Below are 57,671 nucleotides of genomic sequence, written 5' to 3' on the forward strand. Positions count from 1 at the left end.
TCCGCGCCGCGATGGCCGAGGGAACCGCCCCGGACCGGCAACCGCGGTTCCTGAGCGACGAGGACCTCGACCCGAGCGACCCGAGCCTGGACCCTCGCACGCGGGACCAACGCCAGTTCGACATCCTCATCGGACTCCTGACGGCCGGTGTTCGAGCACCGAGCGGCTCATTGCGAGCCACCGCGACGGTGAACATCGTCGTCCGCGCCGACCACCTCGACACCGGTCGCGGGGCGGCGTGGATCGACGACGTCACCGAACCGATCAGCGCGTTCACCGCCCGCACCCTCCTATGCGACGCCGACATCAGCACCGTCGTCCTCGGTGACAACGGTGAAGTGCTGCACCTGGGCCGTCGGGAACGGCTGTTCAGCCCCGCTCAACGCCGCGCGCTCGCGGTCCGGGACGGCGGATGCGTGTGGCCGGGCTGCACCGCACCACCATCGTGGTGTCACGCCCACCACCTCCTCGAATGGGAACACGGCGGCCCCACCGACCTCGACAACGGGGTGCTGCTCTGCGCTGCGCACCACCACATGCTCCACAACAGCGGATACCGAATGGAGACGATCCGCGGGAAACCGCACCTCCTCGCACCACCCCACATCGACCCCCACCAACGCTGGCGACCACTCGGCCGACAACGGGCCACCCGAACACCCGCCACCGCCGCACGCTCCGGGTGAGTAACCGGTCGCTGGCCCGGCGAAGCGATGGGTCGTACGGGGTGTTCCCTTCGACAAGCTCAGGGAACGGGGCGATCGCTGAGCCTGTCGAAGCGTGTCGCACGCACGCTTCCCTTCGACAGGCCGAGGGAAACCAGCACGGTCGCTGAGCCTGTCAAAGCGACGGGTCGCACGTGCTGTTCCCTTCGACAAGCTCAGGGAACGCAACCGGTCGCTGAGCCGGTCGAAGCGACCGGGTTGTGCGTGGTGTTCCGTTCGACAGGCTCAGGGAACGCAACCGGTCGCTGAGCCTGTCGAAGCGACGGTGTTCCCTTCGACAAGCTCAGGGAACGCAACACGGTCACTGTGTTTGTCGAAGCGACCGGGTTGTGCGTGGTGTTCCCTTCGACAGGCTCAGGGAACGGACACGCGCCGACCGCGGGTCAGGCGGTCGTGCGGGCGAGGGCGGGTGCGAGCAGGTGGTCGAGCGCCGCGTCGAGCAGCCGCGCGCCCTCCGGCGTCACCAACCACGGCGACAACGCGTCGCCGGCGAGGAAGAACGCCACCCGCTCGGCGCGGCCGTCGGCAGCGGGATATCGCACGATCACCGGACGCTGCTCCGCCACCGTGCGCGCCACGACCACGCCGCCCGGAAGGGGCACCGACGACGTCATGAAACCGGGACCGCGGTACACCCGCACCCGACCGGTGGACCCGGCCGCGAGCGGATCGTCCGCCGCCACCACTTCGACGGTCTCCTGAGTGACGAGTTCTGCATCACCGGTCGCCATCCCCAACTCGCGCAGGTGCGCCCACGCGAGCACCGGCACGCCCGGCGTCGCGGCGGCGAGAACCTGGTCGCGATCGCTGTCGCGCATGACGACGACGAGATCGGGCGTTTCGCCGGCCGCTGCGGCTCCGACCCGCAGACCGCGCGCCCGCAGCGCGTCGAGCAGGGCCAGCTCACCCGGCCGCGGTTGCGGTCGGTACAGCACGTGCACGAGGGGGCCGTCGCCCTCCGCTTCCGGGAGTGCGCCCGCGCGGCGCAGCGTCTCGCGGATGAACGGCGGCAGCACCGGCCGGAGCACCCCGGCGTAGTGCTCCTCGGCGTCGCGCAGCAGCGCGGCGACACGTTCCGCGTCACCCGACCCGCGGAGCAGCCGCACCGCCGCGCGGGCCGCCTCCGCGATCGACGCCCCGGACCGCAGCCACGGGTCGAGCGCCCGGGCGAGCGGGGTGGTGGCGTCCACGCGGCGGGGAGCCGCGGCGAGCGCGTCGAGCGTGTCGACCAGACCGATCGCGGGCGTGTCCTCGAGTTCCGCGTGCAGCTGCTCCGTGAGCCTCGGCGCCTGCGGCGCCGACGGCGGCCACGCGCTCAGAGCTGCGACGAGCGGGCGCAGTGCCTCCGCATCCGCGCCGGCCACCGCGTGGAGCGCGCGCTCGGCGGAGGACGCCTCGTCGAACGACTCCGGATTCCATGCCCACTCGGCGGCGCTCGCGATCGCGAACTTCGACGGCTCGTACTCGACCATCGGGTTGACGCTGATGCCGCGCAACGCCGAGCCGACCACATCCGTCGTGCGACCCTGCAGCGGTCCCAGAAAGAGCCGCGTGCGGTCGAAGTCGTTGACCGGGTAGTTGTCCCACAGCAGCAGGGGCCGCCCGTAGCTCGCCGCGGCCGCATCGATGTGGTCGCGGGTGACCTCGCCGACGACGATGTCGTGCCCGGTCCACCACACGAGCGTGTTCTCGGGCAGGGTCTCCCGCAGCCGATCGCGGTAGAGCGACGGGTCGATGCCCGCGTAGTCCATCGGCACCATGAGCACGGGGTCGGTCACTCCGTGCGGTTCGAGGAACTCCCGCTGGAACATCGCGCACGTCGCGCCGTGCGCGGCGCCGAGGGAACCGGCATCGTCGCCGAAGTGCGCGAGGTCGGGCGGATGACTCAGCTCCGGTTCGACGTCGTCGAAGAGCAGCGCGATCGAACGGATGCCGATGGACCACAACTGCTCCGCCTTCGCGAGCAGAGCGGCATGATCAGCCGGGTCGGAGAATCGCATCGTGACGGCCGGGTGCAGCGCGTACACGAAGTCGACGCCGTGGCGGGCGGCGGCGCGCACGAGTTCCGCGAGTCGGTTGAGCTCGTCCGGCGGATACGGCTCCCGCCAGCGCAACCGGTGGAACGGGTCGTCCTTCGGCGCGTACACGTAGCTGTTGAGCTTCATCCGCTCCGAGAACGCCATCAGGTCGATCCGCTGCTCGTGCGTCCACGGGTCGCCGTAGAAGCCCTCGATCACCCCGCGGCGGGGCAGCGTCGGCCAGTCGATGATCGTGAGCGCCTCGACGCTCTCGCCCAGCTCGGCGAGGGTCACCCGGGCATGGCGTTCCCCCGCCTCGTCGGCCGCGACGATCCTCACGCCGTCGGGGGAGACGACGAGCGCGTACCCCTCCGGCGGCAGGTCCGTGTGACCGGAACGACCGGAGCGCTCGACGGAGAGGGGCTGTTCGGCGAGGCGCACGACCGGTCCGTCGACGGTGATCAGGCGCGGGCGGGGGAGCAGGGAATCCGCCGTCCCCCCACTCGGGGTCTGCATGTGTGGCAACGTTACCAGATAGGCTTGTCGGCATGTCTCTGACGACAGCGACGAAGCCCGCTCAGCTGAGTACGACCGCCACCGGCATCCTCGTCACCGGCGAGGACTACCGCTTCGCGATCGAGTACACCAACGACGTCTTCGCGCGTTCCCCGTACGCCAAGCTCGGCGACCGCGACGGTCTCAATTGGAGCGACCTCAACCTCATCAGCTCGGCGCATACCGCCGGGCTCCCGGATGAAGTGCTCGAATACGGTCGGCCCGTCGCCGAGCAGTTCGACGACCGCGTCGTCATCACGCTCGATGTGCGCAGCACCGCGTGGGAACAGCACCGTCTCACCATCGTGTGCACCGCGCGCACGGTGGCGTTCACCGTGACCGTCACCGGATCCGGTCGTCTCACCGACCTCGTGTTGTTCGGCGGATCGGCGAGCACCGAACACGGCGCGACGGGCGTGTTCCGCTCGCGCATCGACTTCGCGAGCGTGCTCGTACCGGTACCGACCGAGCCCGTGCAGGTGGTGCGTCCGGCGCGCTCCTCCGCCGTGCTCGGCGCGATCGGCGACGCCGACCCCGGCCGGCTGAACGGCATCTTCTCGCCGCCGCCGCTCGCCTTCGGACTCGCGCGGGAACTCGCCGAGGGGCCGACGGATGTGCCCGGCGGGCAATGGCTCGGCATGTGGGTGCGCGAGGCGGTCGAGCGGCTCACCTTCACCGCCGTGCGCTACGAGCCGATCGACGGCGGATTCCACCTGCGCTTCAGCTACGAGGGTCACACGATCGTCGACGGCGAGTGGACCTCGCCGACCGTCGTGTTCCGTCACGCGGACGGCGGATGGGCGGTGCTCGAGGACTACCGCGCCGACCTCGTCGACCACGGATCCGCGCCCGAGGCCGCTCCGGAGGTCGCCGACTGGTGGCTCGAACCGATCTTCTGCGGATGGGGCGCGCAATGCGCGCGCGCCATGCACCTGCTGCGCGAGGTGCCGGATCCCACCGCCGATACCGAGGCGGAGTCGCCCGAGGAGGAGAACCTCGTCGTGCGGGCCGCGCCGAGCTTCGCGCGGCAGGACGTCTACGACGAGTTCCGGCTCACCCTCGAGCTCAACGACCTGCGTCCCGGCACGATCGTCATCGACGACCGCTGGCAGGCCGAGTACGGCACCGCGACGGTGGACGAGGAGCACTGGCCCGACCTCAAGGGCTGGATCGCCGACCGGCACCGCGAAGGCGTGAAAGTGCTGCTGTGGTGGAAGGCGTGGGATCCCGAGGGGCTCCCCGCGGACGAATGCGTCACGGATGCGGCCGGCCGGCCCATCGCGGTCGACCCGGCGAATCCTGCCTACCTCGAGCGACTCGAGCGCATCGTCGCGCACCTGCTCTCCGCCGACGGGCTCGACGCCGACGGATTCAAGGTCGACTTCACCCAGCGCACCCCCACCGGGCAGACGCTGCGCGGTCACGACGGCGTGTGGGGCATCGCCGCACTGCACCGTCTGCTCGACGTGCTCTACCGCTCGGCGAAGACGACGAAACCCGACGCCCTCGTGATCTGCCACACCGTGCATCCGTCGTTCGGGGACGTGGCCGACATGATCCGTCTCAACGACGTGCTCGAGAGGGACATCCACGGCGAGCGCGTCTCCGTCGTGTCGCAACTCGCGTTCCGGCATGCGGTCGCGACGCGCGCCCTGCCCGAGCATCCGATCGACACCGACCAGTGGCCGATGCCGAACCGGGAGCAGTGGCTCGACTACGTCGCCGCGCAAGGCTCGCTCGGCGTGCCGGCGCTCTACTACCTCGAGAGCATCGACCGCTCCGGTGAGCGCATCCATGCCGAGGACCTCGCCGCCGTGGCCGAGAGCTGGGCGGACTACCGGAAGGCGCTGCGCGCATGACGTCCCTCCCCGTCGGGGTTCCCGCGGTCGAGACCGTGCGTCCCGGCGTGCACCTCGTGCGCGACACCTGCAACGTGTACCTCGTCGAGGCCGTGCCGGATGCCGACGGCCGCCGTACGGCGATCGCCATCGACTTCGGTGCGGGGGCGGTGCTCGACGTGCTCGCCGACCTCGGCATCGACCGGATCACCGACGTGCTGATGACCCACCACCACCGCGATCAGGGGCAGGGGCTGCCGCGCGCCGTCGAGCACGGGGCACGCATCCACGTGCCCCCGGTCGAGGTCGACCTCTTCGCCGACGTCGAGCAGATGTGGCTCGGCCGCCAGTTCGACAACGACTACAACACCCGCCAGGACCGCTTCTCGCTGCTGGAGTCGGTGCCCGTCGCCGGCACCGTGCCCGAATACCGCACCGCCGAGTTCGGCGGCGTCGAGGTGCACACCATCCCCACCCCCGGCCACACCGTCGGCTCGGTCAGCTACCTCGTCGATCGCGGCGGCGAACGGCTCGCCTTCACCGGCGACCTCATCTACGCGCCCGGCAAGGTGTGGTCGCTCGCCGCGAGCCAGTGGTCGTACACGCACCACGAGGGGCCGGCGATGACGGTGATCTCGACACTCCTGCTGCGCGACGAGCACGTCGACGTGCTGCTGCCCTCTCACGGGCAGGTGATGACGGATGCGCACGGCGCTCTGGCTGCGCTGCACCGGTCGATGCAGCGCTACGTCGACAGCCGGCGCTGGTACCCCTGGGACCTCGAGGACCGCTTGCGCGTGCCCTGGGTGCGCATCAGCGAGCACCTGCTCATCAACCGGTCGAGCAACGCGACGGGCTACGCCCTGCTGTCGAGGACCGGCGAGGCGCTGCTCATCGACTACGGCTACGACATGACCACCGGACTTCCGGCCGGCACCGACCGGTCCGCCCGGCGGCCGTGGCTCGCCTCGCTCCCCGCGCTCAAGAAGCAGTTCGGGGTGACGAAGATCAGCGTCGTGCTCGCGACGCACTACCACGACGACCACATCGCCGGCATGCCGCTGCTGCGCGAGGTGGAGGGCACGGAGGTGTGGACGCCCGAGAACGTGGCGCCCATCCTCGCCGACCCGATGCGCTACGACCTGCCGTGCCTCTGGTTCGAACCGATCCCCTCCGACCGCGTGCTGCCGCTCGAGCAGTCGGTGCGCTGGAACGAGTACGAGATCGGCGTGCACGAAGAGGCCGGGCACACGCTCTACCAGGCGGCGTTCTCGCTGCGGGTCGACGGCATGACGGTGATGTTCACCGGCGACCAGCAGGAGAACCTGGGTGTCCCGGGGGACCGGCGCGAGATCCTCAACTACCAGTACCGCAACCGGTTCCGCATCGACGACTACGCCAAGAGCGCTGACCTCTACCGGCGGATCGGGCCGGGACTCCTCGCGAGCGGGCACTGGGAGCCACGCTGGGTCGAACCGGGGTACCTCGACTACCTCGCCCACGAGGGTCGCGAGCTCATCGCCCTGCACGAGGAGCTGCTGCCGCTCGACGAGTTCGCGATGGACGCCGACAGCGTCTTCGCCCGGGCGACCCCCTACCGTTCCCGCACCGCGCGCGGCGCCGATGTGGTCTACACGCTCGATGTGCGAAATCCTCACCCTCATGACGCGGATGTGCGGGTCGAGACGGTCGCTCCACTAGGCTGGCGCTCACCACGGGAGCCGATCGTGCACCGCGTCGCCGCGGGCGGCACGGCAGGGATCGAGATCGTGGTCGGAGCACCGGCCGAGCCGACGCGACGGGCGCGCATCGCGTTCGACGTGACGATCGGAGATCTCCGACTCGGTCAGCATGCGGAGGCTCTCGTCGACGTGGAATAGGGGTGGCAATGGGCGACGCGACGCCGACGGACGCGATCTCGCTGCCCCCTCTGCGCCGCGCCACCATCAAGGAGGTCGCCGAGGCCGCCGGGGTGTCACGGTCCACCGCGTCGCGGGCGCTCGCCGGCAACGGCTACGTCGCCGCTCACGTGCGCGAACGGGTGCGCGAAGCCGCCCGCGAGCTCGGGTACGTCGTCGACGCCACGGCGCGCAGCCTCAAGCAGCAGTCCAGCCGCCTGATCGGCGTGCTCGTCTCGGACCTGCGCAACAGCTTCTACGCCGACCTCGCCTTCGGCGCCGGCCGCGCCGCCCGCCGCAACGGCTACACGATGATGCTCATCGACGACGGCGGCATCCCCGACGACGAACTGGAGGCGGCGGAGGCGTTCGTCGCGCTGCGGGTCGCCGGCGTCGTCGGCACACCCGTCTCCGGGCACCTCGCCGACTTCCTCGTCCGTCAGCGCACGCCCATGGTCGAGGTCGACCGCCAGTTCGCGGAGGGCCGCGGCGACGCGGTCGTCGTCGACAACCGGGCCGCCGCGCGGGCCACGACCGAGCACCTGCTCGAGCTCGGTCACCGCCGCATCGCGTTGTTCATCGACGAGACGGACTGGACGACCGGCCGCGACCGGCACGAGGGGTACGCCGACGCGCTGCGCGCCGCCGGCATCGAGCTCGACGGCACCCTCGTCGTGCCGACCGGATGGGACGTCGACGCCGCGCATTCGGCCGCGCACCAGCTGCTGCAGACCGACCGGCGTCCCACGGCGATCTTCGCCGCCAACAACGTGCTCGCGGAGGGCGCCTGGCGCGCCGCCGCCGACCTCGGTCTCGCCGTGCCCGACGACCTGAGCCTCGTCTCGTTCGACGACGCCCCGTGGATGAGCATGGTGAGCCCCGGCGTGACCGCCGTCGTGCAGGACGCGGCGGCACTGGGCGAGGCGGCGATCGAGACGCTGCTCGAGCGGATCGCCGAACCCGGCGCGGCTCCGCGCTCGGTCGTGCTGCCCGCGCAGATCCGCCACCGCGGCTCCACGGCGTCCCCGCGCGCCTGACCGACCCGCGACGTCGCGACGGCTCTCCTAGCCCTGCTCGATGCGCAGGAGGTTGCCCGCGGGGTCGCGCACGGCGGCGTCGCGAACGCCCCAGAACTGGTCCGTCGGCTCCTGCACGACATCGGCGGCGGGCGAGGCGACGACCTTGTCGAAGGTGGCGACGAGGTCGTCGGAGCGGAACTGCACCATGCCGAGCTCACCCTTGGCGAGCAGGGCGGCGAGGGCGTCGCCGTCCTCCTTCGATCGGCCGGCCTGCGGCTGGGAGAGGACGATCTGGATCTCGGGCTGGCTCGCGGTGGCCAGGGTGATCCAGCGGAATCCGTCGTTCTCGACCTCGTTGGTCACCGTGAGGCCGAGCACGTCGCGGTAGAAGGCGGCGGCGGCGTCGGGGTCGTCGACGTAAATGTGCACGTGGCTGATCGATACGGTCATGTCAGCGACACTAGGCCGGTGCCGCGAGCGCTGCTTCTCCGATCCTGCTCTCTTCGCTCCGCCGCGCCGCGTCGGTCTTCCGGGGTCGCGTGAGCTTCATCGCGTGGCAACCGGAGACCGAGCGCAGATCGTCGTGGTCCCGCGCCCGGTACACCGACGGGGATTCCCCGACGAGCTGGGTGAACCGCGTGGAGAACGAGCCGAGGCTCGAACATCCCACGGCGAAGCAGACCTCGGTGACGCTCAACTCGCCGAGCCGCAACAGCGCCTTCGCCCGTTCGATGCGCCGGGTCATGAGGTAGGAGTACGGCGTCTCGGAGTAGGCGTCGCGGAAGCGCCGGCTGAAGTGCGCCGGGGACATGAGGGCGGTGCGGGCGAGCGCGGCGACATCGAGCGGCTGCGCGTACTCCCGGTCCATCTGGTCGCGGGCGCGGCGCAGCCGTCGCAGCTCGTCGAGATCGGCACTCACACGCACATTGTGCACCGGAGGGGCCCCGGGCGTCACCGGGCCAGCCGGTGCGAGGCGGCTGTCCCGGCGGTCGCGGCGATTCCGTACCCTCGAACCGTGATCGAATCCCCGAGCGGGCGCCTCGGCGCCGACATCCCGGACCGTCGCGGCAGAACCGGACTCGACCGGGTGGGCCGCGACCTCGACCGCAATCCCGACGTGCGCGTCGATGACGTCGAGGTCGTCTCCGACGGTTGGCATGTGCTGCGCCGCACGACCCTGAGCTACCGGCGCCGCGACGGGGTGTGGGAACGTCAGCAGCGCGAGACCTACGACCGGGGCAACGGCGCGACGATCCTGCTGTACGACCTCGAGCGGCGCACGGTGCTGCTCACCCGGCAGTTCCGCTACCCGGCGTACGTGAACGACCATCCCGACGGCATGCTGCTCGAGACGGCGGCCGGCCTGCTCGACGGCGACGCGCCCGAGGAGGCGGTGCGCCGCGAACTGGCCGAGGAGCTCGGGGCCGTCGTGGGGGAGGTGCGCCACGTGTTCGACCTGTACATGAGTCCCGGGTCGGTCACGGAGCGGGTGCACTTCTTCGTGGCACCGTGGACCGCCGGCGATGTGACGGGACCAGGTGGCGGCGTCGTCGACGAGGGCGAGGACATCGAGGCGGTCGAACTGCCGTTCGACGAGGCGCTGCGGATGGTCGCCGACGGCCGCATCGTGGACGGCAAGACGGTCATCCTGCTGCAGTGGGCTGCGCTGAACCTGTTCCCCGCGCCTCCGTCTGTCACGGTGCGTGCGGCGCGGATGCCCGACGAGCTGTCGGAGCTGACCCGCGTGTGGCGTGAGGCGGTGGAGGCGACGCACGACTTCCTCTCGGCCGATGACGTCGCCTATTACGCCGAGCAGGTGCGCACGACCTATCTCCCCGCGCTCACCGTGGACGTCGTCGCGCGGGGCGACGAGGTGCTCGGCTTCGCCGGCGTCGACGGCGACCGGCTCGAGATGCTCTTCGTCGGCGACCGGGCGCGCGGCACCGGCGTCGGCACGATGCTGCTCGACCACGCGCGGCGGAACCGCGAGCGCCTGCTCGTGGACGTGAACGAGCAGAACCCGTCGGCGCACGCGTTCTACCTGCGCCGCGGATTCCGGCAGGTGGGTCGTTCCGAGACCGACGGTGACGGCCGACCCTTCCCGATCCTGCACCTGGAGTGGATGCGCGACGCCGGCGTCGTTCTGACGACGGATCGGCTGCGGATCGCGCCGCTCGAGGTGGCGCAGGCGGCCGAGTTCGTGGCCTACCGCACGATCCCCGAGGTCGCGCGCTGGCAGAGCTGGGACGTCGACTACTCGCTCGATGATGCACTCGCCTACCTCGGCCCGATGCCCCGCGCGAGCCTGCCCGCCTCCGGCGAGTGGCAGCAGCTCGGCATCACCGATGCCGACGGGGCGCTGCTGGGAGACGTGGCCGTGCACCGCCTTGCCGACCAGCCCGCGACATTCGAGGTCGGGGTGACGCTCGCGCCGTCAGCCCAGGGGAGAGGGGTCGCCGCCGAGGCGCTCGGAGCGGTGCTGAGGGAGCTCTTCGCCGTCGGTGGCGCCCATCGCGTGATCGCCTTCTCCGACGCCCGCAACGAGCCGGTCGCCCGGCTGCTCGGCCGACTCGGTTTCCGTCAGGAGGCACGGCAGGTGGACGGCGACTGGTTCAAGGGCGAGTGGACGACCCTCGACCAGTGGGCGCTGCTCGAGCGGGAGTGGCGCGGCCGCGTCTGAGCGCGCGGTGCCGCATCCGCGAGCCCGGTTGACCGGGGGAGCAGCGGACCCTACGATCGACGCTGGGAACGATGTCACATCGTTCGGATCAACGCCGGCATCGGAGTACGGAGGAATGCATGGCGGACTCACCGCGCCCGGTTCTGGCGCTCGACATCGGGGGCACCAAGCTCGCGGTGGCGGTCGTCTCGGCCGACGGCCGAACCCACGGACTCACGGTCGAGCCCACCCGCAAAGAGGAGGGTCCGGATGCGGTGCTGCGTCGGCTCTTCGACATGGGCCACCGGGCGATGGTGACCGCGGGACTGGGTGCGATCTCGGCCGTGGGCATCTCGTGCGGCGGTCCGCTCGACGCGCGTGCCGGCGTGCTCATCAGCCCGCTGCACCTCCCGGGATGGGTCAACGTGCCGATCGTCGAGCTCGCGCAGCGGGAGTTCGGCGTGCCGGCGGTGCTCGAGAACGACGCGACCGCGGCGGTGCTCGGTGAGCACCGATACGGCGCGGCGCGCGGCGCCGACATCGCGCTCTACCTCACCGTCTCGACCGGGGTCGGCGGAGGCGCCATCGTGAACGGGCGACTGCACCGCGGAGCGGCCGGCAACGGCGGTGAGTTCGGGCACATCGTCGTCCGTCACGGCGGACGGCCCTGCCTGTGCGGGCGCAACGGATGCCTCGAGACCTACGCCTCCGGCACCTCGATCGCTGCGCGGGCCACCGAAGCCGTCGCCGCGGCGACGCAGCCCTCGATGCTCGCCGCGCTGCCGGTCATCCGCGGCGAAGACGTGTCGTCCACCGCGCTCGCCGGCGACCCGGTCGCGACCGAGGTATGGGACGAGACCGTCGCGACCCTCGTCGACGCGATCACCGACCTCGTCAACGTGTTCGAGCCCAACGTCGTCGTGCTCGGGGGCGGGGTCACCCGCTCGGGTGCGCAGTTGCTCGACCCGGTGCGCGCCGGCGTGCTGCGCGACGCCATGGCGCCGGCCGGCGCCGCCGCCCGCGTGGAGCTCGCGGGACTCGGCGACGAGGTGTGCGTCGTGGGCGCCGCCGCGCTCGCCTTCGATCGAGTGCAGGAGGACGCCCGTGTCTGAGTGGATGCGCGACCAGCTGGCCGACCACGTCAGCACCGCCGAGGCGATGCGGGAACTGCTGCCGCGGGTGCGGGCGGTGGGGGAGGCCCTCATCGCCGCGTACGAGGGCGACCATTTCCTCTACACGTTCGGCAACGGCGGCAGCGCGGCCGATGCGCAGCACTTCACCGGGGAGATCATCGGGCACTACAAGCGCGACCGTCGACCGCTCGGTGCCGTGACGCTGAGCACCGACTCCACCACGATGACGTGCATCGCGAACGACTACTCCTACGACGACGTCTTCAGTCGTCAGGTGACCGCGCTCGCCCGGCGCGGCGACATCGTCGCCGCATTCACCACGAGCGGCAGGTCGGCGAACATCGTCACCGCCCTCGAGGCGGCGAAGCGCAACGGTGCCACGACCGTGTTGTTCGGCGGCTCCGGCGGCGGCCCGGCACTCGAGTTCGCCGACCACGCCCTCGTCGTCCCCTCGTCGACGACCCCGCGCATCCAGGAGATGCACACCTTCATGCTCCACGTGATCAGCGAGATGGTCGACGCGTGGGCCGACGGCGACACCGAGTACCACCCGACCACCCCAGCAGGTGAGGAGAGCCCCGCGTGACCAGCGCCCCGATGGCCAACGCGCCGTCCGGACCCCAGCCCCGCGACCTCCCGGCGGCACCGCGCCCGGCGGCGACGCCCGACCGCACGCTGCACATGATCGGCAACGCGCACCTCGACCTGGTGTGGCTCTGGCCGTGGCAGGAGGCCTACCAGGAGGCACGCGCCACGTTCTGGTCGGCCATCCACCGCATGGAGGAGTACCCCGACTTCGTCTTCACGTGCGACCAGATGATCCTGCTCAGCTGGGTCGAGGAGACCGACCCGGAGCTGTTCGAGCAGATCCGCCGCCGGGTCGAGGAGGGCCGCTGGGTGAACGCCGGCGGCTGGTGGGTCGAGCCCGACAACAACATGCCGATGGGCGAGTCGTTCGCCCGGCAGGGGCTCTACGGTCAGCGCTACCTGCAGAGCCGGTTCGGGCGGATGGCCACCGTCGGCATGAACGTCGACCCCTTCGGCCACAACGCGATGCTGCCGCAGATCCTCCGCCAGCAGGGCATGGACTCGTACATGTTCCTGCGCCCCGGCCCGACGGAGAGCGACTTCGGCGACACCCTCTTCTGGTGGCAGGCGCCCGACGGCTCGCGCGTACTCGCGTACCGCATCCCGTTCGAGTACTGCAGCCCGCCCGGCGACGTGGTCGGGCAGACCGACAAGTCGCTCGCGCAACTCGACCGCAGCCACGGCGAGGCGATGGTGTTCTACGGTGTGGGCAACCACGGCGGCGGGCCGACCAAGGCGAACATCGAGTCGATCCACCGCTACGACCGGATGGGTTCCTTCGGAAGGATGAAGATGTCGTCGCCGCGCGAGTACTTCGACGAGATGCTCGGCCGCGGGCCGCGCTTCCTCGACGGTCTGAACGTGCGGGCCGACGACCTTCAGCACCACGCGCCCGGCTGCTACTCGGCCCACTCCGGCATCAAGGCGTGGCAGCGCCGCGCGCAGTTCGCGGTGCTCAACGCCGAGCGCTGGGCGGCCGTGTCGACCGTGCGCGAGGGCATCGAGTACCCGCGCGACGACCTCGAGCGGGCGTGGAAGCAGGTGCTGCTCAACCAGTTCCACGACACCATGCCTGGCTCCGCGATCGAGCCGTCGTACGACGACGCCCGCGACCAGCTCGGCGAGGCCACCGCGATCGCGAAGCGCATCATCGCGCGAGCGCACAACCTCATCGCGAAGCGCATCGACATCCCGATGGATGTCGCGACGCAACCGGTGATCGTCTTCAACCCGCACCCGTGGCCGGTCACGGCGGATGTCGACCTGCAGTACGGCGCGCAGCCGGCGGGCGTGCACATGGTCGACGCCGACGGTGCCCCCGTGGTGACGCAGCGGAGTCAGTCCACCGCGACCACGGACGACCGCAACCGCGGTGCGATCGTGTTCCGCGCGGAGGTGCCGGCATTCGGCTACCGCCTCTACCGCCTACGCCCCGGCGCTCCCGAGCAGCCGCCCGCATCCGGAGCCCTCACCGTGACGGACTCGTTGCTCGAGAACGAGCACGTGCGCATCGAGATCGATCCGGTTACCGGATGGATCTCGTCGTTCGTCAACAAGGCGACCGGCGTCGACGTGATGGCCGGGGTCGACGGGGCACAGCACACGCAGGTGTGCGACGACCCGACCGACACGTGGGGTCACCGCGTCATCTCGTACGCGTGGCCCGGCGCGACGATGGAACTGAAGCGCATCGTCGTGCGTGAGACCGGGCCGCTGCGATCGCGCGTGCGCGTCGAACGGGAGTGGGGCCGGTCGACCCTCACGGAGGAGTTCGTGCTGTCGCACGATTCCGGGGTGCTGCGTGTCAACGTGACCCTCGACTGGCGCGAGCAGGCGCACCTGCTCAAGCTGCGCTTCCCGACCTCGCTCACCGACCCGCGCGCCACCTATGAGATCCCGTACGGCACGATCGAGCGCCCGGTCGACGGGGCGGAGGAGCCCGCGCAGTCCTGGGTCGACGTCACCGGCACGGTCGACGGCGCTCCGGCGGGGCTCACCGTCATCGCGACGAACAAGCACGGCTACGACGTGTCGCCCGGCGACGAGCCGAGCATCGGCATCACCGCGGTGCGCAGCCCGGTGTACTCCTGGCACGATCCGCGCCTGCTCGACCCTGAGGGGTTCTACTCCTTCCAGGACCAGGGCATCCAGCGCTTCAGCTACGAGCTCGTGGCGCACGACGGCGACTGGCGCGCCGCCCAGCCCGCCCGGCGCGCCGCGGTGCTCGGTGCCCCGGTGCGCGCCCAGCTCGAGTCGTTCCACGACGGGGAGCTGCCCGCACAACTCTCGTTCGCGGCCGACGGCGGCGGGCAGGTCATGGTCACGGCGATCAAGGGCAGCGAGGACCCGGCGGCCGACGGTTCCGCCGACCTCATCGTGCGCGCCGTCGAGACGACGGGCGCTGCGGCGTCCGCCCGCATCGAACTGCCGCTCGTGGGTCGCACGCTCGAGGCGGACTTCGGGCCGAGCCAGATCCGCACCTTCCGGGTGCCCGTCGACCCGGACGCGCCGGTCGTCGAGGTGGATCTGCTCGAGTTCCCCCTCGGCGGCGACGGCGACGGCGACGTGTCGGATGTCCGCACGGCGGGCGTGCCCGCTGCCGAGGGTGCGTCCGCCCCCGCGATCCCGGCAGACGGCGTCGAACCGGAGCCGCCGGTGGTGCCGTCGACCGACCTCGACGCGGAGTGACGACGGTGGAGCATCCGGCCCTCGACGTCCGGATGCTCGCCGAGGTCGCCCCCGGCGAGCCCGCCGCCGCGCATCCGGAGTCCGAGCGGTTCCGCACCGCCGAGCGCTGGGTCGACGAGGGCGACGGCGCCTGGCGGGTGGAACTCGGCGTCACCTGGCGCGGTGAGGCCCCGACGCGGGCCGCGGTGCGCGCCGCGCTCGCGCTCGGCGGCGCGAACGACCCGTGGTGGCTCATCCCGGGCGCGTTCTACGGCGAGAACCGCCCCGCCGCCAACGACCGGGTGTTCCCGCGCTTCGAGGTCGGTGCGTCCGCGCCCGACCGTCACGCGGCGCAGGTGAGCGACGAGTGGCATTTCCGCGCCGACCGCGCTGCGACGCCGGCGGTGTTCGTCTGGCCCGCCGTCGGCGCTCCCGGCCTCGCGATCGCGAGCACCGAGCACTCCGCGCTCGGACTCACCGGACTGGGTTTCGCGCACCGCGACGGCGTGGCGCACATCGCGCTCACCTTCCCGTTCCGGGAGTTCCCGGTGACCTACTACGGCAGCGGGGAGGCCCGCCCGGCGGAGCACTCGGTGCGCGAGTGGGCGCCCGGAGACACGGTGCGCCTCGAGTTCACGGTGCACGAGCTGCCCGCCGACCGGCACTCCTACGCGCCCGTGCTGCGGAACCTCCATGCGCGAGCGGCCGCATCCGCACCGCTGCGTCCGTGGGTCGATGTGCCCACTGCTGCGGCGCTCGCCGCGGAGGGGCTCACCCGCTGGCACTTCGACCCGGAGCCGGGCGTGCTGCTCGAGACGGTCGGCTTCGATCGCGAGGTGAGCGGTCGGGACGGCAGGAGCGTCGACAGGCAGGCGATGCACGTCGGCTGGGTGAGCGGCATCCCGTGGGCGTACGCGCTGCTGCACCACGGCCTGCGCACCGGACGGACGGGCGAGGTGGATGCCGCCCGCCGCGTGATCGACTTCATCACGGGGGAGCTGTCGCCGTCCGGCACGTTCTGGGGAACCTGGTACCGCGAGCACGGCTGGACGCAGAGCTGGACGAACCTCAAGCGCGGCCTGCACTCCCGCACGCTCGGTGAGGCGACGCACTTCCTCGTGCGGGCGCTCGAGCTGATCGACGACGACACGTGGCGGGCCGCCGCGCGGTCCAACCTCGACGTGGTCGTCGGGCGTCAACGCCCGGACGGCAATCTGGGCCACATCCACCACGCCGAGACCGGTGAGGTGCTGTCATGGACGGGTTCGGCGGCGCTCGCGTGGGTGCCCGCGCTCCTCGAAGCCGCCGGATGGGACGACCGCTACCTGCCGGCAGCGGTGCGCGCGGGGGAGTACTACGCGCGTTTCGTCGAGATGGAGTACCTGCACGGGGCCCCGGAGGACGTCGACCTCGCGCCGACGTCGGAGGACGGCTACGTCGCGATCATGGCGTACATGGCGCTGCACCGGGCGACGGGGGAGCGGCGCTGGCTCGACCTCGCCGCGCGCGCCGCCGATTGGACCTTCACGTTCCGCTACAGCTACGACGTGCGCTTCGACCCGACGACGATCCTCGGCGTCTACGACTTCGGGACGCGGGGCGCGGATCAGGCGTCGAGCTCGAACCAGCACCTGCATGCCTACGGCCTCGTCTGCACGCGGGAGCTGCTCGACCTCGCGGAGGCGACCGGCGACATCCATTACCGCGACCGCGCGGAGGAGGCCCTCGCGTGCTTCCGCCAGTTCGTGGCCCGGCACGACGGGGACTTCAACGCCTACCGCGGCATGGTGAGCGAGCGGTTCTACCAGACCTCGTGCTTCCAGCCGAAGGGCATGCTGCTTACCCTCTCGCACGCGTGGAGCGCCGGCGTGCTGCTGCTCGGCTGCGAGCAGTGGCTCTCCGCCGATCCGTCTGCCTGAGCGGGAACGACCCGGTCAGGAGCCCTGCGTCGGGCGGATGGCCGGCATCCCGAGCACCGGGGTGGGCGGCGAATGCGGGTCCTCGGCGTTGAAGAGACCGGGTCCGAAGCGCGGGGGAACGACGGGCTCAGGGGTCGGTTCGCGGCGCAGACGGCTTCCGGCGAGCACGCCGACGGCCGCTCCGGCGAGCGTGAGTCCGCCGCCGACGAGTAGTGAGCGCAAGGTGACCTCCATCGGTCGCCACGCTAAAGAACGAGAAGCGGTTCTCGAAGCACTTCTCTCGAACGCTCAGCTACTCCCAGACTTCTTCCGAGGCGGAGCGCCACTTCTGCGGTCCGATGCTCAGCGGATGCGGAGGGTGACGGTCGATGCGCCCGCGGAATCTGAGAAGGATCTGCAATTCTGACCGATCGGTCAGAGCCTGACCGATCGGTCAAGTAATGTCCTACTTCGTGCCCACACCCGACGAGTTGCGCCGCATCGCCCTCGAGGAGTTCGCCCACGGCGGCTACCTCGGCACCTCACTGCAACGCATCGCCGAAGCGGCGGGCACCTCCAAGTCGAGCGTGCTCTACCACTACGCCTCGAAGGAGACGCTGCTCGAGGCGGCCATCGACCCCACGCTCGACGCGTTCGAACGGCTCGTCGACCGCATCGAAGCGGGCGAGCTCGAGGGTGAGCTGCGCGGAGCATTCATCGCCGAGTTCGTCGACCTGCTGCTCGAACACCGCCTGCAGGTGCACCTGTTCATCAACCAGGGTCGATCGCTCGAGGACGTGCCGGTCATCGTGCGGGGCAACGCGCTCATCGAACGCATCGGCACCTACTTCCACACCGCGGCCGCGGGACTCGACGACGCCATCCGATTCGGTGTCGCCCTCGGCGGCGCCGCCTACAGCCTGGTCGCCGCGCCGCCCGTGGCCGAGCAGGTTCCCCCGGACGAGATCAGGGCCGCTCTCATCAGGATCGTGACCGAACTGCTGACCCCCGCCCGGCTCCGCCCGACCTCCCCCTAGGACGCTCCATGGCTACCCTCCTCTACCGGCTGGGCCGGTTCTCCTATCGACGCCCCTGGCCCGTCATCGTGGCCTGGATCCTGCTCATGGCCGCCATCCTCGGGGGCGGGCTCGCTCTCGGCGGCAAGACGCAGGAGTCCTTCGTCATCCCCGGCACCGAATCCCAGGACGCGATCGACCGCCTCGCGGCGGTGTTCCCGCAAACCGCCGGGGCGAGCGCCCAGATCGTCGTGCAGGCTCCCGACGGCGACGAGCTCGACTCGGAGCCCTATCGCGACGAGGTCGTCGAACTCGCCGAGCGCATCGGCGACGTCGACGGGGTCGCCCAGGCGATCGACCCGTTCTCCGAGTACGCGAGCGAGGCGCTCAGCGACAGCGGCACCACCGGCATCGTGCAGGTGCAGTTCGACGAGTCGGCGCAGGATGTGACCGACTCGACGCTCGAGGGCGTGCGCGAGGCGGCGCAACCGGCCCTGGACGCGGACCTGCGCGTCGAGTTCGGCGGCAGCGTCTACGAGGATCTCGAGTACGGCATCACCCCGACCGAGATCGTCGGTGTGCTCTTCGCGGCGGTCGTGCTGCTCATCACGTTCGGATCGCTGCTCGCCGCGGGGATGCCGCTGCTCACCGCCATCACGGCGGTCGGCGTCACGATGGGCGGCATCACGGCGGTCTCGGCGTTCACCACGATCTCGAGCGCGACGCCGCTCCTCGCGGTCATGATCGGCCTCGCCGTGGGCATCGACTACGCGCTGTTCATCCTCTCGAGGCACCGCACACAGCTCGCCGCCGGAATGGATGCCGAGGAGTCCGCCGCGACGAGCGTCGCGACCGCGGGCAGCTCCGTCGTGTTCGCCGGGGTGACGGTCATCATCGCCCTGCTCGGACTGCTCGTCGTGGGCATCCCCTTCCTCTCCGCGATGGGCGTCTCCGCCGCCGGGGCGGTGCTCCTCGCGATCCTCGTGTCGATCACGATGCTGCCCGCGTTCCTCGGGCTGGCGAAGGACCGGCTGCGTCCGAAGGAGGGGTCTCGCGCCCACCGCCGGGCGGCGGTCGTCGACGGCAAGCCGACCTTCGGCGAGCGGTGGGTGAAGCTCGTGCTCAAGGCGCCGATCGTCGCGGTCGTGCTCGTCATCGGAGTGCTCGGCACTCTCGCGATCCCCGCGTTCCAGCTCAACCTCGCGCTCCCCGACGGCGGCAGCCAGCCCGAGGGCTCCACCGCGCGCGAGGCCTACGACCTCGTGAGCGACGAGTTCGGCCCCGGACGCAACGGACCCCTCATCGTCGCGGTCGACATCACCCAGACCACCGACTTCATGGACGACCTCGAGACCATCGCCGACCGGGTCGAGCGCCTCGACGGCGTGCAATACGTCGGTTCCGGCACCCCCAACCCGACGCTCGACACGGCCATCCTGCAGGTCATCCCCGAGACCGAACCGGACTCCCCGGCCACGACCGAGCTCGTGCGCGAGATCCGCGACCTCGCTCCCGACATCGAGCGCGACCTCGACACCCCCATCTTCGTCACGGGCACGACGGCGGTGATGATCGACATCTCGACACGGCTCGACGAGGCCCTCGTGCCGTTCGGCGTCATCGTGGTCGGGCTCTCGATCGTGCTGTTGATGATGGTGTTCCGCTCGCTGCTCGTGCCGCTCAAGGCCGCGCTCGGCTTCCTGTTGTCGGTGTTCGCCTCGTTCGGCGTCGTCGTCGCCGTGTTCCAGTGGGGTTGGGGAGCGGAACTGCTGCATGCCGTGCCCGGACCCATCCTGAGCTTCATGCCGATCCTGCTCATGGCGGTGCTGTTCGGCCTCGCGATGGACTACGAGGTGTTCCTCGTCTCGGGGATGCGCGAGGAGTTCGTGCACGGCGGCGACGCCCGGCACGCGATCGTGCGCGGATTCCGAGGTGCCGCGCGCGTGGTCACTGCGGCGGCGCTCATCATGTTCTTCGTCTTCGCCGCCTTCGTGCCCGAGGGTGCGGGCGTCATCAAGGTCATCGCGCTCGGCCTCGCCGTCGGCATCGCGTTCGACGCCTTCCTCGTGCGGATGACCCTCGTTCCCGCGATCATGGCGCTCGCCGGGCGCGCCGCCTGGTATCTGCCGAAATGGCTCGACCGGGTGCTGCCGAACGTGGACATCGAAGGCGAATCGCTGCGGCACCACCGCGCCGCCGCCCGCTGGGCCGACGGCGAAGGGGAATGGGCGATCAGCGCCGAGCACCTCGTCGCCGGCAACGAGCACGACCACCTCGAGTCGTTCGACGTGCGGGTGCCGAAGGGCGCCCTCGTGCTCGCGAGCGGACCGGCCCGCGTGCGCCGGCTCGTCGCCGCCACCCTCGCCGGACGCATCCCGGCGAAATCCGGTCAGGCGCAAGTGCTCGGTCACTCCGTCACCGCCGAGCAGGGGCGGGTGGCGGCGCTCGTCGCACTCGGAGAGCTCGGGGCTCCGCGGCACGGGGAACTGCGGCCGACGGTCGGCGAGCTGCTCGCCGAGCGGGTGCGGATGACGCGACCCTGGTACCGGTCCGGGCGGGCGGATCCGGCGGTCGAGTCGTGGGTGTCGCGGATCAACGACGCGCTCGGGCCGCTCGCGCGTGTGTACGTGCGGTCGGACGACGCAGTCGACCAGTTGCCGCAACTGGAACGTGCCGTCGCGCTCGCCGCCGTTGCGCTCACCGAGCGCGCCCCCGTCGTGATGCTCGACCAGCTCGACGCGTTCGCCGCCCCGGACGACGCGGACGCGTTCCTGCGCGCCGTGTCGGTGCTCGCCCCCGCCGCCACGACGATCGTCATCGGCACCCCCGTTCCGGCGCGGGCGCTCAGTGCCCCTCCGGGCCGCGAGACGATCTCCCTCGACCTCTACGACCTCGACCGCTCGGAGGCCCTCCGATGACCGCTCCCGCATCCGCTCGCCGCCGGCGAATCCGGCGTCTCGCCGTCGTCGGTGCCGTGCTCGTGCCGCTCGCCTTCTCCGGCCTCTTCATCGCCGCGCTCGCCGGCGGGGAGGACGCGCTCGACCGGATCCCCGCCGCCATCGTCAACAACGACGAACTCGTGCAGCAGACGCTGCCGGACGGCACGGAGCGGCCGGTCCTGGCCGGTCGGCAGCTCGTCACCGAGTTGACGGATCCGGGCACGACGGGGTTCGACTGGCAGCTCACCAACGACGAGGACGCCGAGAAGGCGCTCGCCGCGGGCGAGGTCTACGCGGTGCTCACCGTGCCCGAGGACTTCTCCGCATCGATCACCTCGCTGCAGTCCGAGAACCCGAAGCAGGCCGAGATCTCGCTGCGCGCCGACGACGCCCACGCCTACCTCACCGGCGCCGTCGCGCAGGCCGTCGGCGACGGGATGGTGCGCGCGTTCGGCACCGAGATCACCAAGCAGTACATCTCCGGCGTCTACGCGAGTGTCGGCCAGCTCGGTACGGCGCTCACGCAGGCGGCCGACGGTGCCGCGGGGCTGCAGACCGGAGCGGTCAGCGCCCAGCAGGGTGCCGTCGGTCTCGGCGACGGACTGCGGCAGTACACCGACGGTGTCGACCGGTTGAGCGGCGGCCTCGACCGCTTGCGCTCCGGCACCTCGAATCTGCCACAGCTGAGCAACGGGGTCGCGCAGTACACCTCCGGCGTGAGCCAGCTCTCCGCCGCGCTCTCGCAGGCCGTGGCCGCTCAGCAGGCGGACCCGCTCAACCCGCAGTGGCCGGCCACGATCGCCGGCATCAGTCAACAGCTGGCGACCGCAGCGGCATCGGGCGCCCAGCTCAGTACCCAGACCACATCCGCCCTCAACGGGCTGCGTTCGGGCGTCGCCCAGAGCGCCGACGGGGCGCGGGAGCTCGCCGCGGGCGGCGCCCCACTCGTCTCCGGCGCCGAATCACTCGCCGGCGGTCTCGGGGAGCTCGGCTCGGGTGCGCAGCGGCTCGCCGACGGATTGCGCACGGGCGCCGCGCAGGTTCCGGCGAGCGACTCCGATACGGCCGAGGCCTCCGCCGACGTCGCCTCCGACCCCGTCACCCTCGAGGTGACGCGCGCCCACGAGGTCTCCGATGCGGGACAGATCGTCGCCACGCTCGCTGTGCCGCTCGCGCTGTGGCTGGGCGCCTTCGCGACCGCGCTCGTGCTCGGACGACCCTCACCGCGCCTGCTCACCTCGACGGTCGGCACCGGACGGCTCCTCGGTACCGCCCTCGGACGGGCCGCCGCGGCCGCACTCGTACAGGCGGCCCTGCTCGTGGTGCTGATGCACACCATGGCCGGCGTCGGGTGGGAAAAGCTGCCCGCGACCCTCGGGTTCACCGCGTTGACCGCGCTCTCGTTCACCGCCTTCCACGTGCTGCTCACGCTCGCGTTCGGGCGCACCGGTCTCGTGATCTCCCTCCTGCTGCTCGCCCTGCAGCTCACCGCCACGAGCGGCCTCTATCCGGTGGAGGTGCTCGCGCCGCCGTTCCCCGCGTTGAATCCGCTGCTCCCGCTCCCGCACGCGGTCGACGGACTGCAGGCGATCCTCGCGGGGGGAGCGGCCTCGCCGGTCGTCGCGGCGTGCGTCGCGCTCGTCGGCCTCGGTCTGCTGAGCGTGCTGCTCGGGGCCGTGGCGCTGCGACGGGTGCGACGGGTGCAGGCCCAGCGGCTCATCCCGGCGTTCGGCGGTTGAGCCCGCGCGCGTCGCACGCGATCCTGAACGTCGCCTGGGGGCGCGCTGACCGGGTTTGGTAGCCTGGGAAGGCCCGCTCGAGTGGCCGGATGCGGCCCGAACGGAGTTCCACGAACATGACCGACAGTTCCCGCCGAGTCGACTTCGTCGTCGTCTCCAACCGCCTGCCCGTCGACCACGTCGTCGACGACGACGGCACCGAGCGCTGGCAGCCCTCCCCGGGCGGACTCGTCACCGCGCTGAGTCCCGTCATGGCCACCAACGACGGTGCGTGGGTCGGCTGGCCCGGTCGCGCCGACCTCGACCTCGACGAGTTCGACGCCGACGGGCTGCACCTCGTGCCCGTGCGCCTCTCCTCCGACGAAGTCGACCGCTACTACGAGGGCTTCAGCAACGACACGCTGTGGCCGCTCTACCACGACGTCATCGCGCCCCCGCACTACCACCGGGAGTGGTGGGAGGCGTACGTCGCCGTGAACGAACGATTCGCCGCGGCCGCCGCCTCCATCGCCGCCGAGGGCGCCACCGTGTGGGTGCAGGACTACCAGCTGCAACTCGTGCCGCGGATGCTGCGTGAGGCGCGACCCGACCTCACCATCGGCTTCTTCAACCACATCCCCTTCCCGCCCTACGGCATCTACTCGCAGCTGCCATGGCGCACCCAGATCGTCGAAGGACTGCTCGGCGCCGACGTCGTCGGCTTCCAGCGGCCTGCGGATGCCCGGAACTTCCAGAGCGCGGTGCGCCGGCTGACGACGGCCACCACGAGCCAGACCGCCATCCGCCTGCCCGACGGTCGACGCCTCGTGGCGAAGGCGTATCCGATCTCCATCGACTCGGCGAGCTACGAACAGCTCGCGCGGCGCCCCGACATCCGGGAGCGCGCCCGTCAGATCCGCGAAGATCTCGGCAACCCCAAGGTCGTCATGCTCGGCGTGGACCGCCTGGACTACACCAAGGGCATCGGCCACCGGCTCAAGGCCTTCGGCGAACTGCTCGCCGAAGGCAGGGTGAGCGTCGAGGACGTCACGCTCGTGCAGGTCGCGACACCGAGCCGTGAACGGGTCGACGCCTACCGGCAGTTGCGCGACGAGATCGAACTCACCGTCGGACGCATCAACGGCGACTACGGCACGATCAGCCACCAGGCGATCAGCTACCTCCACCACGGGTTCCCCCGCGAGGAGATGGTCGCGTTGTGCCTCGCGGCCGACGTCATGCTCGTCACCGCCCTGCGCGACGGCATGAACCTCGTCGCGAAGGAGTACGTCGCCGTGCGGCACGACGGCGACGGCGTGCTCGTGCTGAGCGAGTTCACCGGAGCGGCGGACGAACTCAAGACGTCACTGCGCGTCAACCCGCACGACATCGACGGGCTGAAGGATGCGATCGTGCAGGCGATCGAGATGCCGCAGGCGGAGCGTCGGCGGCGGATGCGGGCGATGCGCAAGCGTGTGCTCGAGTTCGACGTGGCGTACTGGTCGAGCACGTTCCTGCGTGAGCTCGCCGCGTCGAAGAACCCGTGAGCGAGGCAGGACTCCCCGAGGCGCTCGTCGGAGCGCTCCACGAGCTCGCCCGCGTGAAACGGCTGCTCGTCGCCCTCGATTTCGACGGCACGCTCGCGCCCGAGGTCGACGACCCGGCAAAGGCTCGTGCGCTGCCGCTCGCCCACGAGGCGGTGCTGCGGTTGCGAGCCCTTCCCCACACGCGGGTGGCTCTCGTTTCCGGGCGTGCCCTGCGCAGCCTCGAGGAGGTGTCGGGGCTGCCCGACGACGTGCTGCTCGTCGGATCGCACGGCATCGAGCTGCGCCTGGACAATCCCGAAGACGCGCACGTGCTCGACGAGGCGGAGCAGGCCCGGGTGCGGGTGCTCGACGAGGTGCTCGGCCAGGTCGCCGACTCGATCGACGACGTCTGGCTCGAGCCGAAGCCCGCCGGATTCGCGTTGCACACCCGGCTCGCGACCGAGCACAACAGCAGGGTCGCGCACCTCGTCGCGCTCAGCGAGGCGCAAGCCGAGGTCGATGATCTCAAGATCCGGCAGGGCAAGAACGTGCTCGAGTTCGCCGTCCGGTCCACGACCAAGGGCGAGGCCGTCGAGCACCTCCGCCGCTACATCGACGCCGATGCGGTGCTCTACGCCGGGGACGACGTCACCGACGAGGACGCGTTCGCGGCGCTGCAGGCCCACGACCTCGGCCTCAAGAGCGGCGAGGGGCCCACCCTCGCGAATCACCGCGTGGCCGGCCCGACGGAGGTCGCCGCGGTGCTCGACCTGCTCGCCACCTACCGCGAAGGCGGCGTGCACGAGCAATAGGATGCGCCCGCCGCGCCGGTGCGGCCTGATGCGAGCGATGCTCGCGTCGCCCAGCAAGGACCGATATGGTCGCCCTATGCGGGGACGTGCAGCGGCGGTGCTGGGGATCGTGGCGCTGCTTGCGGGATGCGCGACCGCGCCGCCGGGGGACGATGCGCCGGCGGCGGAGCCGCCCACGGACTGGGCTGCCGCTCGAGTGCAGTTCGCCGCGGAGCACCCCGTGCCTCCTCAGCCGCCCGCGTACACGGAGGAAGAGGCTCGGGCCGCGGCCGCACGAAGAGCGGACGAGTTCTGGACGCAGCAGGTGCTGCCCGCGCATCCTGACGCCGTGCGGCCGGAGGGCGGTTTCATCGCCTGGCTCGACGAGGAGGACGTGTCCGCGACGAGCCCGTACGCGACCTGCCTGCAGGAACGCGGGATGAGGGTCACCGTCGGCGAGACCGCGCCCGGGGAGAAGGCGGGCTACAGCTACAGCGGTCTGCCGTCGACGGAGTCGGACGTCGCGCACTTCTACTGCGGGCAGGTCGCGTACCCGATGCGCCCGCACCCGCGGGAGACGCCCGAGCAGCTGGCGTACATGTACGACTACCTCACGGAGTTCCTCGTCCCGTGCCTCGAGGCGCACGGGCACGAGCAGCAGCCCGCCATCGACCGCGACCGCTTCATCGCCGAGTGGCCTCGCCAGGGCTGGTATCCCGCATCCGAGATGACAGGTGACCCGGAGAAGGACGCGGACATCGCGGCGATCTGCCCGCCGCACTTACCGTCTCAGGACGCCGCCATGGAGGCCCGCGCCCGCCGCTGAGGGTGCCGTCCCGAGATCCCAGGGCCGGGCTCCCGAGGAGGGCCCCGGTAGGATGGGGTACACCGCCATCTCTTCCTCGCATCCCGCGTGACGACTCAAGCCCCCGGGAGGACCCATGCTGATCCTCCTCGCGCTGTTCGGGGTCCTCGCGATGTTCCTGCCGGCGATCGAGCGGCGGATCGGCCTGTGGGTCTTCGTGGTCGCCGCTCTCGTGCCGGCCGCGGCGTTCGTGCACGCCGCCCTCAACGGCCCGCCGGCTCTCGCCGATGCGGTCGTCGAGCGGTACGAGTGGGTGCCGCAGCTCGGGCTCACGCTCGATGTTCGCCTCGATCCGCTGTCGTGGGTGATGGCGCTCATCGTCACCGGTGTCGGGGCGCTCGTGCTGGTGTACTGCACCCGTTACTTCGCGCCCGACGCGCACAACGTCGGGCGGTTCGCGGGTGTGCTGCTCGCGTTCGCGGGAGCGATGTACGGGCTCGTCATCGCCGACGACGTCTTCCTGCTGTTCATCTTCTGGGAGGCGACGACCGTCTTCTCCTACCTGCTCATCGCGCACCACACGAGCCGGCGGGTGAGCCGCGGCGCGGCGTTGCAGGCGCTGTTGGTCACGACGCTCGGCGGGCTCGTGATGCTCGTCGGCCTCGTGCTGCTCGCGGTCGAGACCGGCACGAGCAGCCTGCCCGCGATCATCGAAGCGGCTCCGCGCGGGGACCTCGTGACGGTGGCCGTGCTGCTCGTGCTCGTCGGCGCGATCTCGAAGTCGGCGATCGCCCCGTTCCACTTCTGGCTCCCGGCCGCCATGGCCGCGCCGACGCCGGTGAGCGCGTACCTGCACGCCGCCGCGATGGTGAAGGCGGGCATCTACCTCGTCGCCCGCATGGCGCCCGGATTCGCCGAGGTGCCCGGCTGGCACGAGGTGCTCGTGACGCTCGGCGTGCTCACGATGCTGCTCGGCGGCTACCGCTCGTTGCGCGAGTCGGATCTCAAGCTCGTGCTCGCCTACGGCACGGTGGGGCAACTGGGATTCCTCATGACCGTGGTCTCCATCGGCACGCGCGACGCCGCCCTTGCGGGGCTCGCGTTGCTGCTCGCGCACGCGCTGTTCAAGTCCACGCTGTTCCTCGTGGTCGGCATCATCGACCACCGCGCCGGCACGCGTGACCTGCGCAAGCTCTCCGGTCTCGGCCGGGAGGAGCCGGCCCTCGCCGTCATCGCCGTGCTCGCCGCCGCATCGATGGCCGGACTCCCGCCCACCCTCGGCTTCGTCGCGAAGGAGGCGGTCTTCGCCTCACTGCTGGCGGATGCGGCGGAAGGCTCGCTCTGGTCGACGGCCGCGATCGTCGGTGTCGTCGCGGGATCGGTGCTCACCGTCGCCTACACGGCACGCTTCGTCTGGGGTGCGTTCGCGCTCAAGCAGGGCGTCGAACCCGTGCGGGAGGACACCGAGCGGTGGAGCTTCCTCGCGCCGCCGGCCCTGCTCGCCTTCTCGGGACTCGCGCTCGGCCTCGCGGCGGCCGCGCTCGATCCGCTGCTCGCGCCGCACGCCGACGCCGTCCCCGCCCGCACGGACGAGGTCGCCCACCTCGCGCTCTGGCACGGCTGGGAACCCGCGCTCGCCCTCTCGGGCGTCACGCTCATCCTCGGTCTCGCGATGTTCCGGTTCCGCGACGGAGTCGCGTCGGTGCAGCGCCGCCTCTCGCGGCCGCGCGGCGCGGTCGACGCCTATTGGGGCACGCTGCGCGGCGTCGATGTGACCGCCGCCCGCACGACCGCGTTCACCCAGCGCGGGTCGTTGCCGCTCTACCTCGCGATCATCCTGCTCGTGTTCGTCGTCGCGGTGAGCGCCGCCCTCAGCCTCAATCGGTCCTGGCCCGACGCCCTCGTGCCGTGGGACCACCCGGGCGAGGGGGCCGTCGTGGTCGTGATGATCGTGGCGGCCGTCGCCGCCGCGCGCGCGTCGAAGCGTTTCCAGGCGGTCGTGCTCGTCGGCGTGACCGGCATCGGCATGGCGGCGCTGTTCGGCCTGCACGGGGCACCGGATCTCGCACTCACCCAGGCGCTCGTCGAGATCATCACGCTCGTCGCCTTCGTGCTCGTGCTGCGCCGGCTTCCCGCGCGCCTCGGCACCAAGCACGGCAGCACCCATCGCCTGGGCCGCGCGCTGATCGGCGCGGCCGTGGGCCTCACCATGGCGGTCGTCGCGGTGGTGGCCGTCGGTGTACGCACGGCGGAGCCGATCTCGATCGAGTTCCCGCGTCTCGCCGTCGACGGCGGGCATGGCAAGAACGTCGTCAACGTGGCTCTCGTCGACCTCCGCGGGTGGGACACGATGGGGGAGCTGAGCGTGCTCATCGTGGCCGCGACGGGCGTCGCGAGCCTCATCTTCATCAGCAGCCGCAACGACGAGCTCCCGCGAGCCCGGCGCCCCGTGCGTGCCGAGGGCCGACGGCGCCTGCTCGAACGCTTGCGTCCGGTGCGTCACCCCGACGACGCCGACGTCGACCGCGGCACCTGGCTGCTCGCGGGCCGCGCCCTCGCGGCGCGCAACCGCTCCATCCTGCTCGAGGTGGTCGTGCGGCTCATCTTCCACTCGATCATCGTGGTGTCGGTGTACCTGCTCTTCGCCGGGCACAACGCGCCCGGCGGCGGGTTCGCCGGAGGTCTCGTCGCCGGTCTCGCGCTCGTCGCGCGGTACCTCGCCGGCGGTCGGTACGAGCTCGGCGCTGCCGCTCCGCTCGACGCCGGCACCCTCCTGGGCTCCGGGCTGTTCTTCGCGGTCGGCACCGCTCTCGTGCCCCTGTTCTTCGGGGCCGACGCCCTCACCTCGACGTGGTTCGAGGCGGAACTGCCCGTGCTCGGCCACGTCGAGTTCGTCACGTCGACCCTGTTCGACGTCGGGGTCTACCTCGTGGTCATCGGGCTCGTGCTCGACGTGCTGCGCAGCCTCGGGGGAGAGGTCGACCGTCAACAGGAGGACGAGCTGCAGGAGGTGCGATCGTGAGCGTCTCGATCGTGATGCTCGTCGGCATGGCGGTGCTCTACGCGTGCGGCGTCTACCTGCTGCTCGAGAAGAGCATGACCCGGGTGCTCGTCGGATTCCTGCTGATCGGCAACGCGACGAACCTGCTGCTGCTCATCATGGCCGGTGAGGCGGGCCTCGCACCGATCGTCGACGGCGACGTCGATCCGGCCGACTTCACCGATCCGCTGCCGCAGATCCTCAGTCTCACCGCGATCGTCATCACCTTCGCCGTCTCCGCGTTCCTCATGGCGCTCATCTATCGGTCGTGGCGTCTCGAGCAGGAGGACGACCTCGAGGTCGACGAGGAGGACGTCGCGATCGGCACGCGCCAGGCGCGCGTGACCGAGGTGGTGCTCGACGAATCCGGCGACACCGAGTTCGGCACCCGCGCGACGACCGCCATCGCGGGTGCCGCGGTGCTCGACGCCGAGGACGACGACGCGACCCGACCGGCTCCCGACGACGCGACCGACGCCGAGGGGAGACGCGGATGACCGCCCTCGTGCCCCTCGTCGTGCTGCTTCCCCTCCTCGGGGCGGGGGCGACCCTCGTCTTCAAGCGCAGCGCGCGCGTGCAGCAGGGCATCACCGTGCTGGCCCTCGTCGCCGTGCTCGTGATCAGCGGTGTGCTGCTCGCGACCGTCGACGCGACCGGCAGCCTCGTGATGGAGGTGGGCGGCTGGGCGGCACCGTTCGGCATCGTGCTCGTCGTCGACCGGCTCGCCGCTCTGATGCTCGTGATCTCGTCGGCGGTGCTGCTCGCGGTGCTCGTGTTCTCGGTGGGGCAGGGTCTCGCCGACGGTCACGACGAGACCCCCGTCTCGATCTACCACCCGAGCTACATGGTGCTGTCGACGGGGGTGTTCACGGCATTCGTCGCCGGTGACCTCTTCAACCTCTACGTCGGTTTCGAGATCCTCCTCGTCGCGAGCTACGTGCTCATCACCCTCGGCGGCACCGAGGCGCGCATCCGCGCCGGCGTCACCTACATCGTGGTGAGCCTGCTCTCGTCGCTGCTCTTCCTCGCCGCCGTGTCGATGATCTACGGCGCCGTCGGCACCGTGAACATGGCGCAGATCTCGGACCGGATCGCCGACCTGCCCGCGGAGGTGCAGACGGTGCTGCACGTCGTGCTGCTCGTGGCGTTCGGCATCAAGGCGGCGGTCTTCCCGCTGTCGTTCTGGCTGCCCGACTCGTACCCGACGGCACCCGCCCCCGTGACGGCCGTGTTCGCGGGCCTGCTGACGAAGGTCGGCGTCTACGCGATCATCCGCACCGAGACGATCCTGTTCCCGACTCCGGAGCTCAACACGCCGCTCATGCTCGTGGCGCTGCTGACGATGGTGGTCGGCATCCTCGGTGCCGTGGCGCAGGCCGACATCAAGCGGATGCTGTCGTTCACCCTCGTCAGCCACATCGGCTACATGATCCTCGGCGTCGGGCTCGGGTCGGCAGCCGGCACCTCGGCGGCCATCTTCTACATCGCGCACCACATCGTCGTGCAGACGACCCTGTTCCTCGCCGCCGGACTCATCGAGCGGATCGGCGGCACCACGTCGATCACCCGCCTCGGCGGTCTGCTGAGCGCTGCGCCGGTCGTCGCGGTGCTGTTCTTCATCCCCGCCCTGAACCTCGGCGGCATCCCGCCGTTCTCGGGGTTCATCGGCAAGCTCGGCCTGTTCGAGGCGAGCGCCGAACAGGCCACCCCCCTCGCCTACCTGCTGATCGGTGCGGGAGCGCTGGTCTCCCTGCTCACGCTCTACGCGATGGCACGGGCGTGGAACCTCGCGTTCTGGCGTCCCGCCGACGAGGTGGAGGAGTACGACTCCGCGCTCGTCAACGAGCTCGAGGAGGCGCCCCACGCCCCGACGACGGTCGAGGCGCGCACCCTTCCGCGGCTCATGATCTGGTCGACCGCGGCGATGGTCGTGTTCAGCTGCGCGCTCACCGTGTTCGCCGGGCCGCTCTACGAGCTGTCGTCGCGAGCGGGCGAGAACCTTCAGGGGACCGACTTCTACGTCGAGAGCGTGCTCGGGGAGCGCGACCGATGAGCGACGACCCGACGAACGACGGCGGTGGGCGCACGCGCGAGCTGGGATTCCGGCTGTGGCAGCAGCTGCCGCTGCTCGTGGTGCTCGTCGCCCTGTGGATGCTGCTGTGGGGCTCGCTCTCCTTACTCACCATCGTGACCGGCATCGTGCTCGCCCTCGCCGTGACACGGGTGTTCTACCTGCCGCCGGTCGAGCTCTCCGGCCGGTTCAACGTGTTCTGGTTCGCCGTCTTCATCGCGCGGTTCGGCATCGAACTCGTCGCCGCCTCGTTCCAGGTCGCCTGGCAGGCGGTGTCGCCTCGCGGGGTGCGGCAGAACGCCGTGATCGCCGTGCCGCTCGAGACGCGCTCCGACTTCATCGTGACCCTCACCTCGATCTCGATCGCGCTCATCCCCGGATCCCTCGTCGTCGAGATCGACCGGGAGAACTCGGTCGTCTACCTCCACGCGCTCTCGGTGCGGAACGAGGCGGACGTCGAGGCGAACCGGCGACGGGTGCTCGAGTACGAGGCACGCATCGTGCGCGCGCTCGGCTCCCGCGACGACGTCGAGAGGATGCGCTCGTGAGTCTCGTCTACCTCGCCGTGGGAATCCTGCTCACCATCACCGCGGTGCTCGCCGTGGTGCGGATCGTGCGCGGGCCGTCGATCCTCGATCGGATCATCGCCTCCGACATGCTCATGTCGACGCTGATTCTCGTGCTGGGCACCGAGATGGTGATGAACGGCCACACCCGCACCGTGCCGATCATGCTCGTGCTCGCCGCGACGGCCGTGTTCGGGTCGATCGCGGTCGCCCGCTACGTGTCGAAGCAGGACCGGACTAACGAGGGGCGACCGTGATGTTCGAACCCGTGCTCGATGTGATCGCCGCCGTCTGCCTGCTGCTGGGCGCGCTGCTCTCCGCCGCAGCCGGCGTGGGGCTCCTGCGGTTCCCGGATGCGCTCAGTCGGATGCACGCGGCATCCAAGCCGCAGATCCTGGGTCTCGTCCTCGTGCTCGCCGCCATCGCGCTCACCGCCCGCAGCTGGTCGACGGTGCTCGTGCTCGTACCGGTGCTGTTGTTCCAGCTGCTCACGGTGCCGATCTCGGCGCACATGATCGGTCGCGCCGGCTACCGCACGGGCAACTTCCGGCGAGAGCTGCTGCTGGTGGACGAACTCGAGGAGGCGGTGGAGCGCGCCTCCGTCGAGCAGAGCGAGGAGCGCCGTCGCGCCGAGCCCGACGACCGGTAGCGCCCTACCGCGGTTCCCTTCGACGGGCTCAGGGGACGGGTGTGCCCCGTAGCCCGTACAGGCCGCGCTCGCTCCGTAGGCGGTGCGGATGATCCGTTGCCACTCGGTCTCGTACCAGTCCCGGTCGGGATCGGGTGGGAGTCCTTCGAGGTCGTCGGTGTCGGGGGTTGCGTCGATGGCGGCTTCGGGTGGCGGTGTGCCGTATTCGAGGAACGGGTCGGTGGTGTGGATGTAGCCGAGCGGTGACACCCATTCCATGACGCCGGGTGCGGGTCCGGCTCGGAGTTCCCATCCTGTGTGGTGTTTGAGGGTGTGGTGTGCCCGGCAGAGGTGGGCGAGGTTGTCGTGGTCGGTGGTGCCGCCGTGGGCCCAGTCGGTGGTGTGGTCGAGGTCGCAGCGGTCGGCGTGTCGTCCACATCCGGGTGCCCGGCAGGTGCCGTCGCGCAGGCGCAACCAGTCACGCATCGCCCTAGTGGGTCGGTAGCGGGTGCGGCCGAGGGAGAGCAGCGCTCCGGTGTCGGGGTGGGTGAGGATGCGGGTGAACGAGGGTGCGTCGGCGGTGAGCCGGCGGGCGGTGTCGATGTCGATGGGTCCGAACCCGTCGAGGATGGCGGGGTCGGTGGTGTGACCGAGGAGGGTGAGCGCGGGGACGGTGAGGTGCACCGTGGCGATGATCCCATGCGTTCCGGTGGCGTGACCGGTGAGGAGCAGTTCGGTGAGGGTGTCGACCATGAGCTGGTTGCGGGTGCGTTCCTCGGCCGGGTCGTTCCGCAGCCCGGTCGCGGTGCTCTCCAACCGGTTGAGGATCGCGGTCGCTTCGACGGCGGGGAGGTAGGCGGTCAACCACGCCATCTGATCGTCGACGTGCTGCACCGACACGTGCCGAGCCTTCGCGGCCTCCCGGTGACGTTCGGCAGCGACCTCGTTGGTGATTCTCTGCCGCAGCATCCGCACCCGCGTCTCGAACCGCGCCGGGTTCAGGCGAGGAGCGATCTCCAGGGCGTGCTTCTCGAGCTTCTCGATCTGCTCGGCGGTGAGGCCGTCCGTGTGGTGGGCCATGGTGTGAGCGTGACGCTCGGAGATGGAGCCGTCGCGGAAGAGGGCGAGCGTGCCGGGGAGGTGGTCGTGCAGCGCCCATCCGGTCTGCAGGAGATGCTCGGCGGCGTGTTCGGTGATGTTGAGCAGGGCGGCGATCTCGGCGCGGAGGGAGCGCCATTCCAGGTCTCCCTGTGGACGGAACTTCACGCCATCGGTGGTGCTCGCTCCACCGCAGGCGATCCGGAGCTGCTCGATCTTCTCGATCCGCGCCGCGGCGGCGATGTTGGCGGACCGGTCGATGATCTGGAGGTCTTCAGCGAGCGCGAACCGGCGGTCCAACGCACGAGCAGCAGCGTTCGACGCCGGGTGGGCGGGGGTGGCGCTGCTCTGCTCCATACCTGAATTCCACCAGCAACCACCGACATTCCGGGGCGTGCGGGTGTTCCCTTCGACAGGCTCAGGGAACGACAGCCTCAGGGAACGACAGGATCCGTGAACGACAGGATCCGTGAACGAGCGGGCAGGGGACTAGGCGGATACGACAGCGCCGTTCGAGGCGGCTCGAGAGGTGTCGCGGGTGACGTACCGTAGACGGGTGGCGGAATGCATCCACGGTCTTGAAGGCACGTCGTGCGACGTCTGCTTCCCGAAGCCGGCCCCGGTGGTCGCGCCGAAGCCCCGCACCCGCACTGCACCGGCCCCGCGTCTCACGACGCCGCGCGCCGGCGCTTCCCGGTCGGCCGTCGCCCGACCGTCCGCGACGCGCGCGGGGGAGCGCAGCGGCCCCCCGTACGTCGTCGGCACCCAGCGCCTGCACCGCTTCGTGCACGTGCGCGAGCTCGAGGCCATCCTCACGGTCGGTGCCATCGGTCCGGAGTCGATCGAGGTCGAACTGCTCTCGCCCGCGGCGCTCGAACGACGCGCGACGCGCGAGTTCGACGGCCGGGCCGCGTCCGAGCACGTCGCCTTCACCCTCGTGCCCGAATCCGAGCCATGGGAGGAGGTGCGTTCCGGCGGAGCCCGCGCCCGGCGCTGGTCGGATGCGGCACGCGCCGCCCGTCCGGCCGACTTCGCGATGCTCGTCACGACGATCGACGCCGTCGGGTGGCCGCTCGTCGTGTGCGACGACCCCGCCGACCCGACCGCGCGCGTCACGAGCGACCGTCCGTCGGCCGAGGAGCTGCTGCGCCGCGCCTCGCGCGACGAGGAACGCCGCCGGGTCGCCGAAGTGCTCGTGCCGCGCGAGGTGCCGGTGAGCGCCCTGCAGCTGATCGCCGTCGCGCACGAGCCGATTCGCGACCGCATCCGCGCCCTGCTGCCGAAGGGCGGGCCGCGCGTCGCCGCGCACCCGCCGTGGTTCACCCCGAACCCGGAATGGACCGGCGCCTGACGGCCGGCCCCCTCGCGACCGGAGCAGTCCCGAGCGAGTCCTAGACTTTCTCCATGTCTGCCTCGGACTCGCCCCGCCCCGACCACAAGCCCCGATCCCGCGTCGTCACCGACGGCATCGAGGCCACCACCTCCCGCGGAATGCTGCGTGCCGTCGGCATGGGCGACGCGGACTGGGACAAGGCGCAGATCGGCATCGCGAGCTCGTGGAACGAGATCACGCCGTGCAACCTGTCGCTCGCCCGTCTCGCGCAGGCCGCGAAGGAGGGCGTGCACTCCGGCGGCGGGTACCCGCTGCAGTTCGGCACCGTCTCCGTCTCCGACGGCATCTCGATGGGGCATGAGGGGATGCACTTCTCGCTCGTGAGCCGTGAGGTCATCGCCGACAGCGTCGAGACGGTGATGCAGGCCGAACGACTCGACGGCTCCGTGCTGCTCGCCGGGTGCGACAAGTCGATCCCCGGCATGCTCATGGCGGCCGCGCGTCTCGACCTGGCGGCGGTGTTCCTGTACGCCGGTTCGATCGCCCCCGGCTGGGTGAAGCTCAGCGACGGCACCGAGAAGGACATCACGATCATCGACTCGTTCGAGGCGGTCGGCGCGGTCAAGGCCGGCAAGATGACCGTCGAGGACGCCAAGCGCATCGAGTGCGCCTTCGCCCCCGGTGAGGGCGCCTGCGGCGGCATGTACACCGCCAACACCATGGCGAGCGTCGCCGAGGCGCTCGGGCTGAGCCTGCCCGGCTCGGCCTCGCCGGCCTCCGCCGACCGTCGTCGCGACTACTACGCGCACCGCTCCGGCGAGGCCGTCGTCGGGCTGCTCGAGAAGGGCATCACCGCGCGCCAGATCCTCACCCGCGAGGCGTTCGAGAACGCGATCGCCGTCGCGATGGCGCTCGGCGGTTCCACCAACGTCGTGCTGCACCTGCTCGCCATCGCGCACGAGGCGGAGGTCGAGCTCACCCTCGACGACTTCAACCGCATCGGCGACAAGGTGCCGCACCTGGGCGACCTCAAGCCCTTCGGCAAGTACGTCATGAACGACGTCGACCGTCACGGCGGCGTGCCCGTGCTCATGAAGGCGCTGCTGGATGCCGGACTGCTGCACGGCGACGCGCTCACGGTGACCGGCAAGACCGTCGCCGAGAACCTCGCCGAGCTCGACCCCGACCCGCTCGACGGCGAGGTGCTCCGCACGCTCGACAACCCCATCCACGCCACCGGCGGCCTCACGATCCTGCAGGGATCGCTCGCCCCCGAGGGCGCGGTCGTCAAGACGGCGGGCTTCGACCTCGCGACCTTCGAAGGACCGGCCCGCGTGTTCGAGCGGGAGCGTGCCGCGATGGACGCCCTCACCGAGGGACGCATCCAGGCCGGCGACGTCGTCGTCATCCGCTACGAGGGACCCAAGGGCGGTCCGGGCATGCGCGAGATGCTCGCCATCACCGCGGCCATCAAGGGCGCTGGGCTCGGTCGGGATGTACTACTCTTGACGGACGGCAGATTCTCGGGCGGCACAACCGGCCTGTGCATCGGCCATATTGCACCCGAAGCGGTGGACGCTGGTCCTATCGCCTTCGTGCGCGATGGTGATCTGATACGGGTCGATATCGCGGCTCGCACGATCGATCTACTGGTCGACCCGTCCGAGCTGGAAGCCCGCCGGGGCGGCTGGGCTCCTCTTCCCCCGCGCTACACCCGTGGCGTTCTCGCCAAGTACTCGAAGCTCGTGCGCTCCGCTGCGGAGGGCGCGGTCACCGGGTGACTTCGCCCCTCACCATCAGCTGACGAAGGACTCAATTCCCCCATGTCGACGGAAGCGACACCGAGTGCGCCGACGCGCACCGAACCCGAGATCCTGACCGGATCCGGGGCCATCCTCAAGAGCCTCGAGAAGCTGGGCATCTCCGACGTGTTCGGGATCCCCGGCGGCGCCATCATGCCGTTCTACGACGAGCTGATGGCCTCGACGACCATCCGGCACATCCTCGTGCGCCACGAACAGGGCGGCGGCCACGCGGCCGAGGGCTACGCGTCCTCCTCCGGCAAGGTCGGGGTCGCGATCGCGACGTCCGGCCCCGGTGCGACCAACCTCGTCACCGCGATCGCCGACGCGCACATGGACTCCGTGCCGCTGCTCGCGATCACCGGCCAGGTTTTCTCGAGCATCATGGGCACGGATGCGTTCCAGGAGGTCGACATCGTCGGCATCACGATGCCGATCACGAAGCACTCGTTCCTGATCAGCCGTCCCGAGGACGTGCCCGCGACGATCGCCGCGGCGTACCAGATCGCGACGACCGGTCGTCCGGGACCGGTGCTCGTCGACATCACGAAGGACGCGCAGCAGAACTCGGCGCCGTTCATCTGGCCGCCGAAGGTCGACCTGCCCGGCTACCGTCCGGTCACGAAGGCGCACGGCAAGCAGATCCAGGCCGCCGCGCAGCTGCTCGTGGAGTCGAAGCGACCGGTGTTCTACGTCGGCGGCGGGGTCATCCGCGCCAAGGCGAGCGCGGAGCTCAAGGTGCTCGCCGAGAAGACCGGCGCTCCCGTGGTCACGACGCTCATGGCGCGCGGCGCGTTCCCCGACTCGCACCCGCAGCACCTCGGCATGCCCGGCATGCACGGCGCGGTCCCGGCCGTGCTCGGGCTGCAGGAGAGCGACCTCATCATCTCGCTCGGCGCCCGGTTCGACGACCGTGTCACCGGCAAGACGAGCGAGTTCGCGCCGCACGCGAAGGTCGTGCACGTCGACATCGACCCGGCGGAGATCGGCAAGATCCGCTTCGCCGACGTGCCGATCGTGGGCGACGCGAAGGAGGTCATCACCGACCTCATCGACGCCTTCGGAACCGCGGCCGCCGACGGCGGCCCCGACCTCACCGCCTGGTGGGAGCGGCTGAACGGCCTGAAGAAGCAGTTCCCGCTCGGCTTCACCCCCGCCGACGACGGACTGCTCACCCCGCAGGCGGTCATCCAGCGCATCGGCGAGCTGAGCGGCCCCGAGGCCGTCTACGCCGCCGGCGTCGGACAGCACCAGATGTGGGCCGCGCAGTTCATCAAGTACGAGCGCCCCAACTCCTGGTTGAACTCCGGCGGCGCCGGCACGATGGGCTACGCCGTGCCCGCCGCGATGGGTGCGAAGGTCGCGCAGCCCGACCGCCTCGTGTGGGCGATCGACGGTGACGGATGCTTCCAGATGACCAATCAGGAGCTCGCCACCTGCACGATCAACGACATCCCGATCAAGGTCGCGATCATCAACAACTCGAGCCTCGGCATGGTGCGCCAGTGGCAGACCCTGTTCTACGACGGGCGCCACTCGTTCACCGACCTCAACACCGGACACCTCACCGGCGGCACCGAGACCCGCATGGTGCCCGACTTCGTGAAGCTCGCCGAGGCCTACGGGGCTCTCGGCATCCGCGTCACGAAGGAGGAGGAGGTCGACGCCGCGATCAAGCTCGCGATCGAGACCAACGACCGCCCCGTCGTCATCGACTTCGTCGTCAGCCGCGACTCGATGGTGTGGCCGATGGTGCCGCAGGGCGTCGGCAACTCGCAGGTGCAGTACGCCCGTGACAACGCCCCCGAGTGGGAAGAGGAGTAGACCATGAGCCACGTACTCTCCCTGCTCGTCGAAGACAAACCGGGTCTGCTGACCCGCGTCGCGGGCCTGTTCGCCCGGCGCGGGTTCAACATCGAGTCGCTCGCCGTCGGCAAGAGCGAGATCGAGGGACTCTCCCGCATCACGGTTGTGGTCGACGTCGAGGACCTGCCGCTCGAGCAGGTGACCAAGCAGCTCAACAAGCTCGTGAACGTCATCAAGATCGTCGAGCTCGATCCGAACCAGTCGGTGCAGCGCGAACACCTGCTCATCAAGGTGCGGGTCGACAACACCTCGCGCTCGCAGATCCTCGAAGCGGTGAACCTGTTCCGCGCCCGCGTCGTCGACGTGTCGACGGATGCGCTCGTGATCGAGGTCACCGGCGACAGCGGCAAGGTGCAGGCGTTCCTGCGTGTGCTCGAGCCGTACGGCATCCGCGAGATCGCCCAGTCGGGACTGCTCGCGATCGGCCGTGGCGCGAAGAGCATCACGGAGCGCGTGTTCCGCAGCTGACCCGCGGTCGCCGACCGCACCGACTCCCGGTCGCCGAGCCTGACGACGCGACCCGCACGAACCTCAAACCCAAGGAGAACGAAACAAAGTGACCGAGATCTTCTACGACAACGACGCCGACCTGTCGATCATCCAGGGCAAGAAGGTGGCCGTCATCGGCTACGGCTCGCAGGGCCACGCCCACGCGCTCAACCTGCGCGACTCCGGGGTCGAGGTCGTCATCGGCCTCAAGGAGGGCAGCAAGTCCATCCAGAAGGCACAGGAGGCGGGCTTCAAGGTGCTCACCTCGGCCGAGGCCGCCGCGTGGGCCGACGTCATCGTCATCCTCGCGCCCGACCAGCACCAGCGCGGCCTGTACGCCGACGACATCCGCGACAACCTCTCCGAGGGCAACGCGCTCGTCTTCGGACACGGCTTCAACATCCGCTTCGGCTACATCGAGGCGCCCGAGGGCGTCGACGTGATCCTCGTCGCCCCGAAGGGCCCGGGCCACACCGTGCGCCGCGAGTACGAGGCCGGCCGTGGTGTGCCCGTGATCGTCGCGGTCGAGAAGGACGCGTCCGGCTCGGCATGGGACCTCGCCTGGTCGTACTCGAAGGGCATCGGCGGCCTGCGTGCCGGCGGCATCAAGACGACCTTCACCGAGGAGACCGAGACCGACCTGTTCGGCGAGCAGGCCGTGCTCTGCGGCGGTACCTCGCAGCTCGTGCAGTACGGCTTCGAGGTGCTCACCGAGGCCGGCTACCAGCCGCAGATCGCGTACTTCGAGGTGCTGCACGAGCTCAAGCTCATCGTCGACCTCATGTGGGAGGGCGGCATCGCCAAGCAGCGCTGGAGCGTCTCCGACACGGCCGAGTACGGCGACTACGTCTCCGGCCCGCGCGTGATCGACGCGCACGTGAAGGAGAACATGCAGGCCGTTCTCGCCGACATCCAGTCGGGCGCGTTCGCCGAGCGGTTCATCGCCGACCAGGACGCCGGTGCGCCGGAGTTCACGGAGCTGCGCGCCAAGGCGGAGCAGCACCCGATCGAGGCGACCGGCCGCGAGCTGCGCGCGCTCTTCGCCTGGAAGCAGACCGACGCGGACTACACCGAGGGTTCCGCCGCCCGCTGATCCACCCCGAGAAGGCCCGGCTCCGCGAGGAGCCGGGCCTTTCTCTCGTCCCACCGCCTCGCGCGGGAGCACAATGGCGGAATGGGTGATCCGGTGTGCTGGTTGCACCGCGTGTGCGACGGATGCGGCGCATTCGTCGAGGAGCGCGACGCCGCGGTGTGTCCGCGATGCGGAGCCGAACTTCCCCCCGACGAGGAGCAGTTGACGTGAACGACCTCACCGGGCTCGTCGGAGTCGACGTGCCGATCGTGCTCGGACCGTTCGGCGGCATGTCGTCCGTCGCCCTCACCGCGCGGGTGAGCGGACTCGGCGGTCTCGGTTCCTTCGGGCTCTACGGATACTCGGCCGACCGCATCCGTGCGACCGTCGGCGCGCTGCGCGAGGCGACTCCGCGGCCCTTCGCGGTGAATCTGTGGTTGGGCGTGACGGAACCGGAGCCGACCGCCGAGGAGTGGGAACGCCACGTCGAGGCGCTGCGCCCCCTGCTCGAGGAGATGGGTGTCACCCCTCCGCCGATGCCCGAGCGGTTCCTGCCGACCTTCGAGGAACAGTGGGAGGCGGTGCTCGACACCGCGCCGCACGTCGTGAGCTTCGTGTTCGGCGTGCCCTCCGTCGCCGCCGTGGAGGAGGCGCATCGTCGCGGCATCGTCGTCATCGGCACCGCCACGACCGTGGATGAGGCCGTCGCCCTCCACGACGGCGGGGTGGATGCGGTCGTCGCGTCGGGCTTCGAATCGGCCGGACACCGCGGGTCGTTCCTGCGGCCGGTCCCCGAATCGCTCGTCGGCACGTTCGCGCTCGTGCCCCAGATGGTCGACGCGGTGCCCATCCCGGTGATCGCCGCGGGGGCGGTCGCCGACCGTCGTGGCGTCGCGGCCGCCTTCGCGCTCGGCGCGCACGGCGTGCAGGCGGGCACCGCGTTCCTCGCGACGCAGGAGTCCGCCGTCGCGCCGGGGCACCGTCGCGCGATCGCGGGCACTCCCGCGCACGGCACCGTGCTGACCCGGGCGATGAGCGGCCGCTTCGCGCGCGGCGTGCCCAACCGGGCGGTGCGGTCGATCGAGGAGCGCGACGCGATCGCGCCGTTCCCCATCCAGAACTGGCTCACCGCGCACTTCCGGGCGGAGGCCGCCCGGCGGAACGAGCCCGAGCTGCTGTCGTTGTGGATGGGGCAGGCCGCCGCCCTCGCCCGTCACGAGCACGCGCACGAGGTCTTCGCCGAACTCGTCGCCGGGCTGCCGCCGGAGCGGGTCAGTCCGTCGGAGTGAGCAGCACGAGCGGGATCTCCCGTTTCGTGCGCCGTTGATACGCGGCGTAGTTGCGGTAGCGGCCCGTGATGAGCGGCCACCAGTCCGCGCGTTCCTCCGGAGTGGCGATGTGGGCGATCGCCTCGACGGGCGCCTCCCCGTCGACCGCGATGCGCACCCGCGGCTCCGCGCGGAGGTTGTGGAACCACGCCGGATGGATGTCATCGCCGCCGCGTGAGGCCACCACGACGTAGCCGCCGTGCATCCGCAGAGGCGCGGTCAGCAGGGTCGTGCGCTGCTCACCGGAACGGCGGCCGGTCGTCGTGAGCTCGACGACCGCCATGCCCGCGATGTGCCACCCGATGCGGCCGCCGGTGACCCGCATGGCGACGCGGTGTACGCGATTCATCATCCGCAACGTGCGGTCACTGGGCATGCCGTCAGTATGCGACGCACGCGGTCCCGTCCCGGCGGGGGCGCGACCGGATTCCCAGGTGCCGACGCCTAGCCTGCTCGGATGACCACCACCCCCCTGCCGGCGCTGGGCGACGAGCGCTTCGTGTCCCTCAGCACCTTCCGCCGCTCCGGGGTGCCGGTGTCGACGCCCGTCTGGATCCTGCAGCAGGGCGACGAACTGCTGGTCACGACCCCGGCGGGCAGCGGCAAGGTGAAGCGCCTGCGCAACGACCCGCGGGTGGAGCTGCGCCCCTGCTCGCGCCGAGGCGCCGTCGCCGAGGAGGCCCCCATCGCGTCGGGCACCGCCCGGATCGTCGACGACCCGGCCGCGGTGCAGCGGCACGGGCACGGCTTCGCCCGCAAGTACGGATTCGAGTACCGCCTGTTCATGCTCATCGAACGGATCGCGCGTCGCGGCAACCCGCAGCGGGTCATCCTGCGCATCGCCGACTGACCCCCGGTCGCGCCCGAGCTCCGACGCGGGGTGTTCACGGGACACGCAGCGCAGCTTCACCCGGAGGACACCCGGCACCCCGACCGTGGGCTCGTGACGCGACGCCTCACCGCACGCTTCTGCCTCGCCGCGCTCGCCGTGGCAGTCCTCGTGTCGACGGCACTGCCCGTCGCGGCGCGACCGATCGATCCACCGCCGGTTGCGGCGCCATCCGCGGATGCACCGGATGCGACGGACGCGCCGGGCACGGGACGACCGGATCCGGAGGACTCGTCCGCCGCGGCGTCGACCCCGCTTCCTGCCGAACCGCTGCGCGACGCGAGCACGGTGCTGCTGAGCGAGTTCGCCAACGGCGGTCCACGGAGCGAAGCGGACTCCTTCTTCGAACTCCGGAACTTCGGCGACGAGCCCGTCGACCTCACGGGGTGGAACGTGTACCGCTGCAACGAGTTCGGGTTGCGGCGGGGCGCCGCCAACCCGGAACTCGACCTGCACGGCGTCGTGCTCGCGCCCGGCCAGACGTTCACGGTCGCGCGCATCGGCGCGGCGCTCGCCGGCGGGGCGACCGCCGACGCGTCGATCTCGAACGCCTTCCCCGCGGCGGGCTTCGGGCTCGACCTCGTCGACGACGACGGACGGCGAGTCGACTCGGTCGGCGTCTTCCCGAATGCGCCGTGGCCGATGCTGAGCGAGTGCACCAACGGCCGCAACCTGCCGAACGTGCTCGACTACGCGGCCGGGGAGAGCTGGCAGCGCGTCGCGACGACCGGCGACCCGGCGACGGATTACGTGATCGCCGCGGCGACCCCCGGGGGAGTGAACGCCGAGCGCACGACCGTGCGGCAAGACCGCTCGAGCGGAGTGCGCATCGACGAGTTCGCGGCCTACGGATCACACGGCGACGGCGACGACTTCGTCGAGCTGCGCAACACCGGCGACCGGGCCGTCGATCTCGACGGTTGGCAGCTGTTCCGCTGCACGGCGACGGGGCGGCTGACGAGCGACGCCCTCCAGTGGACCGGCAGCGCGGAACGGCTCGCCCCGGGCGACCGTCTCGTGATCGGCGGACCGGGCTTCGAGGGGCGGAGCGACGCCCGCACGAGCGTGTCGCTCGCCGACGCAGGCTCGGGCGTGCTCCTGCGTGACGGCCGTGGGCGGCTCGTCGACCGGGTCGCCGCCTATCCGTACGCCGACTCCCCGTGCCAGAACGGCGACGACAAGCTCCCCGCCGTGCTCGACGCCGCCGCCGACGAGTCGTACCAGCGCACCGGCACGTCAGGCGTCGACGCCGACGATTTTGTCATCGCGCCCCGCACCCCCGGGGCCGCCAACGCCCGGGATTCCGACGCCGTGTTCGGGAGCCCCTTCGAGTACCCGGATGCGGTCGGGGTGGCGGTGAGCGAGATCGCGACGGATCCGGCGGTGGACGGCATGCCCGAGGGCTCGGTGCAGCGCAACTATCTCGAACTGGCCAACTACGGCGAGCGTGCCGTCGACATCTCCGGATGGCGGATCCTCGGCTGCGCGGTCGACGGACGCCGGGAGCCCGACCCCCTCGTGACCGTCCCGGACGGCGCGCAGCTGCCCCCGCAGGGCACGTTCCTCGCGGCGCTCGCCGAGACGGACGCGGCCCAGCGCGCGGATGCCACCTACACGGACGCCCTGGACTTCCTCGGGGCCGGCGTGTGGGTCGAGGACGCCGACGGGGTACGCGTCGACTCGGTCGGCATCTACCAGGCGAACGAGATGGATCGGCTCAACGAGGGGGTGAGCGCCTGCACCAAGGGGCTGTCGCTCACGACCTACGAACCGGACCGCCTGCTCGGGGAGACCTACCTGCGCGCGCGGTTCACCGGCGTGGATGCCGACGACTTCGTGGTCGGGGAGGGAACGCCGGGCGAGGCGGATGCGGCGCGATGGCGGGAGCGGACCGTCGCCGATCCGGCCGCGCTGCGCCCCGTGGAGTTGCCCGTCGAGACGCGCACGAGCGCACGCATCGGCGCCGCCGCCTGGCGTGCCGTGCGGGACTTCGACGAGGCCGAGCCGCTCACGGGCGTCATCGACGCCGTCGCGGGCGTCGTCGAGGGACCGTTGACCGCGCTCTCGGCACCGGGGGAGCGGGCACTCTCGCCCGACGAGCTCGGCGCACCGGTCACCGACGACCGCTGGGGGCATCCGTACCAACGCGTGGTGCTCGACGCATCCGACCTGCGCCCTGGCGACGAGCTGCGCTGGAGCGGCACGACGGCGGGCCGGAACGAGGTGCAGCTGAGCGTGTGGGACGCCGACGTGCAGGGGTGGCGGATGCTCGACGCCGGCACCGCGCGCGCTGGACGGGTGCAGCTCGCCGGCGAGGTGCGCGCCGGCGACCTCGAAGACGGGCGCGTCACGGTGCTCGTGCAGAACGGCCCGCGCACCGAGCAGAGCCTGCGCGGCGCCCCGGACGGGGCCTTCGCCTCGCCGAACGACTACGACTTCGCGGTGTCGCACCTCACCGACACGCAGTACCTGAGCGAGACGTACCCGGAGGTGTACACGGGCATGGCGTCGTGGATCGTGGCGAACGCGGACGCGCGCAAGATCGCCTTCGCGACGCACACCGGCGACCTCGTGCAGAACTGGGTCGACCCCGACCAGAACGCTGTGCGCGCCGAGCGCGAGTTCGAGCGGGCATCGGCGATCCAGGGCATCCTCGACGACGCCGGCGTGCCGAACAGCGTGCTGCCGGGCAACCACGACTCGAAGCGCGGCCTCGACCCCTCGCTGTTCAACGCGTGGTTCGGACCCGACCGGTACGCCGACGCGCCCTGGTACGGCGGATCCATCGCGCCCGACGACAACAGCGCCAACTTCTCCACCTTCGAGCGCGACGGTGCCCGGTTCCTGATGCTCTCCCTGCCGTACGCCTATGGCGAGCGTGAGATCCGCTGGGCGGAGCAGGTGGTGTCCGCACATCCCGACCACAACGTCGTGCTCTCCACTCATGAGCACCTCACCCCGAAGGACCGGTTCGAGCCCGCCCGCCGCAGCGACTCCTCGCGCTGGGTGTCGCGGGCGAGCGAGCTCTGGGAGCGGGTTGTCGCGCCGAACCGCAACGTCGTCGCCGTGCTGTGCGGTCACTTCCACGGGATCGGGCAGATCGTCACGGAAGACGCCGGCGGTATCCCCGGGCACGACGTCGTCGAACTGCTCGCCGACTACCAGGAGTTCCGCACGCACACGGGGGAGCGGGCCACCGGGTTCCAGCGGCTGCTGCAGGTCGACCTCGGCGGCGGCACGATCGCGGTCGACACGTTCTCGACGCGGCTCGGCTCCACCGCGAGCGCCGAGTACGACTACGAGCAGTTCATGCCCGACAACGGCATGGCGGAGGCGTCGTCGAACGCACGGCCGTGGCGCATCGTCGAGCACGGACTGCAGGAGCGGTACACCGCGGAAGACGACGAGTTCACCGCCCAGGTGAACTTCCAGCACCACAAGGAGGTCGCGACGGCCGGATTCGCCGTCTCTCGCGACGCCTCGCCGGTGCGCGCGGCGGGAGCGACGCGACAGCCGCTGTGAGAGCCGGGAACTCGCCCGCGGGCCCGCTCCGCCCCGGCCTCCGTTCGGGCGGGCCCCGTAGGATCGGGACCATGGCGAAGAAAGCTGTGCACTTCGGAGCGGGCAACATCGGACGCGGTTTCGTGGCGCAGTTCCTGCATTCCAGCGGCTACGAGGTGGTGTTCGCCGACGTGAGCGACGAGCTCATCGGGGCCCTGCAGCAGCAGCCGAGCTACCAGGTGATCGAGGTCGGCGAGGGCGCCACCACCCACATCGTCGACGGATACCGCGCCATCAACTCGCGCACCCATGAGGCCGAAGTGATCGCCGAGATCGCGGACGCCGACATCGTGACGACCGCCGTCGGCGCGCGCATCCTGCCGTTCGTCGCTCCCGTCATCGCGAAGGGCCTCGCCCAGCGCTCCGACTCGCTGCCCGACCTCGCCGTCATCGCGTGCGAGAACGCGATCGGCGGAACGGACCTGCTCGCCGCCGAGGTGCGCAAGGGCGGCGGCCCCGCCGGCAACGCGATCTTCGCGAACTGCGCCATCGACCGCATCGTGCCCGAACAGCACGGCGGACTCGACGTCACGATCGAGTCGTTCTCCGAGTGGGTCGTCGACCGCACGCCCTTCGCCGGCCGCGAACCCGAGATCACCGGCGTGACCTGGGTCGACGACCTCACCCCGTTCATCGAACGCAAGCTGTTCACCGTCAACACCGCCCACGCGGCGGCCGCCTACCACGGCATGGACCGCGGCTGGGTGAGCATTCGCGAGGCGCTCGCCACCCCTGAGCTGCAGGCGGAGGTGCGCGCCGTGCTCGCCGAGACGAAGACGCTCCTGGTCGAGAAGCACGGGTTCGCCGAGGACGAGCAGCAGCAGTACATCGAGAAGACCCTCACCCGCATCTCCAACCCCGACCTGCCCGACACATGCGAGCGGGTCGGTCGCAGCCCGCTGCGCAAGCTCGGTCGCCACGAGCGGTTCATCGGGCCCGCCGCGGAGCTCGCCGAACGCGGTCACACCGCGTGGGACCTGCTCAACGCGGTCGGTGCCGCGCTGCGATTCGATGTGCCCGATGATGCGGAGAGCGCGGAACTGCAGCAACTGCTCGCGAGCGGTCGCGCCGCCGACGACCTGGCGGCCGAGATCACCGGTCTCGAGCCGACGCATCCGCTCTTCCCGCACGTGGTGGAGGTCATCGAGCTGCGGTTGGCGCGCTGATGGCCACCGTCGACGACGACGACGAGGCGCTCACCTGGGCGGGTGACACCGACCGGCTCGGGAGCCGGGTGGAGCCCGCCCCGACAGCCGCGCCGGCCGCGACCGACGAACCCGTCCCCGTGCGGAGCCGACGCGACACCGCGCTGATCGGGGTCTACGGCGTCTTCGCCGGTGTGTACCTCGTGTTCACGGTGCTGTGGCTGCTCGGGGTGCAGTACGTGCGCGGCAACGACTCGACGCTGCTCGCGGCGATCATGTTCCAGTTCGGCGAGTTCCTCGCGATCATCTCGTGCCCGATCTGGTTCGCCGCCGTCTGGTACCTGACGAAGACCGCGCGCCCGTTCGTGCGCGTCCTGTGGCTGGTCGCCGGCGTCGCCCTGCTCGTGCCGTGGCCCTTCTTCCTCGGGCTCGCGCGATGAGCCCGCGGCGGCGTACGCCGATCGACGAGGCGCTCGACGACGACGCGCGCGAGACCCAGCGCGGACGGCTCGGCTGGGTGGCGCTCGTGATCGGCGCGCTGTTCGGGCTGCTCTTCGCGTACCAGCTGTTCGAGGGGCTGGCCAACCTCATCGGCCTCCCGGTGTTCTACGACCAGCTCGGCATCGCTCCCGAGGCGATCCCGTGGGCGGTGCTCGTCGCGGGCGTCGTCGTGCCGCCCGCTGTGTTCCTGGCGGCCACGCTGCTCGGCCTGCGCCGCACGCTGCCGCAGAAGGTCGTGCTCTGGATCGCCGGACTCGCGGTCAGCGCGGCCCTCGCGCTGAGCTTCATCGCGATGGCCGCGCGCACCCTCGCCGGCTGACGCGGTCGCGTCGGTAAGCGCCGACGCCCACCCGTGATTGACGGGGGCGCCCCCGACCGCCCGGGCCGCCGCGGGGCTCGTCCGCGGCATCCGGTGTCGCGCGCCAGTTCCGCGCCGGGGCGCCTGTTCTTCCTGCCGCTCGTGCGCGGAAGAGTGGCGCGACGGCGACCGCGACGCTTCGGAGTGACCTCGGCGCTACGGGCGCAGGTACTTCGTGACGAACTCGTCGAAGAGGGCGACCATGTCGACGGACTCGTCGAGCAGCCACTGCTGCTGCAGACCGTCCATGACGGCGGCGATGAGTCGTGCCGTCGCCGCCGGGTCGAGGTCGGCGCGGATCTCGCCCGCGGCCTGGGCGCCGCGGATCTCCGCCTCCGTTGAGGTCGCGCGCTCAGCGTACACGCGCGCGAAGTGGTCGTGGGCAGGATGCTCGGCGTCGGTCGCCTCGGCGACGACGACGGTGTAGAGCGAGGTGAGTCCGCGCGTCGCCTGGTTGTGGGCGACGACGCGACGGGCCTGCTCGACCAGTTCGCCGGCGACCGGCTCGCCGGCGGCCTCGCGCACCCGCTCGTCCCGCTCGCGCAACACCTCGGTGAACAGCTCCTCCTTCGAGGCGAAGTGGTGCATGAGCCCTGCCGGGGTGAGGTCGACACGCTTGGCGATCTCCCGCAACGACCCGGCGTGGTAGCCGCTGCGTGCGAAGACCACGAGCGCCGCGTCGAGGATCTGCCGGCGCCGAGCCTGACCCTTCGGGTAGCTGCCGCGCACGCGCGCCGGGGTATCGCTCATGGAGGCACCGTACCGGCGAATCGTCAGATCGTGAGGCCGTGCCCGAACTCGTAGAGCGGGTCGGCGTCGCTCGGCACGTCCTCGCGGGAGTGCCGCACCGACTCCATCGACGCGGGCAGCTGGAACGGCAGGCGGCCGCGCGGCGGCACGCGACCGGTGAGCGCGTCGAGCAGCGCCTCATCGGAGGCGCCGTAGTCGCCGGTGAGTGCGGCGACCTCGCCCGCGAACGGGGTGAGGACCGCCGGGCGGTCGAGGTTGACGGCGAGCACGACCGGCACGCGCCGTGCGAGCTGCACGAGCTGGTACACCCGCCCGGGCGGGAACTCGAGCGAACCCTGGTGGAACCACGCCTCGAGGAACAGGTCGTCGCGCGCCTCGCTCGGCGCCTGCACCCGCACGATCGCGACATCCGCGGCGTCGGGGGAGTCCACGACGGTGCCGAAGCGGGCCGCGACTCCCCGGTCGACGCCCTCCACGTAGAGGCGGATGCCCGCGGCGAGCGGAAGGGTCGTGTCGCGGTTCTCCAGAACGGTGATCGACTCCGATTGCGCGCGCAGACCCGCGGCGCGGAACTCCTCCGAGCCGACGATCCGGCCGGCGGCCTCCTCGTCGACGTACGGGTCGTCGAACAGGCCGAGCCGGAACTTCACGCTCAGCAGGCGGCGGGCCGACGCGTCGATGCGCTCCTCCGTCACGCGTCCCTCGGCGACGAGCTCGAGCAGGAGCTCGGGGCACTCCTCGCCGCCGAACTGGTCCGCGCCGGCCGCGAGGATCTTCTCCATCCGCCCCTTCGCGTCGAGGTGTTCGACGCCCCACGCCCGGGCGGGCAGCACCTGGTCGCCGACCCAGTTGTCGTTGACGAGCTCCCAGTCCGTGACGACGACGCCGTCGTAGCCGAGCTTCTCGCGCAGCAGTCCGGTGACGATCTGCTTGTTGTAGCCGAACCCGACCTCCTCGATCGGCTCGCCGTCGACCTCGAGGGCGACCGGCATGCCGTAGTAGGGCATGATCCCGGCCGTGCCCCGCGCGATCGCGGTGCGGAACGGGGCGAGGTGCTCGTCGAAGCGGCCGCCGGGATAGACCTGCTCCCGTCCGTACGGGAAGTGCGCGTCCTCCCCGTCTTTCTGCGGTCCTCCGCCGGGGAAGTGCTTCGTGGTGCAGGCGACCGAGTCCGGTCCGAGACGTTCGCCCTGGAACCCGTCGAGGTACGCCTCGACGAGGGCGGATGCGGTGGCCGCGTCTTGACCGAAGGTGCCGGCCTGTCGCGCCCAGCGGGGTTCGGTGGCGAGATCCACGGTCGGGTGCAGGGCCGCGCGGATGCCGACCGCCCGGTATTCGGCGCGCGCGATGTCGGCGAACTCGCGCACCCGCTCCACGTCGCCGATGGCGGCGAGCCCGATCGGTTCGGGCCACTGCGAGAACGATCCGGCCGCGAACGAGACGCCGCTGTTCTGGATGAAGGCGTGCCGCGGGTCGGTCGACACGGTGACGGGGATGCCGTGCGGCGTCTGTTCGGCGACGCGCTGGAGCGCGTTGTTCCACCGGGCGGCGACGGTGGCGTTCTCGAGATGGTGCACGTTGAAGTGGTTCATCCGCTTGCCGACGACGACCTCGGTCGTCGCGGACTTGCTGATGTTGCCGGGCCGCTCGAGCACCGAGCCGTCGGCGCCCGCCTCGATCACCGTCTGGAACATCAACCCCGCCTTCTCCTCGAGGGAGAGGCGCCCCAGCAGGTCGGCGACGCGTTCCTCGACCGGGAGGGTGGGGTTCTCGTACGGGTCCATCCGCCCGTTGCCGTTGAGGTCGCGGTACGCGATGCCCTCGTCGCTCGTCTTCGTCGTCGGCGTCAAACGGTCCTCCTCGATCGGATGCGCGAATACCTTCACCCTATTCGGTTTCTTCTCGCCACCCCAGGGTGGGGATTCACGCGATCGCGAGCGCGACGAGCAGGATGAGCACGAGCTGCCCCGCGAACCGCGGCCAGAACGGCACCGCGACCCGTCCGAACCGCTCCGGACGGCTCGCCGCGTGCGCGTTGGCCGGGAACACGGCGACGAGGAAGACCACGAGCGCGAGTCCCGCCGCCGTGCGGAGCCCGGGCACGAGCAGCTCGATCCCGCCCGCGATCTCGCAGACACCGGTGGCGGCCACGAGGACGGCGGGGGAGGGCATCGACCGGCGCCGCAACGCCGGCGGGATCATCGCGCGCATCGTGCGTGCCGGTCCGGGCAGGAAGTGCGCGACACCCATGCCCACGAACACGGCGGCGAGCACGAAACGCAACGTCACCTGCAGGGTCTCCGCGCTCATCCGGCCATTGTGGGTGCAATAGGGTGGGGATCGCTCCTCGCCCCGTGAACGAAGGACCCGATCCGTGGCCAAGCCGGTCGTGCTCATCGCCGAAGAACTCTCTCCCGCCACCGTCGAAGCCCTGGGCCCCGACTTCGACGTGCGCAACGTCGACGGCACCGACCGTCCGGCGCTGCTGGCGGCGCTCGCCGAAGCGGATGCGATCCTCATCCGCTCGGCCACGCAGGTCGACGCGGAGGCGATCGCCGCCGCGAAACGGCTCAAGGTGGTCGCGCGTGCCGGAGTCGGACTCGACAACGTCGACATCAAGGCCGCGACGGCCGCCGGTGTGATGGTCGTCAACGCGCCCACCTCGAACGTCGTGAGCGCCGCGGAGCTCGCCATCGGGCACCTGCTCTCGATCGCCCGGCACATCCCCGACGCGCACGCCTCGCTCAAGAGCGGCCAGTGGAAGCGCTCGAAGTACACCGGCGTCGAGCTCTACGAGAAGACGATCGGCGTCGTCGGCCTCGGCCGCATCGGCACCCTCGTCGCGCAGCGCCTCGCCGGCTTCGGCGCCCAACTGCTCGCCTTCGACCCCTACGTGACGCCCGCCCGCGCCCAGCAGCTCGGGGTGACCCTCGTCACGCTCGACGAACTCGTCGAGCGCAGCGACTTCATCACGATCCACATCCCGCGCACCCCGGAGACCACCGGACTGATCGGCACGGAGCAGTTCGCGAAGGCGAAGCCGAACCTGCGCATCGTCAACTGCAGCCGCGGCGGCATCATCGACGAGGACGCGCTGTACGCGGCGCTCAAGTCGAACCGCATCGCCGGTGCCGCACTCGACGTGTTCGTGCAGGAGCCGCCGACCGGTTCGCCGCTGCTCGAGCTGCCGAACATCCAGCTCACCCCGCACCTGGGCGCCTCGACGGACGAGGCGCAGGAGAAGGCCGGCGTCTCCGTCGCCCGCTCCGTGCGGCTCGCGCTCGAGGGCGAGCTGGTTCCGGACGCGGTCAACGTCGCCGGTGGCGTCATCCACCAGACCGTGCGTCCGGGCATCCCGCTCATGGAGAAGCTCGGTCAGGTGTTCTCCGGGCTCACCGACAGCCCGCTCGCGAGCATCGACGTCGAGGTGCGCGGCGAGATCGTCGAACACGACGTCAACGTGCTCAAGCTCGCGGCGCTCAAGGGCATCTTCAGCCGTATGGCGAGCGAGCAGGTCAGCTACGTGAACGCGCCGCTGCACGCCGAGCAGCGCGGCGTCGCGGTGCGCCTGATCACGGATGCGGTCAGCGAGGAGTACCGCAACCTGCTGACGATCCGCGGCTCGCTGACCGACGGCACGCAGTTGTCGGTGTCGGGAACGCTCACCGGCACGAAGCAGATCCAGAAGATCGTCGAGATCAACGGCTACGACGTCGAGGTGCCGATCGCCGAGCACCTCATTGTCATGATCTACCAGGACCGGCCCGGGATCGTCGCGGTGTACGGCAAGGAGTTCGGCGACGCGTCGATCAACATCGCCGGCATGCAGATCGCCCGCCGCTCGGTGGGGGGTCAGGCGCTCAGCGTGCTGACCGTCGACTCGAAGGTGCCCGACTCGTTGCTCGAGCACGTGCGCGGCGCGATCGACGCCGATCTCATGAAGGAGATCGACATTGTCGTCGACTGACGTCTACGCGCAGCCCGCGCCCTCGCTGTCGCGCCGGAACATCCCCGGGCTCGTGTCGCTCATCGCGGCCGGCGTCGGGGTGCTGCTCGGTCTCGTGCAGCAGGTGCTGCCGCTGTTCCTGTGGCAGACGCTCGGCGGCTCGGGCTACCAGGCGGTCGCGGCCGTCTTCTCGATCCTGCTCGGCGTGTTGGCGCTCGTGGCGGTCGGGTTCGGGATCGCCGGCTTGGTGATCCGGAATGCCGGTCGCGGCACCGCGGCGGCCGGGCTCGCGCTCGGCGCGTCGATGCTGCTGTCGATCCTCGTGTCGCTCGTCGCGGGCGTCGTCGCCGACGCGTTCTACTGAACACGCCGGCGACGAGGCCGGGTCGGATGCGCTCCGCTCAGACGAGCGGGTCGCGGTCGGTGCGCTGCTGGGTGACGCGCTCGCCGCTCGCGGGGTCGACCGCGCTGCGCGTGGTGGAGACCGCCGAACGGCGACGCATCAGCAGGATGAGGCCGATGATCACGACGACCACACCGGCGCCCATCAGCAGGTAGCCGACGAGGTCGAGGTCGATCCAGTCGAGCGACACGTTGAGGGCGAAGGTGAGGATGGCACCGACGACGAAGAGGAAGATTCCGAGTCCGATGCTCATGAGGCGCTCCTTTCGAGAGGCGACCGAGAAGGACGATCCCCCTCGACCTGGGCCTGAGCTTAACGCCGGCTGAACGCGCGGGCCAGGGTGAGCGGCCCGTTCCACCACCTCCCGCTAGGCTCTCGTTGTCGGCATAACCGCAGATCGCGGGCGCAATCGTGCGCACGCTGACAGTTCACTGACAAGCACCCGGAGGACGCGTGACGCGCACCATCTCCCTCGCCGTGATCCCCGGCGACGGCATCGGACCCGAAGTCATCTCGGAGGCCCTCGAGGTGCTGCACGCCGTCGTCGACGGCGACGCGGTCGTCGACGCGACGCACTATCCCTTCGGTGCCGGGCACTTCCTCGAGACCGGGCGCATCCTCGATGACGCGGATCTCGCTGCGCTCGCCGGCCACGATGCGATCCTGCTCGGTGCGGTCGGCGGCGATCCGCGCGACCCGCGACTGACCGGGGGCATCATCGAGCGGGGGCTGCTGCTGAAGCTGCGCTTCGCCCTCGACCACTACGTGAACCTGCGTCCGACGCGACTGTTCGCCGGGGTGCCGTCGCCGCTCGCGGCACCGGGTGAGGTCGACTTCGTCGTCGTGCGCGAGGGCACGGAGGGTCCGTACGTCGGCAACGGCGGTGCCATCCGGGTCGGAACACCCCACGAGATCGCGAACGAGGTGAGCGTCAACACGGCCTTCGGCGTCGAGCGGGTCGTGCGGTTCGGCTTCGAGACGGCGGCCAAGCGCCGCGGGCGCCTCACCCTCGTGCACAAGACGAATGTGCTCACCCATGCCGGGGGACTCTGGCAGCGCACCGTCGACCGAGTGGCGACGGAGTACCCCTCGGTCACCGTCGACTACCTGCACGTCGACGCCGCGACGATCTTCCTCGTCACCGATCCGGCCCGCTTCGACACGATCGTGACCGACAACCTCTTCGGCGACATCCTCACCGACCTCGCGGCCGCGATCAGCGGAGGCATCGGTCTCGCCGCGTCGGGCAATGTGAACCCCGACGGGGCGTTCCCGAGCATGTTCGAACCGGTGCACGGATCGGCCCCCGACATCGCCGGGCAGGGCAAGGCCGACCCCACGGCGGCGATCCTCTCGGTCGCGATGCTGCTCGACCACCTCGGTCTTGCGGACGAAGCGGCGCGCGTGACGGCGGCGGTCGCCGCGGACCTCGCGTCGCGGTCCGGACGACGCTCGACGAGCGAGGTCGGCGCCGCGATCCAGGCCGCACTCTGACGCTCGTCGACCCGGCCGGCCCGGCCGGGCCGCGGGTGAGCGATCGGCCTGCTCGGCGACCCGTTCCGGTTGATATCGTGGAGCGATACGTCACGGACGATCTCTGAGGCGACCTACTCTGTCACCGTGCCGCCGCGATACGGCCGCGACGGTGGACGGGCTCCCACGATCTCGAGCCCGCACCACGCCCTTACGTCAAAGGATCCGCTCATGACCATCGATCTCCCCATGGCCACCCGTCCGCTCGAGTTCGCGGTGACCCGCAACGAGAACGCGAAGACCCCCGAGGAGCGCGACGCCATCCTGGCCGCCCCCGGTTTCGGCAAGTTCTTCACCGACCACATGGTCGACATCTGCTGGTCGGCTCGCGGCGGCTGGCACCGCCCCCGCGTGCAGCCGTACGGCCCGATCGCCCTCGACCCGGCCGCCGCCGTGCTGCACTACGCGCAGGAGGTGTTCGAGGGACTCAAGGCCTACCGTCACGCCGACGGGAGCGTGTGGACGTTCCGCGCCACCGCGAACGCCGCTCGGCTGCAGCGCTCGGCACGCCGACTCGCCCTGCCGGAGCTGCCCGAGGAGTACTTCCTCGAGTCGCTGCGCCAGCTGATCGCCGTCGACGCCGACTGGGTGCCCTCCGCGCCGGAGACCAGCCTGTACCTGCGTCCGTTCATGTTCGCGAAGGAGGCCTTCCTCGGCGTGCGCGCCGCGGAGAAGGTCAACTACTACGTCATCGCGAGCCCCGCGGGTGCCTACTTCAGCGGCGGCGTGAACCCCGTGAACATCTGGCTCTCCACCCAGTACAACCGGGCGGGACGCGGCGGCATGGGCGCCGCGAAGACCGGCGGCAACTACGCCTCGTCGCTCGTGGCGCAGGCCGAGGCGAACGACAACGGCTGCGCGCAGGTGCTGTTCCTCGACGACGTCGAGGGCAAGTACCTCGAGGAGCTCGGCGGCATGAACATCGTGCTCGTCTACAAGAACGGCACCCTCGTGACGCCCGCCTCCGACAGCATCCTCGAGGGCATCACCCTCCAGTCGGTGCTGCAGCTCGCCCGTGACCGCGGCCTCGCGACCGAGGAGCGTCGGGTGTCCATCGACGAGTGGCGTCAAGGAGTCGAGTCCGGCGACATCGTCGAGGCGTTCGCGTGCGGCACCGCCGCCGTGATCACGCCCATCGCCCAGATCAAGGCGAAGGACTTCACCATCGGCGAGGCGGACGCCCCGGCCGGCGAGCTCACGATGTCGCTGCGCGACGAGCTCACGGGCATCCAGTACGGCCGCGTCGAGGACCGCCACAACTGGATGCTGCGCCTCGACGCTTGAGCCTGTTGTCCGTTCCCTGAGCCTGTCGAAGGGAACCGCCGTACGGCCCGCTTCGACAGGCTCAGCGAGCGCTGGGTTCCCTGATCCTGTCGAAGGGAACCGACGTCGGCCCTACTTCTGCACGACGCAGAACGGGTTGCCGTCGGGGTCCGCGAGCACGATGTAGTCCGCGCCCTCCTCGTACTCCCAGTCCTCGACCCGCTCTGCCCCGAGCCCGATGAGGCGCTGCACCTCCGCGCCCTGGTCGTCGGCGAGGAGGTCGAGGTGGTGCCGATGCGGTGCGGGAGAACTGACGAGCATGAGCGAGAGCTGCACGCCGCCGCCTTCGCGGGGAACGAGCGACGCCCAGTCGTCGTCGGGCTCGCGCTTTGGCACGTAGCCGAGCGCCTCGGTCCAGAACGCGACGGCGCGCGGGATGTCCTGCACACCCCAGACGATGCTCTCGATTCCGATCATCCGTCGATTGTGCTCTCCGGCGCGGGGGAGCACCAGGGGCGCGTCAACGAGCGTCGCGGATCCCCTCGATCACGCGCGACCAGCCGTCCGCCCCGTGGCCGGCCGTCACCTGGCGGTCGGCGAGGTCGAACATGAGCTCGGGCAGGCGGCTGTCGAGCCCCGCGTCACGGCTCGACTGCACCATGTGCTGGAGTGCGGCGCGCTCCATCGCGAGGTTGTCCTGATCGCCGGGGTAGCTGCCGGAATCCACGTCGTGCGCGAGCCCGTCGAAGGTCGCCGGCAGGATGGCGAGCATCTCGCGGGCCCAGGGCACGAAGTCCGTCGCGCGCAGCCCGCGCTGGGTGACGAGCGCCGTCGCGTGCAGGAAGGCGGTCATCCCGGCGAAGAAGACCTCGAGCATCGCCGTGTCGAGCAGGGGAGCGAGTCCCGGATCGTCCCCCACGTGCTCGGCTCGCGGCGCCGCGATCTCGAGCACGGGGCGGGCGCCGTCGAACGGTGCGCGGTCACCGCTGTACAGGATGAGGGCGTCGGGTGTTCCGATGACCGGCGTCGGCACCATGATCGCGCCGAGCACGATCGCGATGCCGCGTTCGGCCGCCCAGGCGGCCGAGCGTCGGGCGTCGTCCGGGGTGCCCGACGCCAACACGACCACGGTGCGGCCCGTGAACACCTCGTCGGGTACCGCGTCGAGTGCCGCGCGCGTCGACTCGTGATCCCTCAAGCAGGTGACGACGATATCGGATGCGCGCACGGCGTCCTCGAGGTCGACGGCCAGGCGGGCGCCGGCGGCGGCGAGCGGCTCGGCCTTCTGCGGCGTGCGGTTCCACACGGTCGTCCGCGCTCCGCCGGCGACGAAAGCACGCGCGAGAGCGGAACCCATCGGACCGAGCCCGACGACGGAGACGGAGAGATCGGAAGGGGTGGACGTGTTCATGTCGCCATCCTCGGCCGACACCTTCCTCCGTCGCCAGTACCTACTTGAAAGTGCTGTACTTACCTGGAGGTGGGTGAAAGGAGCGAGCGTGGTCGACTTCCTGTGTGGTCTGGATGCGGCGGTCGCGGTCATCGGGGGCAAGTGGAAGCCGCTCATCCTGTGGGCGCTGAGCGAGCATCCGCGTCGCACCGGTGAGCTGCGCCGGGAGCTCACCGGTGTCTCGGAGAAGGTGCTGACGCAGCAGTTGCGCGAGCTCGAGCGCGACGGCATCGTCCACCGCGAGGTGCACCAGGAGGTGCCGCCGAAGGTGGTGTACAGCCTCACGGCGAAGGGTCGCGAGCTCGATCGGGCGCTCCGTCCGCTCGGGGATTGGGGTGAGGAGCATCGCGAGGCCATCGCCGCGGTACGCGGTGCCTCGGCCGGCGCCGCGGAACCCGTGTCGGGCTGAGCGTTCCGCTGCGAGGGCGTCGTCCCCGGTAGGCTCGACGGAATGAAGGTTGCACGGTTCAGCTCGGGGGGAGATCCCCGCTACGGCATCGTCGACGGCGACGACCTGGTGGTGCTCGCCGGCGACCCGCTGTTCGGCGGGTTCGACACCACGGGCGAGCGAGTGCGACTCGATGACGTCAAGCTCCTCGCGCCGGTCATCCCGCGATCGAAGGTCGTCTGCGTCGGCATGAACTACCCCGAGCACAAGGCGGAGCTCGCCTACGAGGGCCCGTCGACGCCGCTCATCTTCCTCAAGCCGAACACCGCGATCATCGGCCCGGGCGACACGATCCAGATCCCGCCGGTCGAGGGTCGCGTCGTGCACGAGGGCGAACT

49 protein-coding genes and 1 pseudogene (2 of these 50 running past the window's edge) are annotated in these 57,671 nt (G+C 70.8%); 38 read left to right on the plus strand and 12 right to left on the minus strand.

Annotation, left to right across the window (positions count from 1 at the left end):
- Positions 1–686, plus strand: partial view of an HNH endonuclease signature motif containing protein gene (locus CLV46_RS04110; RefSeq protein ID WP_100363597.1) — the 3' portion only. It extends 673 nt beyond the left edge of the window; the window shows 686 of its 1,359 coding nt (coding positions 674–1,359); the start codon falls outside the window, past its left edge; its stop codon occupies positions 684–686.
- Between the two features lie 422 nt (positions 687–1,108).
- Here CLV46_RS04110 and CLV46_RS04115 read toward each other — a convergent pair whose 3' ends face one another.
- Positions 1,109–3,259, minus strand: coding sequence for a protein O-GlcNAcase (locus CLV46_RS04115; protein WP_100363598.1), 2,151 nt, complete (start codon positions 3,257–3,259; stop codon positions 1,109–1,111).
- A 32-nt stretch (positions 3,260–3,291) separates the two neighbouring features.
- Between CLV46_RS04115 and CLV46_RS04120 the strand changes: the two genes are divergently transcribed.
- The 3 genes from CLV46_RS04120 to CLV46_RS04130 are packed head-to-tail and all read left to right on the plus strand — an operon-like array spanning position 3,292 to position 8,071.
- On the plus strand, positions 3,292–5,157 hold the full coding sequence (locus tag CLV46_RS04120; RefSeq protein WP_100363599.1) for an alpha-amylase family protein: 1,866 nt from the start codon (positions 3,292–3,294) through the stop codon (positions 5,155–5,157).
- Positions 5,154–7,016, plus strand: a complete 1,863-nt coding sequence (locus CLV46_RS04125) for an MBL fold metallo-hydrolase (protein ID WP_100363600.1) — start codon at positions 5,154–5,156, stop codon at positions 7,014–7,016. Before CLV46_RS04120 ends, CLV46_RS04125 begins: the two co-directional genes overlap by 4 nt.
- A gap of 8 nt (positions 7,017–7,024) precedes the next feature.
- Positions 7,025–8,071, plus strand: coding sequence for a LacI family DNA-binding transcriptional regulator (locus tag CLV46_RS04130; protein ID WP_100363601.1), 1,047 nt, complete (start codon positions 7,025–7,027; stop codon positions 8,069–8,071).
- A gap of 27 nt (positions 8,072–8,098) precedes the next feature.
- Here CLV46_RS04130 and CLV46_RS04135 read toward each other — a convergent pair whose 3' ends face one another.
- Both CLV46_RS04135 and CLV46_RS04140 read right to left on the minus strand, forming a co-directional pair.
- A complete protein-coding gene (locus CLV46_RS04135; RefSeq protein ID WP_100363602.1) occupies positions 8,099–8,503 on the minus strand; it encodes a VOC family protein in 405 nt (134 codons plus the stop codon).
- A gap of 10 nt (positions 8,504–8,513) precedes the next feature.
- Entirely contained in the window at positions 8,514–8,921 is a 408-nt protein-coding gene (locus CLV46_RS04140) for a helix-turn-helix transcriptional regulator (RefSeq protein WP_100365888.1), read from the minus strand.
- 147 nt (positions 8,922–9,068) lie between these two features.
- Between CLV46_RS04140 and CLV46_RS17110 the strand changes: the two genes are divergently transcribed.
- The 5 genes from CLV46_RS17110 to CLV46_RS04165 all read left to right on the plus strand — a co-directional run bounded on the left by CLV46_RS17110 (position 9,069) and on the right by CLV46_RS04165 (position 17,019).
- Complete coding sequence (locus tag CLV46_RS17110) at positions 9,069–10,733, plus strand: GNAT family N-acetyltransferase (RefSeq protein ID WP_100363603.1); 1,665 nt, start codon at positions 9,069–9,071, stop codon at positions 10,731–10,733.
- Positions 10,734–10,852: 119 nt separating this feature from the next.
- Positions 10,853–11,824, plus strand: a complete 972-nt coding sequence (locus CLV46_RS04150) for an ROK family protein (RefSeq protein ID WP_100363604.1) — start codon at positions 10,853–10,855, stop codon at positions 11,822–11,824.
- On the plus strand, positions 11,817–12,431 hold the full coding sequence (locus CLV46_RS04155; RefSeq protein WP_100363605.1) for a D-sedoheptulose-7-phosphate isomerase: 615 nt from the start codon (positions 11,817–11,819) through the stop codon (positions 12,429–12,431). The genes CLV46_RS04150 and CLV46_RS04155 overlap by 8 nt, the downstream gene beginning before the upstream one ends.
- Positions 12,428–15,121 (plus strand): alpha-mannosidase, encoded by a 2,694-nt coding sequence (locus CLV46_RS04160; RefSeq protein WP_245866494.1) that lies wholly within the window; start codon positions 12,428–12,430, stop codon positions 15,119–15,121. The genes CLV46_RS04155 and CLV46_RS04160 overlap by 4 nt, the downstream gene beginning before the upstream one ends.
- Positions 15,118–17,019 (plus strand): YyaL domain-containing protein, encoded by a 1,902-nt coding sequence (locus CLV46_RS04165; protein WP_245866496.1) that lies wholly within the window; start codon positions 15,118–15,120, stop codon positions 17,017–17,019. The genes CLV46_RS04160 and CLV46_RS04165 overlap by 4 nt, the downstream gene beginning before the upstream one ends.
- A 15-nt stretch (positions 17,020–17,034) precedes the next feature.
- Here the strand turns inward: CLV46_RS04165 and CLV46_RS04170 are convergent, their stop codons facing one another.
- The gene (locus CLV46_RS04170) at positions 17,035–17,253 is read right to left on the minus strand and encodes a hypothetical protein (protein ID WP_100363607.1); all 219 of its coding nucleotides are present in this window, start codon (positions 17,251–17,253) and stop codon (positions 17,035–17,037) included.
- A 218-nt stretch (positions 17,254–17,471) separates the two neighbouring features.
- Between CLV46_RS04170 and CLV46_RS04175 the strand changes: the two genes are divergently transcribed.
- The 12 genes from CLV46_RS04175 (at position 17,472) to mnhG (ending at position 32,119) form a co-directional block, all read left to right on the plus strand.
- Positions 17,472–18,035, plus strand: coding sequence for a TetR/AcrR family transcriptional regulator (locus CLV46_RS04175; protein ID WP_245866498.1), 564 nt, complete (start codon positions 17,472–17,474; stop codon positions 18,033–18,035).
- A gap of 8 nt (positions 18,036–18,043) precedes the next feature.
- Positions 18,044–20,932, plus strand: coding sequence for an MMPL family transporter (locus tag CLV46_RS04180; protein ID WP_100363609.1), 2,889 nt, complete (start codon positions 18,044–18,046; stop codon positions 20,930–20,932).
- On the plus strand, positions 20,929–22,692 hold the full coding sequence (locus CLV46_RS04185; protein ID WP_100363610.1) for a YhgE/Pip family protein: 1,764 nt from the start codon (positions 20,929–20,931) through the stop codon (positions 22,690–22,692). The genes CLV46_RS04180 and CLV46_RS04185 overlap by 4 nt, the downstream gene beginning before the upstream one ends.
- Positions 22,693–22,808: 116 nt before the next feature.
- A complete protein-coding gene (locus CLV46_RS04190; protein ID WP_100363611.1) occupies positions 22,809–24,218 on the plus strand; it encodes an alpha,alpha-trehalose-phosphate synthase (UDP-forming) in 1,410 nt (469 codons plus the stop codon).
- Positions 24,215–25,009, plus strand: coding sequence for a trehalose-phosphatase (otsB, locus tag CLV46_RS04195; protein ID WP_100363612.1), 795 nt, complete (start codon positions 24,215–24,217; stop codon positions 25,007–25,009). The genes CLV46_RS04190 and otsB overlap by 4 nt, the downstream gene beginning before the upstream one ends.
- Positions 25,010–25,085: 76 nt before the next feature.
- Positions 25,086–25,814: a hypothetical protein gene (locus tag CLV46_RS04200; RefSeq protein WP_157802216.1), complete on the plus strand. Its 729-nt coding sequence runs from the start codon at positions 25,086–25,088 to the stop codon at positions 25,812–25,814.
- Positions 25,815–25,929: 115 nt separating this feature from the next.
- Positions 25,930–28,815, plus strand: coding sequence for a Na+/H+ antiporter subunit A (locus tag CLV46_RS04205; RefSeq protein WP_100363614.1), 2,886 nt, complete (start codon positions 25,930–25,932; stop codon positions 28,813–28,815).
- Positions 28,812–29,330 carry a Na(+)/H(+) antiporter subunit C gene (locus CLV46_RS04210; protein WP_100363615.1) on the plus strand — a complete coding sequence of 173 codons (519 nt, stop codon included), beginning with the start codon at positions 28,812–28,814 and terminating at the stop codon, positions 29,328–29,330. Before CLV46_RS04205 ends, CLV46_RS04210 begins: the two co-directional genes overlap by 4 nt.
- Positions 29,327–30,886, plus strand: coding sequence for a Na+/H+ antiporter subunit D (locus CLV46_RS04215; protein WP_100363616.1), 1,560 nt, complete (start codon positions 29,327–29,329; stop codon positions 30,884–30,886). Before CLV46_RS04210 ends, CLV46_RS04215 begins: the two co-directional genes overlap by 4 nt.
- On the plus strand, positions 30,883–31,452 hold the full coding sequence (locus tag CLV46_RS04220; protein WP_100363617.1) for a Na+/H+ antiporter subunit E: 570 nt from the start codon (positions 30,883–30,885) through the stop codon (positions 31,450–31,452). The genes CLV46_RS04215 and CLV46_RS04220 overlap by 4 nt, the downstream gene beginning before the upstream one ends.
- Positions 31,449–31,727: an MrpF/PhaF family protein gene (locus CLV46_RS04225; RefSeq protein ID WP_100363618.1), complete on the plus strand. Its 279-nt coding sequence runs from the start codon at positions 31,449–31,451 to the stop codon at positions 31,725–31,727. The genes CLV46_RS04220 and CLV46_RS04225 overlap by 4 nt, the downstream gene beginning before the upstream one ends.
- Entirely contained in the window at positions 31,727–32,119 is a 393-nt protein-coding gene (gene mnhG, locus CLV46_RS16785; RefSeq protein ID WP_170028624.1) for a monovalent cation/H(+) antiporter subunit G, read from the plus strand. The genes CLV46_RS04225 and mnhG overlap by 1 nt, the downstream gene beginning before the upstream one ends.
- Before the next feature lie 450 nt (positions 32,120–32,569).
- On the opposite strand, the pseudogene CLV46_RS16925 reads toward mnhG, so the two are convergent.
- Positions 32,570–33,553 (minus strand): annotated as a pseudogene (locus CLV46_RS16925) (DUF222 domain-containing protein); the annotation flags it as partial.
- A gap of 199 nt (positions 33,554–33,752) precedes the next feature.
- On the opposite strand from CLV46_RS16925, the gene CLV46_RS04235 reads away from it, so the two are divergent.
- The 6 genes from CLV46_RS04235 (at position 33,753) to CLV46_RS04260 (ending at position 41,047) form a co-directional block, all read left to right on the plus strand.
- Positions 33,753–34,547 carry a DarT ssDNA thymidine ADP-ribosyltransferase family protein gene (locus CLV46_RS04235; RefSeq protein WP_157802217.1) on the plus strand — a complete coding sequence of 265 codons (795 nt, stop codon included), beginning with the start codon at positions 33,753–33,755 and terminating at the stop codon, positions 34,545–34,547.
- A gap of 53 nt (positions 34,548–34,600) precedes the next feature.
- On the plus strand, positions 34,601–36,310 hold the full coding sequence (ilvD, locus tag CLV46_RS04240; RefSeq protein WP_100363621.1) for a dihydroxy-acid dehydratase: 1,710 nt from the start codon (positions 34,601–34,603) through the stop codon (positions 36,308–36,310).
- Positions 36,311–36,352: 42 nt separating this feature from the next.
- Complete coding sequence (locus CLV46_RS04245) at positions 36,353–38,155, plus strand: acetolactate synthase large subunit (protein ID WP_100363622.1); 1,803 nt, start codon at positions 36,353–36,355, stop codon at positions 38,153–38,155.
- 3 nt (positions 38,156–38,158) lie between these two features.
- Complete coding sequence (gene ilvN, locus CLV46_RS04250; RefSeq protein ID WP_100363623.1) at positions 38,159–38,665, plus strand: acetolactate synthase small subunit; 507 nt, start codon at positions 38,159–38,161, stop codon at positions 38,663–38,665.
- Positions 38,666–38,753: 88 nt separating this feature from the next.
- Positions 38,754–39,779 (plus strand): ketol-acid reductoisomerase, encoded by a 1,026-nt coding sequence (gene ilvC / locus CLV46_RS04255; RefSeq protein ID WP_100363624.1) that lies wholly within the window; start codon positions 38,754–38,756, stop codon positions 39,777–39,779.
- A gap of 167 nt (positions 39,780–39,946) precedes the next feature.
- The gene (locus tag CLV46_RS04260; protein ID WP_100365889.1) at positions 39,947–41,047 is read left to right on the plus strand and encodes an NAD(P)H-dependent flavin oxidoreductase; all 1,101 of its coding nucleotides are present in this window, start codon (positions 39,947–39,949) and stop codon (positions 41,045–41,047) included.
- Here CLV46_RS04260 and CLV46_RS04265 read toward each other — a convergent pair.
- Positions 41,031–41,462, minus strand: a complete 432-nt coding sequence (locus tag CLV46_RS04265) for a nitroreductase/quinone reductase family protein (RefSeq protein WP_100363625.1) — start codon at positions 41,460–41,462, stop codon at positions 41,031–41,033. The genes CLV46_RS04260 and CLV46_RS04265 overlap by 17 nt on opposite strands.
- A gap of 81 nt (positions 41,463–41,543) precedes the next feature.
- Between CLV46_RS04265 and CLV46_RS04270 the strand changes: the two genes are divergently transcribed.
- The 5 genes from CLV46_RS04270 to CLV46_RS04290 all read left to right on the plus strand — a co-directional run bounded on the left by CLV46_RS04270 (position 41,544) and on the right by CLV46_RS04290 (position 47,501).
- A complete protein-coding gene (locus CLV46_RS04270) occupies positions 41,544–41,936 on the plus strand; it encodes a PPOX class F420-dependent oxidoreductase (RefSeq protein ID WP_100363626.1) in 393 nt (130 codons plus the stop codon).
- Positions 41,937–42,029: 93 nt separating this feature from the next.
- A complete protein-coding gene (locus CLV46_RS04275) occupies positions 42,030–45,497 on the plus strand; it encodes a lamin tail domain-containing metallophosphoesterase family protein (protein WP_170028528.1) in 3,468 nt (1,155 codons plus the stop codon).
- 71 nt (positions 45,498–45,568) lie between these two features.
- Entirely contained in the window at positions 45,569–46,702 is a 1,134-nt protein-coding gene (locus tag CLV46_RS04280; RefSeq protein WP_100363628.1) for a mannitol-1-phosphate 5-dehydrogenase, read from the plus strand.
- Positions 46,702–47,121 (plus strand): hypothetical protein, encoded by a 420-nt coding sequence (locus CLV46_RS04285; RefSeq protein ID WP_100363629.1) that lies wholly within the window; start codon positions 46,702–46,704, stop codon positions 47,119–47,121. Before CLV46_RS04280 ends, CLV46_RS04285 begins: the two co-directional genes overlap by 1 nt.
- Positions 47,118–47,501 carry a hypothetical protein gene (locus CLV46_RS04290; RefSeq protein WP_100363630.1) on the plus strand — a complete coding sequence of 128 codons (384 nt, stop codon included), beginning with the start codon at positions 47,118–47,120 and terminating at the stop codon, positions 47,499–47,501. The genes CLV46_RS04285 and CLV46_RS04290 overlap by 4 nt, the downstream gene beginning before the upstream one ends.
- A gap of 195 nt (positions 47,502–47,696) precedes the next feature.
- Here the strand turns inward: CLV46_RS04290 and CLV46_RS04295 are convergent, their stop codons facing one another.
- From CLV46_RS04295 to CLV46_RS04305, 3 genes are all read right to left on the minus strand, one after another.
- Positions 47,697–48,290: a TetR/AcrR family transcriptional regulator gene (locus CLV46_RS04295; protein ID WP_100363631.1), complete on the minus strand. Its 594-nt coding sequence runs from the start codon at positions 48,288–48,290 to the stop codon at positions 47,697–47,699.
- A 23-nt stretch (positions 48,291–48,313) separates the two neighbouring features.
- Positions 48,314–50,140 (minus strand): glycoside hydrolase family 3 protein, encoded by a 1,827-nt coding sequence (locus CLV46_RS04300; RefSeq protein ID WP_100365890.1) that lies wholly within the window; start codon positions 50,138–50,140, stop codon positions 48,314–48,316.
- A gap of 73 nt (positions 50,141–50,213) precedes the next feature.
- Positions 50,214–50,600, minus strand: coding sequence for a DoxX family protein (locus tag CLV46_RS04305; RefSeq protein WP_100363632.1), 387 nt, complete (start codon positions 50,598–50,600; stop codon positions 50,214–50,216).
- A gap of 64 nt (positions 50,601–50,664) precedes the next feature.
- Between CLV46_RS04305 and serA the strand changes: the two genes are divergently transcribed.
- Together serA and CLV46_RS04315 are read left to right on the plus strand one after the other, a co-directional pair.
- The gene (serA, locus tag CLV46_RS04310) at positions 50,665–52,257 is read left to right on the plus strand and encodes a phosphoglycerate dehydrogenase (protein WP_100363633.1); all 1,593 of its coding nucleotides are present in this window, start codon (positions 50,665–50,667) and stop codon (positions 52,255–52,257) included.
- Positions 52,244–52,600, plus strand: coding sequence for a hypothetical protein (locus CLV46_RS04315; protein ID WP_100363634.1), 357 nt, complete (start codon positions 52,244–52,246; stop codon positions 52,598–52,600). Before serA ends, CLV46_RS04315 begins: the two co-directional genes overlap by 14 nt.
- Before the next feature lie 37 nt (positions 52,601–52,637).
- On the opposite strand, the gene CLV46_RS04320 is transcribed toward CLV46_RS04315, so the two are convergent.
- Entirely contained in the window at positions 52,638–52,892 is a 255-nt protein-coding gene (locus tag CLV46_RS04320; RefSeq protein ID WP_100363635.1) for a DUF6458 family protein, read from the minus strand.
- Between the two features lie 200 nt (positions 52,893–53,092).
- On the opposite strand from CLV46_RS04320, the gene CLV46_RS04325 reads away from it, so the two are divergent.
- Positions 53,093–54,133 carry a 3-isopropylmalate dehydrogenase gene (locus CLV46_RS04325; protein ID WP_100363636.1) on the plus strand — a complete coding sequence of 347 codons (1,041 nt, stop codon included), beginning with the start codon at positions 53,093–53,095 and terminating at the stop codon, positions 54,131–54,133.
- A 210-nt stretch (positions 54,134–54,343) separates the two neighbouring features.
- Positions 54,344–55,456 carry a branched-chain amino acid aminotransferase gene (locus CLV46_RS04330; RefSeq protein WP_211282144.1) on the plus strand — a complete coding sequence of 371 codons (1,113 nt, stop codon included), beginning with the start codon at positions 54,344–54,346 and terminating at the stop codon, positions 55,454–55,456.
- 111 nt (positions 55,457–55,567) lie between these two features.
- Here the strand turns inward: CLV46_RS04330 and CLV46_RS04335 are convergent, their stop codons facing one another.
- Both CLV46_RS04335 and CLV46_RS04340 read right to left on the minus strand, forming a co-directional pair.
- Entirely contained in the window at positions 55,568–55,912 is a 345-nt protein-coding gene (locus tag CLV46_RS04335) for a VOC family protein (protein ID WP_100363637.1), read from the minus strand.
- A gap of 43 nt (positions 55,913–55,955) precedes the next feature.
- The gene (locus tag CLV46_RS04340; protein ID WP_100363638.1) at positions 55,956–57,002 is read right to left on the minus strand and encodes an imine reductase family protein; all 1,047 of its coding nucleotides are present in this window, start codon (positions 57,000–57,002) and stop codon (positions 55,956–55,958) included.
- Here CLV46_RS04340 and CLV46_RS04345 point away from each other — a divergent pair.
- Together CLV46_RS04345 and CLV46_RS04350 are read left to right on the plus strand one after the other, a co-directional pair.
- The gene (locus tag CLV46_RS04345) at positions 56,935–57,294 is read left to right on the plus strand and encodes a winged helix-turn-helix transcriptional regulator (protein WP_281253550.1); all 360 of its coding nucleotides are present in this window, start codon (positions 56,935–56,937) and stop codon (positions 57,292–57,294) included. The genes CLV46_RS04340 and CLV46_RS04345 overlap by 68 nt on opposite strands.
- Before the next feature lie 42 nt (positions 57,295–57,336).
- Positions 57,337–57,671, plus strand: the start of a protein-coding gene (locus tag CLV46_RS04350) for a fumarylacetoacetate hydrolase family protein (protein WP_100363639.1). Its footprint extends 433 nt past the window's final position; the window shows 335 of its 768 coding nt (coding positions 1–335); it begins with the start codon at positions 57,337–57,339; its stop codon lies off the right edge, out of view.

Origin of the sequence: Diaminobutyricimonas aerilata (genome assembly GCF_002797715.1) — a bacterium.
GTDB classification, from domain to species: Bacteria; Actinomycetota; Actinomycetes; order Actinomycetales; family Microbacteriaceae; genus Diaminobutyricimonas; species Diaminobutyricimonas aerilata.

Excerpts from the sequence above, each read along its gene's own strand:
- CLV46_RS04180 (WP_100363609.1), top strand. The coding sequence starts at position 18,044 with ATGGCTACCCTCCTCTACCGGCTGGGCCGGTTCTCCTATCGACGCCCC.
- CLV46_RS04200 (WP_157802216.1), top strand. The coding sequence starts at position 25,086 with ATGCGGGGACGTGCAGCGGCGGTGCTGGGGATCGTGGCGCTGCTTGCG.
- CLV46_RS04265 (WP_100363625.1), bottom strand. The coding sequence starts at position 41,462 with ATGCCCAGTGACCGCACGTTGCGGATGATGAATCGCGTACACCGCGTC.
- CLV46_RS04125 (WP_100363600.1), top strand. The coding sequence starts at position 5,154 with ATGACGTCCCTCCCCGTCGGGGTTCCCGCGGTCGAGACCGTGCGTCCC.
- CLV46_RS04130 (WP_100363601.1), top strand. The coding sequence starts at position 7,025 with ATGGGCGACGCGACGCCGACGGACGCGATCTCGCTGCCCCCTCTGCGC.
- CLV46_RS04260 (WP_100365889.1), top strand. The coding sequence starts at position 39,947 with ATGCGGAGCCGAACTTCCCCCCGACGAGGAGCAGTTGACGTGAACGAC.
- CLV46_RS04295 (WP_100363631.1), bottom strand. The coding sequence starts at position 48,290 with ATGAGCGATACCCCGGCGCGCGTGCGCGGCAGCTACCCGAAGGGTCAG.
- CLV46_RS04215 (WP_100363616.1), top strand. The coding sequence starts at position 29,327 with ATGACCGCCCTCGTGCCCCTCGTCGTGCTGCTTCCCCTCCTCGGGGCG.
- CLV46_RS04140 (WP_100365888.1), bottom strand. The coding sequence starts at position 8,921 with ATGGACCGGGAGTACGCGCAGCCGCTCGATGTCGCCGCGCTCGCCCGC.
- CLV46_RS04285 (WP_100363629.1), top strand. The coding sequence starts at position 46,702 with ATGGCCACCGTCGACGACGACGACGAGGCGCTCACCTGGGCGGGTGAC.
- CLV46_RS04190 (WP_100363611.1), top strand. The coding sequence starts at position 22,809 with ATGACCGACAGTTCCCGCCGAGTCGACTTCGTCGTCGTCTCCAACCGC.
- CLV46_RS04305 (WP_100363632.1), bottom strand. The coding sequence starts at position 50,600 with ATGAGCGCGGAGACCCTGCAGGTGACGTTGCGTTTCGTGCTCGCCGCC.
- CLV46_RS04185 (WP_100363610.1), top strand. The coding sequence starts at position 20,929 with ATGACCGCTCCCGCATCCGCTCGCCGCCGGCGAATCCGGCGTCTCGCC.
- CLV46_RS04245 (WP_100363622.1), top strand. The coding sequence starts at position 36,353 with ATGTCGACGGAAGCGACACCGAGTGCGCCGACGCGCACCGAACCCGAG.
- CLV46_RS04150 (WP_100363604.1), top strand. The coding sequence starts at position 10,853 with ATGGCGGACTCACCGCGCCCGGTTCTGGCGCTCGACATCGGGGGCACC.
- CLV46_RS04170 (WP_100363607.1), bottom strand. The coding sequence starts at position 17,253 with ATGGAGGTCACCTTGCGCTCACTACTCGTCGGCGGCGGACTCACGCTC.
- CLV46_RS04115 (WP_100363598.1), bottom strand. The coding sequence starts at position 3,259 with ATGCAGACCCCGAGTGGGGGGACGGCGGATTCCCTGCTCCCCCGCCCG.
- CLV46_RS04290 (WP_100363630.1), top strand. The coding sequence starts at position 47,118 with ATGAGCCCGCGGCGGCGTACGCCGATCGACGAGGCGCTCGACGACGAC.
- CLV46_RS04280 (WP_100363628.1), top strand. The coding sequence starts at position 45,569 with ATGGCGAAGAAAGCTGTGCACTTCGGAGCGGGCAACATCGGACGCGGT.
- ilvD (WP_100363621.1), top strand. The coding sequence starts at position 34,601 with ATGTCTGCCTCGGACTCGCCCCGCCCCGACCACAAGCCCCGATCCCGC.
- CLV46_RS04270 (WP_100363626.1), top strand. The coding sequence starts at position 41,544 with ATGACCACCACCCCCCTGCCGGCGCTGGGCGACGAGCGCTTCGTGTCC.
- CLV46_RS04135 (WP_100363602.1), bottom strand. The coding sequence starts at position 8,503 with ATGACCGTATCGATCAGCCACGTGCACATTTACGTCGACGACCCCGAC.
- CLV46_RS04320 (WP_100363635.1), bottom strand. The coding sequence starts at position 52,892 with ATGAGCATCGGACTCGGAATCTTCCTCTTCGTCGTCGGTGCCATCCTC.
- CLV46_RS04330 (WP_211282144.1), top strand. The coding sequence starts at position 54,344 with ATGACCATCGATCTCCCCATGGCCACCCGTCCGCTCGAGTTCGCGGTG.
- CLV46_RS04220 (WP_100363617.1), top strand. The coding sequence starts at position 30,883 with ATGAGCGACGACCCGACGAACGACGGCGGTGGGCGCACGCGCGAGCTG.
- mnhG (WP_170028624.1), top strand. The coding sequence starts at position 31,727 with ATGTTCGAACCCGTGCTCGATGTGATCGCCGCCGTCTGCCTGCTGCTG.
- CLV46_RS04340 (WP_100363638.1), bottom strand. The coding sequence starts at position 57,002 with ATGAGCGGCTTCCACTTGCCCCCGATGACCGCGACCGCCGCATCCAGA.
- ilvN (WP_100363623.1), top strand. The coding sequence starts at position 38,159 with ATGAGCCACGTACTCTCCCTGCTCGTCGAAGACAAACCGGGTCTGCTG.
- CLV46_RS04205 (WP_100363614.1), top strand. The coding sequence starts at position 25,930 with ATGCTGATCCTCCTCGCGCTGTTCGGGGTCCTCGCGATGTTCCTGCCG.
- CLV46_RS04335 (WP_100363637.1), bottom strand. The coding sequence starts at position 55,912 with ATGATCGGAATCGAGAGCATCGTCTGGGGTGTGCAGGACATCCCGCGC.
- CLV46_RS04120 (WP_100363599.1), top strand. The coding sequence starts at position 3,292 with ATGTCTCTGACGACAGCGACGAAGCCCGCTCAGCTGAGTACGACCGCC.